Source organism: Bradyrhizobium sp. 45 (assembly GCF_023073155.1).
GTDB classification, from domain to species: domain Bacteria; phylum Pseudomonadota; class Alphaproteobacteria; order Rhizobiales; family Xanthobacteraceae; genus Bradyrhizobium; species Bradyrhizobium canariense_D.
The window spans coordinates 1-55,131 of the sequence record NZ_JADPIX010000064.1 but is presented as its reverse complement, the minus strand read 5'-3'; the positions used below and the strand labels follow the sequence as shown (position 1 = coordinate 55,131).

Sequence of the window (55,131 nt, the reverse complement as noted above, 5' to 3'; positions counted from 1 at the left end):
GGCTCACGATCACGCCGAGCTTGCGCGCCCGCATCAGGATCGATTCGGGATGGGCCTCCGGCTCGAATGCCGTCGGCGTCATCACGACGCGCGCGATCGGCTTGCCGCGCTTGGTGAAGTCGGCGATGACATCCTCGATGTCGTCGACGCCGCCCAGAACCGGGACGTTGCGGATGAACTGGCCGCGATCGGAACTCGACGGCGAGAGCACACCGACCGGCCAGATGCGCTTGATCGCCCCGCTCTCGATTCCGCGCAACAGCACCTCGGCGTCCGCGGCTCGGCCGATCAGCAGCGTCGGCGCGGCATCTCCGGTGCGGGCGTGACGCCGAACCCGCGTATAGCGGAAATAGCGGTAGGCCACGCGCAACGCGCTGAGGAAGGAGATCTCGAGGAACCAGTAGAGGACAATGGTCACCTTGCCGAGGAAGAAGGCGCCGCGGACGTTGGGGGCGACGAAGATGTAGTCGAGCGCCAGGAGCGCAACCGTCAGCACGGTCGCGACGCGGATGATGTTCAGCGCGTCGGGCAGTGAGATGAAGCGCCATTTCGTCGTAGTCAAGTTGAAGACGAAGAACACGACCACGCTGAAGGCGAGAAAATAGGGCAGGATCTGGATCAGCAGCGGCAGGCGGTCGAAGAAGCCGTCGCCGCCCTCGAAGCGCAGATAGAAAGCGGCAAACAGCGCCGCCGTGGTCGCCAGCAGGTCGTGGAGCGCGATCATGAAATTGCGCAAGGTGAGATGCGAAAGACGCGTCATCCGCTGACCGAAAATCCAGTTAGATGCAACCTGATCGCGCTGATAACCCATCTCGGCCGGACATGCCAGTCAAGGCTTGCCAGTCAAGGTTTGCCGGTCAAGGCTTGCCATCCGGCCGGCCATTCAGGAACCGGCTTCCGCCGTCTTCGCCTCGGCCTGCTGGGCTCGGATCACCATGCCGCCGGCAACGCCGACACCGATGACGTACATCCAGCCCTCGTGGAAGTCGAACAGATGGGAGTTGAACAGCGAGGTGAAGACGTTCTGGACCACGACCAGGAGGCCGACCCAGTTTGCGAGCCCGTCGCCGCGAAACAACAGCAGATGCAGCATCCAGATGGCGTAGAGAGCGGCGACCCCGATGATGCCCCATTGCACGGCCACGTTCAGCGTCTGGTTATGCGGGTTGCCGATCACCTCGGCGGACGCCTGATACTGAGCATCGCCCGGCGTCGCGGCACGTTCGAACAATCCGCGCGTCGAGCCCGTGCCGTGCCCCTTGACCGGCGCCTCCGCGAAGAAGCCGAGGGATTTTCGCCAGAATTCGAGCCGCAAGCCGGCCGAGGTCGGCGCGCCTTTTTCGACATAGCGCGTATAGTCGCTGGCGAAAGTGTCGGCGGTCTTGCGCAATTGCGGCGAGGCCTGCCAGGCGAGAACCGCGCCCGCGAGCAGGGCGGCGGAGATGATGGCGATGCTGCGCCATCTCAGATGAAGCAACGCAAACACACCGAACAGGACCGGAATGGTGAGGAGCGCGGTGCGCGATACCACCACGAACACCATGTTGACGAAGAAGGCGAGTGCAAGGGCCGTGAGCGGCCCGGCGATCCAATAGCGCTTCTGGCGCAGCAACTGCACGATCGGATAGGCGAGCGCGACCGCGCAAAGCGTGAACTCCTGGCTCTGGTCGATGTAGTTCTTGACGAAGATGCCGCGCTCGACGCGGTCGGATTTGAGCGCGAGGTCTGGGTAGAAGGCGACGAGCCAGGACATCACCGACAACAGCGCGCAGGACATTAGGAAGGCGACGAACACCCAATGTCCGCGCGGCGAGCGCGCAAAATGATAGAGCAGGACCGGCAGCACCAGCAGCTTGACGGTCGGATTGACCGCGTAGAAGCGCGCCCCCCAGGCCGCGTCCGACCACAGCGTCCCGACCAGCGCGAGCAGGACCAGCGCAATCGGCGCCGCACAGATCGGACGCTTGAGCGATTGCAGGAACTCACGGACGCCGAGGAACGGCACCATGCAGAGCAGCATCAGGACATTGAATATCGCCGCAAGCGACGTCGACCATGGTAGCGAGGCCGCAGTCAGGATCGCAAACAGATCGACCGTCTCGGACCAGGCCGCCGGACTGCGCAGACGCCGCCACAGCATCTGGCCGGTCGTCTCCCCGGCGAGCGTCGTCACGTGCCCTCTCCCCGTGCGCGATGAACCAGCGCCGTCGTGCTGAAGCCCTGGAGAATGTCGACCAGCACCACGGTCCCGCCCGCGGCCTCGACGACCTCATGGCCGACCACCTGCTCGCGGGTGTAATCGCCCCCTTTGATCAGCGCGCTCGGCTTGATGCGGGTGATCAGGTCGATCGGCGTATCCTCATCGAAAATAACGACGAGATCAACGGCTTCGAGCGCCGCCAGCACTTCCGCACGCGCTCGCTCGTCCTGAACGGGGCGGTCGGCGCCCTTCAGCCGCCGTACCGAGGCGTCGCTGTTCAGCCCCACGATCAGGCGGTCGCAGGCGGAGCGCGCCGCTGTCAGGACCTTGACGTGGCCGGGATGCAGGATGTCGAAGCAGCCATTGGTGAAGCCGACGCGCTGGCCTTGCTTCTTCCATTCCGCGAGCTGCGCGTCGAGCGCGCCGGGCTCGAGCACGATCTTCTCCTCGGCCGCGAGATAGGCATGCGGCAATATTTTTCGTTTCAGCTCGGCCGCACTCACGCTCGCGGTGCCCTGCTTGCCGACGGCGACGGCGGCCGCGGCACTGGCCATGCGAAGCGCCGTGTCCCAGTCTGCGCCCGTGGCGAGCGAGACCGCGAGCGCCGCGGCAACGGTGTCGCCGGCGCCGGAAACGTCGCGCACCTTGACCGGAAACGCCGGAACGTGAACGGCCTCGCCGTTGCGCGGCACCAGCGTCATGCCGTGCTCGCCTTGGGTGACCAGGATCGCTTCGCAATCGGCGAGCCGCATCACGTCCTCGCTGGCATCGACAATGCTCTGCGGCGTGTCGGCGCGGCTTCGGGTCGCTTCCGAAAATTCCTTGCGATTGGGCGTGAGCAGCGTCGCGCCGCGATAGATCGCCCAGTTTACGCTTTTGGGATCGACGATCACGGGCTTAGCGAGTTTTCGCGCGGCGTCGATGGTGTGGCGGATGACGCGGGCGGTCAGCACGCCCTTGGCGTAGTCGGACAGCAGCACGATGTCGGCGCGCGCGATCTGCGGCAGGATTGCTTCGATCAGCTTGGTCTCGATCGTATCGGAAGCAGGCTGTGCCTGCTCCCAATCCGCACGCAGCATATGCGTGGAAAAATGCTCGGAGACGAAACGCACTTTTCGCGTGGTCGGACGCGAGGGATCGCACACCAGCACGCTTTCGATTGCGCCCTGCTCCGCAAGCGTCGAGGCGAGCTGCCTGCCCGCCTCGTCCTCGCCGACGAGGCCGACGAAGATGCAGCGCGCGCCGAGCGCGGCGACGTTGCGCGCGACATTGCCGGCGCCGCCGATATGGATCTCGCTGCGCTGGGCCGCGATGACAGGTGCCGGCGCCTCCGGCGATATCCGCGACACCTCGCCATAGACGAACTCGTCCAGCATGATGTCGCCGATGCACAGCACCGTGCAGCCTGAGATGGCTTGCGCGAGGGCATCGAAATCGAGAATGGGCGTCGGCATGGTGATGGACCTCAGCGGAAGCGGTCGGGCCGGTCGAGATAATCCCCGACATAGGCCTTCACCGCGTCCTCGAGCGTCGTGAAACCGCCATTGTAGCCGGCGCGGTAGAGGCGATCGACGTCACTCTGGGTGAAGTACTGGTAGCTGCCGCGGATCTGCTCGGGCATGTCGATGTATTCGATGTTGGGGCTGGCGCCGAGCGCGGCATAAACCGCCAGCATCAGATCCCTGAAGCTACGCGCCTTGCCGGTGCCGACATTGAACAGCCCGGACACCGACGGCGTCGCCAGCAGCCACATGACAACGCTCACGACGTCGTCGACATAGATGAAATCGCGGCGCTGATCGCCGTCGGCGATGCCCTCGCGATGCGACTTGAACAATTGCACGACGCGGCCCGCTTTGACGTCGTCGAAGCGGCGCGCCAGCACGCTCATCATCGAGCCTTTGTGGTATTCGTTGGGGCCGAACACGTTGAAGAATTTCAGCCCGGCCCATTGCGGCGGCAGCTTCTCGCCGTTCGCAGCGCGCTCGGCGACCGCGAGATCGAAAAGGTGCTTGCTCCAGCCGTAGAGGTTCATCGGCCGCAATTTCTTCAGCGCAGCGACCGAGGAATCGTCGTCAAATCCTGCCTCGCCGTCGCCATAGGTCGCCGCCGAGGAGGCGTAGATCAACGGCACCGCATTCGCCGTGCACCAGTCCAGGAGGCGCATCGACAGGCGGAAATTGGTCTCGAACACCAGGTCGCCGTCGGTCGCGGTGGTCGCGGAAATCGCCCCGAGATGGATCACGGCATCGAGCTTGCGGCCCTGCAGCCAGTCCGGCAGCTCAGCTGGCGGCACGATATCCAAAAGCTGCCGCTTGGCGAGGTTGCGCCATTTGCCCTCGTTGCCAAGGAAATCGCAGACGACCACGTCGCTGCGGCCGGCCTCGTTCAGCGCGGCGACGACATTCGATCCGATAAAACCGGCCCCGCCGGTCACCAGCAACATTCCAACTTCCCTGCCAGATTCCGCCTGCCCGAAGTTTTGCGGCCCGGTTCTGCCCTAGCGCATGATCCGCCAAAGTGTAAGCGGTTTTGGGATGGCCGCTGAGCCGGCTTTACCTGCCGGCCCGGAGCGGCTAACCGAACCGCCACATCAGCGCACCGGCCTTATTAACGAATGAACCAAGATTCGCAACTTAGTGGTGAGACAGATCGGGGCGACACGCGCCCGATCCTGATCGTCCCCTACATGTGGATCGGCGATTTCGTCCGGAATCACACCGTGGTGCGGGTCCTCAATGAGCGCTGGCCGAACCGGCCGGTCGATCTGCTCACGACCTCCCTATGTGCGCCCTTGCTCGATTACATGCCCGGCGTGCGCGAAGGGATTGTGTGGGACCTACCGCGCAGCCGGCTCGCCGTGAGCCGCCAGTTCGGCCTGGCGAAGCTCCTGCGCGAGCGAAACTACGGCACCGCCCTGGTGCTGCCCCGGACCTGGAAGGCCGCCATTGCGCCCGCTTTGGCCGGCATTCCGGAAAGGGTCGGCTTCGTCGGCGAGTTCCGATTCGGCCTGCTCAATCGCTGGCGCTGGCGCGAAAACAAGCTGCCCCGCTTCATCGACAAGAACGCCGCCCTCGCCCAGCCCGATGGCGCCCCGCTGCCTCCGGAATGGCCGGTGCCGCAGTTGCGGGTTCAGGCCGAGGACATCGTCCGCTGGCGGCAGGCCAACGGCCTCAGCGCCGGCGCTGCCGTAGCGCTCGCCCCCGGCTCGGTCGGCGTCTCAAAACGCTGGACCTACTATCCCGAGGCCGCCCGCTTGCTCGTCGAGCGCGGCCTTGAGGTCTGGGTTGTCGGCGGCCCCGGGGAAAAGGGCCTGGCCCAGGAGATCGTCGCGGCCGGCGGCCCGGGGGTCCGGGACCTCACCGGCAATGATCTACGCAACGGCGTGCTGGCCATGGCTGCGGCCGGCGTCGCGATCTCCAACGATTCCGGCCTGATGCACATCGCAGCCGCCCTGGGCACGCCGACCATGGGCATCTTCGGCCCGACCAGCCCCTATCTCTGGGCCCCCCTCAACGGCCTCGCCGCGACCGTGGTCCAGGACAAGAGCGTGCTCTCCTGCCAACCCTGCCAGAGCACGATCTGCAAGATGAACGACCACCGCTGCATGCGAGATATCGCGGCGCAGGACGTGGTCGAGATCGCGAGAGACGTGCTGGCGAGGACGCAGGGACTTGGAAATGTCTGACGGCCGCGCGGCGAAGCCCGCCGCATTCCTCGATCGCGACGGCGTCATCAACCGTGACGATGGCTATATCGGCACGCAAGACCGCATCCGCTGGATGCCCAACGTTGCTAGGGCCATTCGCCGCCTCAACGAGGCCGGCTATTGGGTATTCGTCTTCACAAACCAGTCCGGCGTCGCGCGCGGCCTCTTCACCGAAGCTGAAGTGAACCGGCTGCACGGCTGGATGCGCGACGAACTCGCCCGTGACAGCGCGCGGATCGATGACATCCGCTTCTGTCCATACCATCCGCAAGGAACGGTCGCCGGCTACATCGGAGAGCATGATTGGCGCAAGCCCGCACCCGGTATGTTGCGCGATCTCGTCCAGCACTGGCCGGTGCAACTCGACGGCAGCTTCGTAATCGGAGATCAGGCCCGGGACATCGAGGCCGGCAAGGCGCTCGGACTGCCGGGCTTTCTCTTTCCAGGCGGCGACCTCGACGCGTTCGTGACCGAGGTGCTCGCCCGGACCAAACGACCGTAGACCGCGGCGATCCGGCGGGACATCGAGTCGAGAAAGAACGTCAACGGGTGCCGTGCCGGAATGTATCCCCGGGAGCCGCGCACAATCTGCAATGCCGTCTACTTGCAGGGTCTCGTCCGACGGCTCAAAACAAATTCGTAAATCCGCATTTGCATTACGCAGGCCGCCAAGCCATTGATTCCGCTGCCCGGCTAGTGCATGGGGAAATATTTTCTCCGCTCGCTCAGAGCAGTGGCCGATAGACCTCACCGATCCGGGCTGCCTCGGCATCGAGGCTGAATCGTTCGAGCACCCGTGCCCGCCCGCGCTCGCCCATCGCGATCGCGGCGGCCACGTCACGCATCAGCGGTTCGACCGCTGCAGCCAGCGCGTCCGCATCACCGGTCGGGATCAGGACGCCGGTCACGCCATCCTCGACCACGAGTTCGGCCGCGCCGGCGCGCGCGGCGACCAGCGCGCTGCCGGCCGCCATCGCCTCGATCAGCGTCAGGCCAAAACCTTCGTTGCGCGAGGTGAAGGCGTAGATGGTCAGCCGCTGATACCAGCGCTGCACGTCTTCGATCGGCAGCTCGCCGGTGATGACGATGCGCGACTGCAGGCCGGCGGCCTCGATCCGCTTCTTCAGGTCGTTTGCAAAAACAGTTTGCTCCGGTGTGACCTGGCCGACGATGATTGCGGTGAAATCCTGATAGCGCGGCAGCAAGCGGCACATCGCATCGACGAACACATCGGTGCCCTTCTGCGCGCGTACCCGGCCGAAGCAGCCGATCGCATAGCGGCCCGGCAACGCGGTTTCCGCGAAGGCAGCAATGCGGTCGAGCGGCGGCGCATAGATTTCGGTGTCGACGCCATGCGGAATCACCATCGCCTTCACCTTGAGGAACGAGCCCGAAAGATCTGATGTCGCGATGATCGCATCCATACGCCGGATCAGCCAGCGCGTGATCCAGCTATGATGGCGCTGTGCCGCCGAGGTGAAGACGAGCTTGAGCGGCCAGCCGAGCGCGCGCAACAGCACACCCGCGATCATCTCGTTGTTGCGGCGCGCGTGCCAGATCACCGGCGCCTTGCGGCGCCACAATCCCAGGAGATCGGCACCGTTCAGGCGCGCGATCCCCTCCGGCGCGTCGGAGCCGAACCACGCGGCGCGAAACAGCTTTGCCAGCCGCGGCGCCACCATCCGGTTGGTCGCGGTGACCCCGGAATAGCGCCTGTGCAGATTTGGCACGATCACTTCGAGATCGCTTGGGGAATTCGCCACGTCACGCTCCGTTTCGAAAGTTCCTATACGCAACATTAAGCATAGTGACCAGTTCAGCCGCGCCGACACCCACTCTTCACCACGTAAACGTTAGCTTGGAGCGTTGATCGAAGACGGGTGAGATCATGACTGTGCTTGTCACCGGCGGTGCCGGCTATATCGGAAGCCACACGGTTCTGGCGCTGGCGGAAGCCGGCGAGGACGTCGTCGTGATCGACGATCTCTCCACGGGTTTCTCGGCCTATCTGCCCGAAGGCGTGCCGCTGTTCATTGGTGATGCCGGCGACGAGAACCTCCTCGAAGGCGTGATCGCCCAGCACAACATCGAGAGCATCATCCATTTCGCGGGCTCGGTGGTCGTGCCGGATTCGATGCGCGATCCACTCGGCTATTACCGCAACAATTTCACGACCGCGCGCAACCTGCTCAATGTCGCGGTCAAGCGCGGCATCGACCGCTTCATCTTCTCTTCGACCGCGGCGGTCTACGGCGATCCGGACCAGGTGCCGGTACCCGAGCATGCGCCGACACGGCCGCTGTCGCCCTACGGTTCGTCGAAGCTGATGACCGAGATCATGCTGCATGACGTCGCCGCCGCCTACGGCATGCAATACGTGACCCTGCGCTATTTCAACGTTGCGGGTGCCGATCCGCAGGCCCGCATCGGCCTTGCCACCGTCGGCGCCACGCACCTGCTCAAGATCGCGGTGGAAGCCGCCACCGGCCAGCGCGCCAAGATCGACGTGTTCGGCACCGACTATCCCACCCAGGACGGCAGCTGCATCCGCGACTTCATCCATGTCACGGACCTGTCGCAGGCGCATCGCTCGGCGCTCGCTTATTTGCGCAACGGCGGCGCCTCGACGACGCTCAATTGCGGCTATGGCCGCGGCTACTCGGTGCTGGAGACCATCGACGCGGTGCGCCGTGTGTCGGGCCGCAGCTTCGCCGTGCAATACGCCCCGCGCCGGCCCGGCGACATCATGACCATGGTCGCCGACACCAGCCGGATCCGGGGCCTACTCGACTGGAAGCCGCAATACGACGACCTCGAGACCATCGCCGCCCATGCGCTGGCATGGGAGGACAAGCTGTTCCGCGAGCGTCACGGCGAGCTCCGCCACGCCGCCTCGGCCTAGATTCCATCCGGGCGCAAGTCCTTAATTGGGCTTGAAAAGCGCTGGCTTAGCGGGCACAGAGGCCGTTCGATCCCTGACGCGCGGGCAGGCTTTCCTTGCGCCGTCAATGGACTACGGATGGCCCAGTTTCCAAAGAAAATCACCGACGATCCCTATGCGGCAGCGGTCCTGATTCGTCGCCTGGTCACGGAACAGGGCATCATCTACTGGCGGCGCTATCTCGTCGCCTTCGCGCTGATGGCGCTTGCCGCCGGATCGACCGCGGGCGCGACCTACGTGCTCGGCCAGGTCATCAACCAGGCCTATGTCGACAAGAACATCCCGGGCATCGCGATGTTCTCGGGCATCACCGTGATCCTGCTCTTCATCAAGGGCGTGGCGACTTACGGCCACATGGTGATCCTGACCAAGATCTCCAACGCCATCCTCGCCACCAACCAGCGCCAGCTGTTCGCCAAGCTCATGCGCGAGAGTGTCGGATTCTTCTCCGAGCGGCATTCGTCGGAATTCCTGGCGCGGCTGACGGCCGGCGCCAAGTCCATCACCGATGTCCTCAACATGCTGGTCAATGCGGTCGGGCGCGACCTCATGATGTTGCTCGCCATGATCGGCGTGATGGTGTGGCAGGATCCGGTGATGTCGTTCATCGGCCTCGTCGCCGTGCCGCCGGCGATGCTGGTGCTGCGCAAGCTGGTCAAGCGCATCAAGGGGCTCGCCTACAACCAGTTCACCGGCACCGCCGACATCCTCGAGACGATGCAGGAATCTCTGCAGGGCATCCGCACGGTGAAAGCATTCACGCTCGAAGACACCATGCAGACCCGCATCGACGAGAACATCGCGATCGTCGAGCGCAACGCCAACAAGATGGCCCGCGTCGCCAACCGCTCCAATCCGCTGATGGAGATGCTCGGCGGCTTCGCAGTCGCCGGCTGTTTGCTTTACGGCGGCTATAGCGTAGTCGCCCTCAACGCCACGCCCGGCGCGTTCTTTTCCTTCATGACCGCGTTCCTGATGGCGACCGAGCCGGCCAAGCGGCTGGCGCGGCTCAACATCGACCTCAACAGCCAGCTCGTCGGCGCCCGCATGCTGCTGGAAGTCGTCGACAGCCCCGCGAGCGAGCATTCCGACGACGACAAGCCGGCGCTGAAACTGTCGACTGCGCGCATCGAGCTGCGCGACGTCAGCTTTTCCTATCGCAACGGTGAGACCGTCCTCAACCGCATGAGCTTTGTTGCCGAGCCCGGCAAGGTCACAGCGCTGGTCGGCCCCTCCGGCGGCGGCAAATCGACCGTGCTGGGGTTGCTGCTGCGCTTCTACGAGGTGACGCAAGGCGACATCGTGATCGACGGCCAGTCGATCGGCGCGGTCTCGCGAAAATCGCTGCGGGCCCAGACCGCCTATGTCGGTCAGGACGTCTATCTGTTCCGCGACACCATCCGCAGCAACATCGCGTTCGGCCGCGCGGGCGCCACCGAAGACCAGATCATCGATGCCGCCAAGGCGGCCTGCGCGCATGATTTCATCATGGGCTTCCCGCTCGGCTACGACACGCCCGTCGGCGAGCACGGGACGCAGCTGTCCGGCGGCCAGCGCCAGCGGATCGCGGTTGCGCGCGCGCTGATCAAGAACGCGCCGATCATCCTGCTTGACGAAGCCACCGCCGCGCTCGATTCCGAGTCCGAGCGGCAGGTGCAGGAGGCGATCGAGCATCTCTGCCAGAACCGCACCACCATCGTGATCGCGCACCGCCTGCACACCATCATGCACGCCGATGCGATCCTGGTGGTCGAGGGCGGCGAGATCGTCGAGCAGGGCCGGCATGACGAGCTGCTCCGCCGCGGCGGCCGCTACGCCTCGTTCTTCCGCCTGCAACATCACGACGCCGGTGCTCTGGCGCCGATCAGCGCAACCGCATAGAGTTCCCTTCACCTCAAGAGCAGCGAGATCGCACCATGAACGCCGCCTCCTACGTCATCCCGCTTCCGACCCAGGCTTCGCTTCCCGTCGTCGGGGAAAGCGGCCGTTATCCCGTGCGCCGCATCTGGTGCGTCGGCCGCAACTATCTCGAGCACATCCGCGAGATGGGCAATGACGAGCGCGCCCCGCCGTTCTTCTTCGCCAAGCACGCCGACATGCTGGTGCCCGACGGCGCCACCATTCCCTATCCGCCGCTGACCAAGGATCTCCATCACGAGGTCGAGCTGATCGTCGCGATGAAGAGCGGCGGCCTCAACATTCCTGCCGACAAGGCGCTCGACCATGTCTACGGCTATGCCGTCGGCATCGACCTGACCCGCCGCGACCTCCAGATCGCCTCGCGCAAGAAGGAGCGTCCGTGGGAGGTCGGCAAGTCGTTCGACTATTCGGCGCCTTGCTCCGCGGTGCAGCCGGCATCGAAGATCGGCCACCCCGCCAAGGGTAAGATCTGGCTCACGGTCAACGGCAAGGAAGCGCAGAAGGGCGACCTCACCGAGCTGATCTGGAACGTGCCTGAGATCATCTGGCAGCTCTCGCAGCAGGTGAAGCTCGCCGCCGGCGACATCATCATGACGGGTACGCCGGCCGGCGTGTCGCAGCTCCAGCCCGGCGACAAGCTCGAATGTGGCGTCGACGGCGTCGGCACGCTGAAGGTGAGCATCGGTCAGCCGGAATAAGGCTGAGCTCGAGATCACGGGACAGCAAAGCCCCGGGCATCGCGTCCGGGGCTTTTTTGCGGATTCAAGTTCGTCGCTCGTACGCCCCCGCGGCGTTGATGTCCTTTCCCGTGTAATCGGTCATCATCGCGGTCGCCACCAGCGTCACGACCGCGCAAATCGCGATGTAGATCGCGATCGCGGTCGCCGAGTGGAACGTGCCGTACAGCCAGGTAGCGATCAGCGGTGCGGGGCCGCCGGCGATCACGGATGCGAGCTGATAGCCTAGCGAGGAGCCGCTGTAGCGCAGGCGTCCGGTGAAGCTCTCGGCGATCAAGGCGGCTTGCGGTCCATACTGCATGTCGTGCGGAATCAGCGACAGGATGATCGCGAGGAAGATGATGGTCAGCGACCCCGTATTGAGCATGGCGAAATAGACGAAGCCGAAGATGCCCGTCACGGCAGCGCCGAGCATGTACATGTTCTTGCGGCCGATCTGATCGGAGATATGTCCGCACAGCGGAATCGACACGAACGACAGCACCGAGGCCGAGAGCACCGCGGTCAGCAGGAAGTCGCGTGATACGTGCAGGGTGCCGATGCCATAGGAGAACACGAAGGCCGTGAAGATGTAGAACGGCGCCTGCTCCGACATGCGCGCAAACGCAGACAGTAGAATCTCCTTCGGGTATTCCCGGATCACCGTGAGCATCGGCGTGCGATCGACCTGGCGTTCGGCCACGAGCTTGGCGAACACCGGGGTTTCGAGAATGCCGAGCCTGATATAGAGGCCCACGCCGACCAGGATGATGCTGAGCGCGAAGGGAATACGCCAGCCCCATGCCAGGAACTGATCACCCGCCATCTGGCTGAACACCAGCACGGCAAGATTGGCCAGGAAAAGCCCGCAGGGCACACCGAACTGCGGCCATGATGCGATCAATCCACGGGATCGGTCGTCGCGCGCCCATTCCATCGACATCAGTACCGAGCCGCCCCACTCACCGCCGACGCCGACGCCCTGAATGAACCGCAGCACGGTCAGGATCACGGCGCCCCAGATACCGATGCTCGCATAGGTTGGCACCACGGCCACCGCAGCGGTCGCCAGTCCCATCAAGAGCAAGGTCGCGATCAGCGTGGATTTACGTCCGATGCGGTCGCCATAATGGCCAAAGATTGCCGCGCCCACCGGGCGCGCGGCGAATCCGACCGCGTAGATCGCAAACGCCTCCAGCGTGCCGACCCAGGGATCGGAGTGAGGAAAGAAGAGCTTTGCGAAAACTAGCCCCGTGACGGTGCTGTAAAGAAAGAAGTCATACCACTCGATCGCGGTCCCGATTGTGGAGGCGATCACGGCGCGGCGAAGCTGGCGCTGATGCTCGGGGGCGGTAAGTCGCGTGGCGTCGAGATGAAGGGTTGCCATGGGAGCGCATCCTCAGATAGGCCCCGCTTGCGTGTTTTCACCTGTTCTTGTTGCCGAAAAAACGACGGTGGGTTCCAAAGGTTCCAACCGACCTGGAATGAGAGGGTAAAACTTTAGTCGACCGATAAGCCCGGCGGCACTACCAAGCCTTCACCGGCCGATCGGCGTGGCTTGCCTGTGGCACACCGCGATTGTGCGACATGTGGGAATGCACGCACAGCAAGCCATCGCCATGTCTTGAAAACACCATCGTGGCCCGGCCGGGGCGCGGAAACGCGCTGCCGTCGGGATGATAGCCCGTGCTCGTCCACGGCACGACCACGGTCGCTATCGTGCCATCGGACGATGCCAGGACCGAGGCCTGGTCGATGATGAAACGGAAGTCGGACGTCTTCGGCCACACGTTGTCCCATTGCGTGGTGATCCATTGGTCGAGGCCGGGAATGACGTCATTGTGCGTGCCGAAGGCCAGCACTTCCGGATGGAAAAGCGGCCGCGCCGAAGCATAGTCGACCTCGCGGACATAGCCTGCGAAGGTTTCCAGCCACGCGCGGAAGAACTGCGTGATCTCGGTATTCGCGGTCGGCAAGGAGACCATCGTCTGCTCCATGTTCGGCAACTCAATCGCGGCAATCTTTGTTGCCATGAGGCGAACCGTCCAGCAAGATATGTGGAGAGCACCGGTGGAGATCGATCGACCAGCCGGGCTGATTTCATGGAGCCAGACTCATGAGACGCCTTCTCCTGCTTGCGGCCACGCTTATCGTCTCGTGCAACGTTGCCAGCGCGCAGTCCGTTCAGCCCTATGCCGGTCTTGAGCATCGCCCCGTCAAGGCGCTGTCGCAGCAGCAGATCGACGAGCCATGAAGCAAGAGGCGGTTCCGCTGGGTAACACGCTGGTCGAGCAGGAAACGGAGTTGGACCGCCTCTTCTCCGCCCGCGTCGTGACATCGGAGTCACTCAAGACAGCCCTCGTTGCCATTTCGGAAACCCAGGCACTGCTCCGCGAAAGCCACCTCAAATATCATCTGTCGACAACCGCCCTGCTCGATCAGAGCCAAATGCAGCGATACGCGGAGCTGCGCGGTTACCAACGCCCTGATGGCTCCGAAGAACACAAGCACCGTCACTAAACGCGATCACCGCATGCCGACAGCACGATGAGACCGAGGATCACCGCCGTCAGCGAATATTTGAGCGTGTAGTAGACGTTGCGATTCCATTCCTTGACCTTGCGGCTCGCAAGATGGATCTCGTAGAGCTTGCCGAACACCTTGTTGAGCAGGCCGACGCTCTCGCTGTCGACGTTCTGGGTTGCAGAGGCCTTGACGATGTGGTGGCTGACCCAACGGTTGATCGCGGTCATGAAGCCGTATTTCATCGGACGCTCGACGTCGCAGAACAGGATGATGGGGTTGACGTCGGTGGCATTCTCGGCGCTGTGGATGAAGGTCTCGCCGAACATAAAGGCCTCACCGTCGCGCCAGACGCATTCGACGCCGTCGACCAGGATGCGGCACTTGTTCGAGTTCGGCGTGACAAGACCGAGGTGGTAGCGCAGCGAACCGGCGAAGGGATCGCGGTGGGCGCCGAGCTTGCCGCCCGTCGGCAGCATCGCAAAACATCGCACCATGCACGCTCGGAATGGAGTTGAGCAGCTCCACCGTCTTCGGGCACAGCGTGCGCGCCGAAGGCAGGAAGTCATCGTACCATTTCAGGTAAAAGCGTTTCCAGCCGCTCTTGAAGAACGAATAGAAGCCCCACCGTTGTTGTCGCCGCCGCGCGAATGAAGCCTACGTCGAACAGGCGAACGGCCTCGTCGCGAATGGTCTCCCAATTTTCGCTGAGGGCTTTCAGCTCCGGAAACTGCTCCACCGGGATCACCGGCTTGTTCGGCACCGCCGAGGCCGCGTACATCAACACATTGTAAGGCGCGAGATAGGTGGAGTGGTCCCCGAGCTGGCGCACTAAGCGCAGCCGCTGCTTGCCGCGGAAATGAACGTAGATCGTCGATGCCGCCAGCACATAGAGAATGACGAGTTGCGGCGCAAAAAACTGTTTTAACATCTCCCCCGTTCCCCGGTGATTCAACCGGGGACGTGATCTATCCCGACGCGGCCCGAGCGGCAAGATATTCGCCGGTGGGTTGCAATTACGCTCCGGAGATCAGGGCTGGGAACTTGAGGTCGAAACGAGCCGAATCAGGCCCGTGACAGCGCTTGGAGGCCCTTGAAGGTCAGGCGCTTGGGGTCGGTGACGCCGGCGAGATACAGGCGGCGGATGAACGCGATGACGGCGTCGCGGTCGCAATCGGTCAACGCGACGACGGCGTCGACCGCGATTCTCTGGGCTTCCATTGGGCTCACCTCGGCCTTGCAAGTAACCCCGGCCGAGACAGGCTAGGACTCCGCGGTTAATCCGACGTTAACCGTTCGGGCAGCATGGCCGATTCAGCCGAGCGGCCGTATACGCAAAACAACGCATTGCCCGTGCGTGCAGCGGCTCACCGTGCAGTGATGCCGTTCTTGAGCTGAGCAAACTGCTTCTTCAGCCGCGGCACGGCAAAATCCGTGAAGGTCCGCACCTTCGGGACCGAGAGCCGGCCCTGCGGACAGATCAAATGCGCGGGCATCTCGGGATCCTCGTCGCCGGCCAGGACGATCTCGAGTTCGCCGCGCGCGACCTGCTCACCTACCTGGTACGAATACATTCGCGCCACACCGCGGCCGGCGACGGCCGAGGCCACCGCCGCATAGGTGCTGTTGACGACGAGCCGCGGCGTGAACTGCACCGTGCGGGCGGCCGACGAGCCGGCCTGCGGTGCAAAGGTCCAGGAATTGGGAAGGTGCGCCATCGCGACGATCTGGTGCTTGGCGAGGTCGCCGGGCTCGGTAATGCGCGGATGCTGCTTCAGATAGCGCGGTGATGCTACCACGACGCGGCTGATCTCACCGACCCGCATCGCGACCATTGCCGAATCCGCGAGATGACCGATGCGAAGCGCGACGTCGACCCCCTCCTCGATCAGATTGACGGCGCGATCGAACAGCAGGAGTTTTGCCGAGACGGTCGGATAGGCATCGAGAAACGCATCGAGGATCGGCCGCAGCACCATCTCACCCGACACCACGGGCGCAGTGATCGTGAGCAAGCCGCGAGGGGCCGTGCGCGGCCCGGCCGCGATGTCGTCGGCCTCCTCCAACTCGGTGAGCACGCGGCGACAGACCGCGACATAGCGCTCGCCCTCCTCGCTCAGCTTGATGGAGCGTGTGGTCCTGTGCAGCAGCTCGGCACCAACCCGCTGCTCCAGGAAAGCAATAGCGCGGCTCACCGCCGCTGGCGAACGGCCGAGCTTGCGGCCGGCGGCGGCGAGGCTGCCCTCGTCCACCGCAAGGACAAACACCTTCATCGCATCCAGACGATCCATAGGTTTCCCGCCAGCCCATCGAGCTCCGACTGCAAGCTAGGCGTTCGCTCCCGCTGCGACAACCACCGCCGGGAGCCGGTCCGGCATTCGTTCGCGCCGCGAAAGAGTGTCTGCCGGACAGCGCGTATTCGCAGCCGGCCCGCTGCGGCGTACCTCGTCGACCAAGCCAGCCGCTGCTGGCGCAGGTTCTGAAAGCCAACAACAGGAGCCCGTCATGGGTATCGAACAGAAGGTTGCCATCATCACCGGTGCTTCGCAGGGTATTGGCGCCGCCCTGGTCCGGGGTTTTCGCGATCGCAACTATCGCGTCGTCGCGACGGCGCGCTCCATCAAGCCGGCGGGCGACGAAGACGTCCTCGCCATTGCCGGCGACATCGCCGACCGGAGCACCGCCGAACGCGTGGTCTCGGAAGCCGTCGCCCGCTTCGGTCGCGTCGACACGCTGGTCAACAACGCCGGCATTTTCGTCGCAAAGCCGTTCACGCAGTACACGGCGGAGGACTATGTGGGGGTGATGGGCACCAACGTCGCAGGCTTCTTTCACGTCACGCAGCTTGCCATCGCCGAGATGGAGAAGCAGGGGTCGGGCCATGTCGTCCAGATCACGACGACGCTGGTCGACCAGGCCAATTCGAACGTGCCCTCGGTGCTGGCCTCGCTGAGCAAGGGCGGGTTGAACGCCGCGACCAAGTCGCTCGCGATCGAGTATGCCAAGCGCGGTATCCGCGTGAACGCGGTCTCGGCCGGCATCATCAAGTCGTCGATGCACCCAGTCGCGACGCACGCCCAACTCGATGCGCTGCATCCTGTCGGCCATATGGGCGAGATGTCCGACATCGTCGATGCCGTGCTCTATCTCGAGGGCGCCTCCTTCGTCACCGGCGAAATCCTGCATGTCGACGGCGGCCAGAGCGCCGGCCACTGAACGCTAGCGCCTTCGCGCGCACGAGGACGACATGACAGACGCAGATGCCAAGCAGCAAGTTTATCCCCGACCACATCAGCGGTCGGGTTCGACATCACATATTTCTTCACAGCAAACCCGGCCATATGCGTCGCGATCAGGAATATTGCATCACGCCGTCATCGATCCGGCCGAACCGCAAGGAGACGATGTCGAGCGCGTAGTTCTGGTAGAGCCGCCACGGCTGCTTCGAACCTTGCTTCGGCATCTTTGCGACCGAGCGCTGCACATAACCCGAGGTGAAATCGAGCGACGGCTGCGCCGTGATCGTGGGATCGTCATTATGTGGCATGTACTGCCGGAAATTGTGCCGGTCCATGTAGTTGATGAGCCGACAGACATATTCGCAGGTGAGGTCGCATTTCAGCGTCCATGATGCGTTGGTGTAGCCGAACGCAGAAGCCATGTTGGGCACGTCGGCATACATCATGCCCTTGTAGGTCAGCGTGTTGGCGAAATCGACGGCGCGGCCGTCGACACTGATGTCAAGACCGCCGCCATCCGGCACGAGGCAGAGCCGCTGGTCCCACGGATTGTAGCGCGGCGTGAAATGGGTCGCGACGTCGTAGTCGGGGCCGAGCGCCATCTGCACGCCCTTGAGAACCAGCTCCTTCACCTTCGCAGGGCGGCGCCGACTGAGCTGGAAGAAGAACATCCCCCACATCACGTTGCGCCAGCGGATCAGGTGATAGGCAAGCCGCGTCGGCAGATTGCGCCGCAATTTGTTGGCGACGGGATCCTGCGCCGGGCGCGACACCACATAGGTCGGCGAGCGCTGCAGCATGGTGACCTGCACGGCCGTCTTGGCGAGCTCCGGCACCAGCGTCACCGCGGTCGCGCCCGAGCCGATCACGACGACGCGCTTGCCGGCACAGTCGATGTCGTCAGTCCATTTCTGCGGATGCACGATGCGGCCGGCGAAATCCGCGACGCCCGGAAACTCCGGCATATATCCGGCCTCGTATTTGTAATAGCCCGAGCACATGAACAGGAAATTGCAGGTGAGGCGCACGGTTTCTGCCCCGCCCTCGCCGGTGATGCGCTCGGCCTCGACGGTCCAGCGCGCCTCACTCGTCGACCACGCGGCACGCTTGACGTGATGGCGGAAGCGGATGTGCTTCTCGATGCCGTTCTCGGCCGCGGTTTCGCGAACGTAGTTGAGGATTTGCGCGCCGTCGGCGATCGCCTTCGGATCGGTCCAGGGCTTGAAGGAATAGCCGAGCGTGAACATGTCGCTGTCGGAGCGGACGCCGGGATAGCGAAATAGGTCCCAGGTCCCGCCGATGCAGTCGCGGCCCTCGAGGATGACGTAGCTCTTGCCCGGGCATTTGGTCTGCAAGTGGAAGCCCGCGCCGATACCGGACAGGCCGGCGCCGACGATCAGCACGTCGAAATGGTCTTGAGCCATTGTTTCCTCCGCCGCCAGGATTGTCAGACCGGGATCATCGCTCGTCAACTGGCAATCGGCCCTGATACAACCGCGAAGAGACGCGTGCGTCACGCTCAAGACAACAAAGCCCCGGATCGCTCCGGGGCTTTGCGTCGAAAATAGATACGATCAGCGGATCAGTAGCGATAATGGTCCGACTTGTACGGACCTTCCTGCTTGACGCCGATGTAGTCGGCCTGGTCCTTGCGCAGCTCGGTGAGCTTGACGCCGATCTTGGCGAGGTGCAGGCGCGCGACCTTTTCGTCGAGTGATTTCGGCAGCACGTAGACTTCCTTCTTGTACTTGCCGTCCTTGTTGTTGGCGAAAAGCTCGATCTGCGCCAGCGTTTGGTTGGTGAAGGAAGCCGACATCACGAAGGACGGATGGCCCATCGCATTGCCGAGGTTCACGAGGCGGCCTTCCGACAGCATGATGATACGGTGCTTGTCGGGGAATTCGATCTCGTCGACCTGCGGCTTGATGTTGGTCCATTTCAGGTTACGCAGACCCGCGATCTGGATCTCGTTGTCGAAGTGACCGATGTTGCAGACGATGGCGCGATCCTTCATCGCGCGCATGTGCTCGATCGTGATGATGTCCTTGTTGCCGGTCGCGGTGACGAAGATGTCGGCGCGGGGCGCGGCGTCTTCCATGGTCACGACTTCATAGCCTTCCATCGCCGCCTGCAGCGCGCAGATCGGATCGACTTCGGAGACCATGACGCGACAGCCGGCCTGGCGCAGCGAGGCGGCCGAACCCTTGCCGACGTCGCCGAAGCCCGCGACCATCGCGACCTTGCCGGACATCATCACGTCGGTGCCGCGACGGATGCCGTCGACCAGCGATTCACGGCAGCCATAGAGGTTGTCGAACTTCGACTTGGTGACGCTGTCGTTGACGTTGATGGCCGGCCATAGCAGCGTGCCGGCCTTCTGCATGTCATAGAGACGATGCACGCCCGTGGTGGTCTCTTCGGAAACGCCCTTGATGCTCTTGGCGATCTCGGCGAAGTAGCCCTTCGGCTTCTCCTTGAGCTGCTTCTTCAGAAGCGCGAAGAAGACTTCCTCTTCTTCCGAACCCGGCTTGTCCAGGAACTTGGTGTCGCCGTTCTCGGCGCGCAGGCCGAGATGGACGTACATGGTGGCGTCGCCGCCGTCGTCGAGGATCATGTTCGGGTGACCGCCGCCGTGCCAGTCGAACAGCTTGGCGGTGTAGTCCCAGTACTCGGTAAGGCTCTCACCCTTGACGGCGAATACCGGAATGCCGGCGGCTGCGATCGCCGCCGCGGCGTGGTCCTGCGTCGAATAGATGTTGCAGGAGACCCAGCGGATGTCGGCGCCGAGCGCGGCCAGCGTCTCGATCAGCACGCCCGTCTGGATCGTCATGTGCAGCGAGCCGGCGATGCGCGCGCCCTTCAGCGGCTGCTTCGGGCCGTACTCCTCGCGGGTGGCCATCAGGCCGGGCATCTCGGTCTCGGCGAGCGAGAGCTCCTTGCGGCCGAAATCGGCGAGCGAAATGTCCTTGACGATGTAATCGGTGAAGCCGGGCTTCGCGTTCATTGCGGGCGTCCTGTTGTTGAATTGGTCATTCCGGGTCGCCCTGGAGGGGCGAGCCCGGAATCTCGATACGATGGAAGAACCGGGTTCGCCGCCGTGGCGGCGTCCCGGGAATCAGACCGCGCGCTTGAGCGCTTCGACAAGATCGGTCTTCTCCCAGGAGAAGCCGCCCTCGTTGTCGGGAGTACGGCCGAAATGGCCATAGGCGGAGGTGCGCGCGTAGATCGGGCGGTTGAGATCGAGATGGTTGCGGATGCCACGCGGCGTGAGATCCATCGCCTTGGCCGCGGCCTTCTCGAGCTGATCCTCCGACACCTTACCGGTGCCGTGGGTGTCGATGTAGATCGACAGCGGACGCGCCACGCCGATGGCGTAGGCGAGCTGCAGCGTGCAGCGGTCGGCAAGACCGGCCGCGACGATGTTCTTGGCGACATAGCGGGCAGCGTAAGCCGCGGAGCGGTCGACCTTGGTCGGATCCTTGCCGGAGAACGCGCCGCCACCGTGCGGAGCCGCGCCACCATAGGTGTCGACGATGATCTTGCGGCCGGTCAGGCCGGAATCGCCGTCGGGACCGCCGATGTAGAACTTGCCGGTCGGGTTGATGTGCCAGATGGTCTTCGCCGTGATCCAGTCCTTCGGCAGCGCCTCGCGCACATAGGGCTCGACGATGTCGCGAATTTGCTTGGACGAGATGTCCTCGATCAGATGCTGGTGCGACACCACGATCTCGCGCACGCCGACCGGCTTGCCGTTCTCGTACTGCACGGTGACCTGGCTCTTGGAGTCCGGGCCCAGCACCTTCTCGCGGCCGGAGTGGCGCGCTTCCGAGATGAGGCGCAGGATCTTGTGGGCGTAAAAGATCGGCGCCGGCATCAGATCCGGCGTCTCGTTAGTGGCGTAGCCGAACATAATGCCCTGGTCGCCCGCGCCCTCTTCCTTGACTTCGCCCGGCTGCAGCGCATCGACGCCCTGCGCGATGTCGGCCGACTGCGGATGCAGCAGGATCTCGATGTCCGCCTTCTCCCAGTGGAAACCTTCCTGCTCGTAGCCGATGTCCTTGATCGCGGCGCGCACGACGCCTTCGATCTGCTCATTGGTGACGGAGGCAGGACCGCGGGTCTCACCGGCGATCACGACCTTGTTGGTGGTCGCGAGCGTTTCGCAGGCGGCACGGATTTGCCACGGATCGATGCCTGCTTTCGGTCCTTCGCGGTAGAACAGATCGACGATCTCGTCGGAGATCCGGTCGCACACCTTGTCCGGATGGCCTTCGGACACGGACTCGCTGGTGAAGAGATAGGACGCGCGCATCAGTAACCCCTTGTTCCGCCGCTAGCTGGCGGGCGTTGCGATATTTAGCTTTGAATGATGTCAATCACGCCGGCGCGAGATGACGTAGGATTCGTCGAGAAACCAGAGCCCATTGTACTTTCGCAGCACGTCCCTGGCGGCGTCCAGAGTGCGGCCGTTTTGAGTCATTTCCGTCAACCGGTCGTCCTCAATCTGAGCGACATACACCGCCGCATTCCAGGCTGCAAAGGCTGTCGAGGTTCCGATAGTGCCTGTCACCTCGTTGGGCAGCGCTTCCATATCATACCTGAAGATCGAGCGGTTATCAGCGTAAGCATTAAAATTTAAGTCGCGGCCCACCGAGCCGAGCTCGTACTTCACCGCGCGCAATAGCTCATGACGGCTCACCGAGAAAGGATTTTCTCCGGGCCAGATCGCCTGGATCATCTCCATGCCTGGATCCTGGCCATGGGAGTGAATACCGATCAAGCGGCCGCCCGCCCGCAAGGCCCGGGCCAGGGGCGCAATGATCCGTTTTGCCCGAAAATTGACCGAGGAAAGCGCGCGGTATGGCTGGGATGCAATAACGAGGTCGAAATTGGCCTCGGCCTGGCCCGGCCGGGGAATGGTCGAATCGAGCAGAAAACGCTGATCTTCACGGTAGAGCACCAGCACGACAGGCCGCTCATAGAGCGGCATCCCCGTGCGCGGGCTGACCGCCGCCCGCCAGTTCTGCTCCAAAAACGGCTTCAACTCCGCGATTTGCATCTCGAACTCACCGGAGGAAGCCCCCCGCAGGGGAACCTCGTGCCAAACGGTCGCGGCGGCGGCCGCGGGCGATGCCGGCGTGAGCCAGGGCGCCTCCGCGTAGAGCATGTTGGTAAAAACGAACACCGAGGCCGGGTGCTCGAAAATGCGATCCGGCACCTTGTCCAGCGTCAGGCGGAGGTCCTCGAGACTGAGCTCCTTGCCGGCAACATAGAACGGCATGTGCGGAAAGCGCTGGTGCATCGAGCGCAGCACGCGCGCCAGTACCGTGCCGTCGCCAACGCCGGCATCGAACACGCGCAGCGCCGGGGGCCGGGGATGGATGCTGGCAAGCTCTAGCGCCACACGCTCGGCGACCACCCGCTTCTCACTGCAAGTGTGGACGAACAGCAGGTATTTCTGCCGGTTCTCGAAAAAGCGGAAATTGCCGCGCGGATCGCGCTTTTCCGGGGGCACCTGAAGCCCCCGCGGCGGCGGCACGCCGCCGGCCATCGATGCGGCCATGTAGGCCTGGATCCGGTCCAGGGTATCGATCGTGATGCGCTTGCCCTCTCGCAAGCGGTGCACGAGCTTCCCATCGTTCACCGCGCGCCGGCCGAACGTCGACTCCGCCATGTCCGCCTTACGGCAGAACTCGGTGATTTGGCTCAGGATCTCGTCATTCTTCATAGAGTGGGACGCGGTGGGCAGAAGGATTGGGTAGTGCCTCCTAGCAAAATCTGCCCACTGAGGGAATAGGGATAGATCCCCCTTGTTTGCCGTGTGCACAACTGGGAGGCCGTGAACCACCTTCCCTGCCGGGCAACAAACAGACGCCTCTCCTCTACGGGACCACCGCCAATGCGTCGCCTGCTCGTCGCGCTCTGCCTGCTTGCCGCAACCCTGTGGTCGGCGCCAGCTTTTGCGCAGGCGCGCAACCAGCTTGGGCCGCTCTGCACCACCGACACCACGCCGGCGGAACAAATGATCGACGCCTGCAGCAAGATCATCGCGCTGAAGGTGTTCAAAGGCGAGCAGCTCGCGACGGTCTACTTCTGGCGCGCGGTGGGCTGGAACAAGAAGGGCGAATACCCAAAGGTCGTCACCGACGCCACGGAAGCGATCCGGCTCCAGCCGAGCCAAGCGGCCTACAACCTGCGCGGCTCAGCGTATTACGACAAAGGCGACTACGAGATCGCGGTCGCTGATTTCGACGATGCGCTGAAGCTCGGCCCGCGTGATGGCACCATCCTCCGCGGCAATGCCTGGCGCGGCAAAGGCGATTACGCCAAGGCGATCGCCGACTACGACATGTCGATCAAGGCCAATCCAAAATCGGCGTTCTCGTTCCAGAACCGCGGTATCGCGAAGGAGGCACTTGGCGATCTCAACGGCGCGCTGGCCGACATCAACCAGGCGATACGGCTCGACCCGACGCTGCCGCAGCCGCTGATCAACCGGATCGCGATCTGGCGTGTCAGAGGCGATTACGATCGCGCGATTGCCGACGGGAGCGAAGCGATTCGGCTCGCGAAAGAGAAGCCGCCCGTCAACATCATGACGCCGCCGAACAGCGTGCTGATCTCGGGCTGCACCCATCGCGCGCTGACCTATGAGGCGAAAGCCGATTACGCGCACGCGAGCGACGACTACAAGACGACGCTGGCGATCGCGGCGTCCGATGCCGGCAGCAAGGCCAATCAAGCCACCGCAAAGGTGCGGTTGTCGCTGATCACGGACCCAAGCGCACCGATCCCGCGCGATGCGCCGTCATCGACGACCGAGCCGGCAAAGGGACCGGCTCCCCAGCAGACCGGTGCCGCGCCGCCCCCCTCGCCTGCTCCGGCCGCGCGCGGCACGCGCATGGCGCTGATCATCGGCAACGGCGCCTATGCGCATGTCAAGGCGCTGCCCAATCCGCCCAATGACACGCGCGCCGTTGCCAGGGCCTTGCGTGATATCGGCTTCACGGTATCAGAAGGCGTCGATCTCGACCGCGGGGCGTGCAGACGATGACGCGTGACTTCTTGCGGGAGGCGGCGCGGGCGCAGGTCGTATTAGTCTACTATGCGGGCCACGGCGTGCAGGTCGACGGTCGCAACTATCTCATTCCCGTCGACGTCGAACTCAAGCCGGGCGCGAGGATGACGGACGCGATGATCGACATGGACACGATCATGGCCGGCCTCGACGACCAGGTCCGCACCAACATTTTGATCTTCGATGCCTGCCGCAATAATCCGATGGCACAGCAGGTCGCATCAGCCGGCACCAACCGCGCCATCGAAGCTGCCTAGGGCCTCGCAGCGCCAACGAGCAGGGGCGCCGGCGCGACGCTTGGCGCCGGCACGCTGATCGCTTTCGCCACTGCACCGGGCCAGGTCGCGCTCGACGGCGAAGGCGCCAACTCGCCGTTCTCCGCCGCGCTCTCCCGCCACATCGGCACGCCCGGTCTCGAGGTGCAGCAGATGCTGACACGTGTGCGGGCGGAGGTGGTTTCGACCACGAAGAGCAAGCAGGTGCCGTGGTCGAACTCGTCGCTGCTGGGAGAGGTCTATCTGGCGGAGAAATGAGGGGCGTGTTTGCTACGGGTGCGAAGCGTCGTGCCTCATACTCCGTATCGTCCCGGCCTAGTGCGCAATTGCGCACTAGGCCGGGACGACATCGGGGGTGTTGCGCCAGTTAACCCTCACTCACGCGACAGGCTGCGTAGAGCTCAATTGCCCCACACTTCCTTTGCGATGTCCACGGCGAGGCTGAGCTTGGCCCACTGCTCCTCCTCCGAGAGGATGTTGCCTTCCTCGGTCGAGGCAAAGCCGCATTGCGGGGAGAGCGCGAGCTGCTCCAGCGGGGCGAACTTGGCGGCTTCCTCGAGACGGCGCTTGATCGCGTCCTTGTTCTCGAGCTCACCGAATTTCGAGGTGATGACGCCGACCACGACGACCTTGTTGCCCTTGGGCAGGAAGCGCAGCGGCTCGAAGCCACCGGCACGATCGCTGTCGTATTCGAGGAAATAGCCGTCGTAATTGGTGCCGGCGAGCATGGTCTCGGCAACCGGCTCGTAGCCGCCTGACGAAATCCAGGTCGAGCGGAAATTGCCGCGGCAGACATGCGTCGTCACCACCATGTCGGCAGGCTTCTCGGCCAGCGCGTAGTTGATGACGCGCGCATAGATCTGCTGGAGACCCTCGGGATTGTCGCCCCGCTCGCGCGCCTTCTGCAATTCGTCCGGCGAGCAGAGATAGGCCCACACGGTGTCGTCGAACTGAAGATAGCGGCAGCCGGCGTCATAGAACGCCTTCACGGCCTTGCGGTAGGTCTTGCCCAGGTCTTCGTAGAAGGTGTCGAGATCGGGATAGACGTCCTTGGATATCGCCTTGCGGCCGCCGCGGAAATGCAGCACCGCTGGCGACGGGATCGTCATCTTGGCGGTGACGTGGGCCTGGTCGGCGACCTTCTTCAGGAAGCGGAAGTGATCCAGCATAGGATGGTCGTCGGGAAAATCGAGCTTGCCAATCACGCGCACCGCGTCGTGCCGGGTCTCGACGCCCGCAAACTGGATGCCTGTGTCGGGGTGAAACATTTCGCAGCCGGTGAGCTTGGCCAGGAAGTCGAAATGCCACCAGGAGCGGCGGAATTCGCCGTCGGTTGCGAGCTTCAGGCCGAGCGAAGCCTGCTTATGCACGACCTTCTCGATCTCCAAGTCCTCAATCTTGCGCAGATCGTCAGCCGAGATCTCGCCCTTCTCCAGCCTGGCGCGGGCTTCCTTGATCTTGGCGGGACGCAGGAGGCTGCCGACCTCGTCGGCGCGGAAGGGGGCTTTGGTTCGCTGCATTCTTAAACTCCCGTGAATTTTTTAGTGGGCCGCCGCCCCTGCAACGCCGAGGTGGCGCTCGAGGACCGACGGGTCGGCCTTCAGCGCGGCGCTCGGGGCGTCGTGGACGATCGTTCCGCGCTCCAATATCACAACACGGTCGGCCAGCCCCAAAATCTTTTGGGCATTCTGCTCGACGATGATCGAGCAGATGCCGCCCGCCCGCGTGATGGTCCCGATCGCCTTCAAGAGCTCCTCGACGATGATGGGGGCAAGGCCCTCGGTCGGCTCGTCCAGGAGAAGCACTTTGGGATTGAGGGTCAGCGCGCGGCCGATTGCCAGCATCTGCTGCTCACCGCCGGAGAGCTGGTTGCCAAAATTGCTCCGCCGCTCCTTCAGCCGCGGGAACATCTCGTAGACCCTTTCGACGGTCCAGGGACCGGGCTGGGCCACTGCGGACATGTTCTCCTCCACCGTGAGCGAGCGGAAGATGTTGCGCTCCTGCGGCACCCAGCCGATCCCGGAGCGCGCCCGTTGGTCGGGCCGCAAGGTCGCGACGTCGGTACCGGCGAGCCTGACAGTTCCGGAGAAGCGACGGGTGACGCCGACGATCGAGTTGATCAGCGTGGTCTTGCCGGTACCGTTGCGCCCCAACAGCGCCAGCACCTGGCCTTCGGCGAGACGCAGCGACATGTTCGGCAGCACCACGGCCTCGCCGTAGCCGGCGCGAAGCGAGTCGATCGCGAGCAGGTCAGACATTGACCGCCTCCTCGCCGAGATAGACCGCCTTGACCTGCGGGTCGCGCGCGACCTGCTCGGGCGGGCCTTCGGTGAGCAGCGCGCCGGAGACCAGGACAGAGATGCGGTCGGCGAAGGAGAACACGAGGTCCATGTCGTGCTCGATCAGTAGCACGGTAACGTCGCGCGGCAGGCTGCCGACGACGGCGAGAATGTCGTGGCGCTCGCTCTCGGGCACGCCGGCGGCGGGCTCGTCCAGCAGCAGCACGCGCGGCTTGGCGGCGATCGCGACCGCGATCTCGAGCAGGCGCTGCTTGCCGTAAGGCAGCGTCACCGTCTGTTCGTTCATGACGTCGAGCAGGTGGAAGCGCGTCAGGAGGTCGGCGATCTCGCTGTTGACGTCGCTGCGCGTGCCCATCCGCCGCCACCAGTCGCCGCCATGGCCGAGGCGCTCAGAGACAGCGAGACCGATGGTCTCGAGCGGCGTCAGGTCGGGATAGAGTTGGTTGATCTGGAAGGTGCGCGAGAGGCCGCGCAACACGCGCTTGTGCACGGGCAGATCCGTGACGTCCTGGCCTTCGAGCAGGATGCGGCCCGAGTTCGGCTTGAGCACGCCGGTGAGCTGGTTGATCACCGTGGTCTTGCCGGCGCCGTTGGGGCCGATCAGCGCGTGGCGGGCGCCTTGTTCGATTTTTAGTGACAAGTCGCGGGTGACGCGCAGACCGCCGAACTGCTTTTCGAGATTCTGGGTTTCGAGCACGATGGTCATGCGTCGCTCTCCGGCACGGCGACGACGGCCTTGCGCCCCGCTATCTGCCTGATGACCAGATTGGGCACATACAGCATCCAGCGATGCAGGCGCTGGCGGCCGACCAGGACGATCACGACCAGCACGAGGCCGATCCAGAACTGCCAGTATTGCGGAGTGATGGTCGAGAACAATTCCTGCAGCATGCGGAACAGCACCGCGCCAATCAGCCCGCCGTAGAGATAGCCGGTGCCGCCGATCACGAGCACAAGCATCAAGTCCGCCGAGCGCTCGAAGGCGAACACATCGAGCGAGGCGATCGCGGTAGTCTGGGTGAACAGCGCGCCTGCGATGCCGGCATAGAACGCCGCGAGCGTGTAGATCGCAATCAGCCGACGGTTGACGGGGATGCCGATCGCGGCCGCGCGCAGCGGATTGTTCTTGATCGCGCGCAATGACAGCCCGAACGGGGAATGCACGACCCGGCGGGCGAACAGGAACAACAGGAACAGAACGGCGAGCGAATAGAAGAAGCCGGTCTTGCCGAACATGTCGAACGGAATCTCACCGAAGATCGGCTGCATCTCGATACCCTGCAGGCCGTCGGTGCCGCCGGTGATGCTGGAGAAGCGTTCGGCCAGCGCCTCAAGCAACAACGCGATGCCGAGCGTCACCATCAGCCGCGTCAGGTCGACGCCGCGGATCACCAGGAAACTGGTGGCGAAGCCGAGCACCATCGCGACAATGCCAGCGACGACAAGCGCAAGCACGGGCTCGTTGATGATCCCGTGCAGCGCAAGAAGCCCCGCAGCGTAAGCACCGACGCCGAAGAAGGCGGCATGGCCGAGCGAGACGATGCCGGCGTAGCCGAGGATCAGATCGAGCGACATCGCAAACAGCGCGAGCCGCAGGATATCCGTCATGATCAAGTAGCGCGAGGGAAATACGAAGCCGCAGGCCAGCACGATCAGCCAGAAAGCGGCCTCGCCATAGTGCCAGCGTGCCTGGCGCTGGGCGTGATAGCCGACGTCGGAGGAGGCGCTCATCGGCGAACTCAACGCGCGGCCGTGCGGCCGAACAGACCGTTCGGGCGCCAGATCAGGATCACGATCATCATGGTGTAGATCACGAAAGGTCCCATCTTCGGCACGTAATATTTGCCGGCAACGTCGCCGATGCCGAGCAGCAGCGAGGCCAGAAACGGGCCGGTGATGGAGGACGAGCCGCCGACGGTGACCACGATCAGGAAGTAGATCATGAACTTCAGCGGAAAGTACGGGTCGAGGCCGAGGATCTCGGCGCTCAGCGCGCCGCCGAGACCGGCCAGGCCGCAGCCAAAAGCAAATGTGAAGGCGAACACCTGCGGCACGTTGATGCCGAGGCCGCTCGCGGCGCGGGGATCGTCGACCGCGGCGCGCAGGCGGCTGCCGAACCGCGTCTTGGCCAGCACCATTTGGAGACCGATGGTGAGCAACCCGCAGATCACGATGATCATCAGCCGGTAGCGGCCGATGCCAACGCCGAACAGGTCGAACTGACCCTGGAGCGCCGCCGGCAGGTTGATGAAGACCCGAGACGAGCCCTGGATGTAGTCGACGGCCGCGACCGACATGAACGTGAGGCCGATCGTGAACAGCACCTGGTCGAGATGGCTGCGCGCATAGAGGTGTCGGTACAACGTGCGCTCGAGCACGATGCCGATCGCAGCGGAGGAGACGAATGCAAGCGGCAATGCCGCGAAGAATGGCCAGCCCATCCGGTTGACCAGCACCATGCAGACATAGCCACCGGCCATGGCGAAGGCGCCATGGGCGAGGTTGACGAAGTTCATCAAGCCGAGCGTAACCGCGAGCCCGCAAGCCAGCACGAACAGCAGCATGCCGTAGGCGACGCCATCGAACAGGTTGGTGAGGATTGAGGTCATCGTCTCAGCTTGGTGTTATCGTCATGGCCGGGCTTGTCCCGGTCATCCCCGTTCTTGGTTCGGTTCTCGCGTGGATGCCGGGGTCAAGCTCGGGCATGACGAGAGTGGAGGGCGAGATCCCCGATGTGCGCTAATGCGCGCGCCGGGATGGCGCACTTTCGTGCGTCACTTCTTGGTCTTGCCGAGATCCTTGACGGCTTCGAAGGTCGCGAACTCGACGTTGTAGAGCTCGCCGTCGACCTTCTCGACCTTCCGGATGTAGATGTTCTGCACGATGTCGCGGGTCTCGGGGTCGATCGAGATCGGGCCGCGCGGGCTCTCCCACTTCTGGCCCTTCATCGCTTCAACCAGCTTGGTGCCGTCGGTGTCGCCATTGGTCTTCTTCAGCGCTTCGTAGATCAGGTGAATGCCGTCATAGCCACTCACCGCCATGAAGCCCGGCCGGTTTCCGTAGGCCTTCTTGTAGGCCGCGACGAAATCCCTGTTCATCTGCGAGGGATGCGCCGCGGAATAGAGGTGAGCGGTGACCGTGCCCAGCACGGCGTCGCCCATGTTGTTGAGGAGATCGTCGTCGGTCACGTCGCCCGGTCCGATCACCTTGATGCCGGCCTTGTCGAGCCCGCGTTCAGCATACTGCTTCATGAAGTTACCGCCCTGGCCGGCCGGCACGAACACGAAGATCGCGTCAGGCTTGGCATCCTTCATACGCTGGAGGAACGGTGCGAAATCAGGATTTGCAAGCGGCGTTTTGACCTCTTCGACCACCTCGCCGCCACCGGCGGTGAAGTTCTGCTTGAAGAAGTTGAGCGCGTCATTACCCGGCGCGTAGTCCGAGGTCAGCGTCGCCACCTTCTTGATGCCGTTTTTCACCGCCCAGTCGGCGATGATGGTGGAGGACTGCGCCAGCGTGAAGCTGGTGCGCACGATATAGGGCGAGCGCTCGGTGATGATGGAGGTGCCGGCTGCCATCACGACTTCCGGAATCTTGGCTTGCGTAGCCAGCGGCGCCGCCGCGAGCGCGGCCGGCGTCACGCCGAAGCCGGCGATGAAATGGACCTTGTCGTTGACAATCAGCTCTTGCGCGGCCGTCTTGGTCTTGTCGGGTATCGCAGCATCGTCCTTGAGGATGATCTCGATTTTCTTGCCGGCGACGGTGTCGCCCTTCTGCTGCATGTAGAGCTTGATCGCGTTCTCGATCTGCTTGCCGGTCGAGGCCTGACCGCCGGTCATCGGCAGGATCAGGCCGACCTTGACGCTGTCCTCGGCCTTGGCCGGGGCGACGGCCACAAGGCCTGCGATGGCGGCAGCTGCTGCGGCCCAAGCAGCCTTTTGAGACAGTTTTTTGCGTTCGAACATCAGATGTCCCTCCCCTTCATTCCTGATCTCTTGTGCGCCGGACCGAGTGCCCGATCCTTGCCTTAAGTCTAGCTCACGCACGCGTGATGCCGCGCGCAACATGGCGTCTTTCGCGCCCTTATTGTCAATCGGACGTTTGGCGACCATTCGGCGCAAGCCGAGCGTTTCGATTGCGGACGGCAGAAGCGATATCGGGTCACGTCCGGGTACTGCCGCATCAGGATTGCGCTCGCTTTCATTTGTACGATTGTACAAATGAAATGGACCTGTCAACGAAAAAGCCTCTTTGCTGATCAAGCCACTTTGTCGCGAACCCTTGCCGCAGTCTAGAAACGGTCCCAGCCGGGTGGATGGAGGATTTCGTCTTTTGTTTGCAGAATTTGAACATCGGCAAGGCTTGGGTCGGTATACTCCGGTATCGAATTACCTACCTCGAATAAGCCTATTTTACCTTGTTGAAGGCTACTCTCCCGGCGACAGCCTGACCTGGCGTCCAACACGACTGACCTCGCCTCCGTACAATGGTACAATGCCCAGATCCTTCGGTTCCCTCCTGATCCTCCTCGCGCTCTCCGCGGGCCTGTCCGGCTGCGGCACCGTCAACGAAAAGCTCTCCTCCGGCATGGGCGACTACGTCCCGCAATGGGCCGGCGGCTTGCCGGCGGACGCCCCGCCGCGGGCGGGCACGCCGCAATACGATGCCTACATGAAGGAGCGCGAGCGCAGGCGACTGATGCCGGCAGCGGATCGCGAAAAGGAAGAGCAGGCGCAGAAGGGCGCAACGGGCTCGGCGTCCGGCACCGCGGTGCGCTAGTCGCGCCCCTCGCCGCTTGCGGCGAGAGCGTAGCAAATCAATCCACGAACACCACGGTCTTGCGTCCATTGAGGATGACGCGGTCGTTGAGATGGTAGCGGATCGCGCGCGCCAGCACGCGGCGCTCGATGTCGCGGCCCTTTCGGACGAGATCCTCAGGCGTGTCGCGATGGCTGATGCGCTCGACGTCCTGGTCGATGATCGGGCCCTCGTCGAGGTCGCGCGTGACGTAATGCGCGGTGGCGCCGATCAGCTTGACGCCACGCTCATGGGCCTGGTGATAGGGTTTTGCGCCCTTGAAACCCGGCAGGAACGAGTGGTGGATGTTGATGCAGCGTCCCGACAGATTTGCCGAGAGATCGTCGGACAATATCTGCATATAGCGGGCGAGCACGACGAGATCCGTCCCGGTCCTGGCGACGAGATCGAGGATCTGCGCTTCCTGCTCGCGCTTGGTCTCTTTCGTAACAGGCAGATAGTGGAACGGAACCCCGCCGAAATCGAGCCCGTCATAGACCTCGCGCGGATGATTGGAGACGATTGCGGCCAAAGTCATCGGCAGCTCGCCCGTGCGCCAGCGATAGAGGATGTCGACCAGGCAGTGATCGGACTTCGACACCAGCAGCATCACTTTGCGATGCGCAGCGCGATCGCGCATCTGCCATTCCATTCCGAAGCGCTCGGCGATCGCGGCAAAGCCGGTCTGGAGTGCCGACAGCTCCACGGCGAGATCGGCAGCGGTGAACACCACCCGCATGAAGAACTTGTTGGTCTCGGTGTCGTCGAATTGTTGGGCGTCGAGGATGTTCTGTCCGGAATTCGCCAGGAAGGTCGACACCGCCGAGACGATGCCGGGACGATCCGGACAGGACAGGGTCAGGACATATTGATGATCTGGCATGGGCCTTGATGAAGGTTTGGGCAGCGGCTGCGGAACGACCCGCGATTTGCGCCCTGCTCTATCACCGCCCCTACCTTGCGCCAATCCCGACCGTGGAGTCAGGATGAACGCACGATTGCTTTGACTGACCGGAGTAGGCTCATGGCCCACCGCTTGAACGGCACCCGCATCCTGATCCTGGAAACGCGCGAGGAGGCGCAGTTTTCGAAGCTGCTGGCCGAGCAAGGCGCCGAGGTCGTGCAATGCCCCATGTTCACCATCCAGGATGCACCGGACCCCACGCCGATCGAGGCCTGGATCCGGCGCGCCATCGACAGACCCTTCGACGATCTCGTGCTGATGACCGGCGAAGGGCTGCGGCGGATCATGAAGCTCGCCGTCGCACGAGGGCTCGATCAGGCCCTCGTGGCGGCGCTTGCCAGATCGCGAAAATTCACCCGCGGCCCGAAGCCCGGCAAGGCACTGCGCGAAGTCGGGCTCGAGGCGCAGCAGACCACGGAAAAGCCGACCACCGAGGGCGTGATCGAGATGCTCGGCAAGCTCGATTTGAAGGGGCACCGCCTCGGCCTCCAGCTCTATCCCGACAAGGATCACAGCGCGCTGACCGGTGCGCTGTCGGCGCAAGGTGCCGAAGTCGATACCGTGCTGCCTTATGCCTATGACACCAAGGCGGCGGACGCCAACATCGTCGCCGCCATTGATGACATGGCCCAAGGGCGGATCGATTCGATCGCGCTGACCAATCTCGGCCAGGTCCGACGGCTGATCGAAGCTGCGAGAGCCCACGGCAGCGAGGCGAAGCTGCGCGCGGGCCTCGAGCGGACGCTGATCGCGTCGGTCGGACCGGCGGTCTCGGGCGAGCTCACCGCGCATGGTTTGCGCACGGACGTCTCGCCGGTGGAAGACCACTATTTCATGCGCCCGCTGATCTCGGCGATGGCGGCAGCATTGGTGGACAAGCGGCCGAAGGTGGCGGAATGATCGCCTGACGCGGTGCCTAGCTTGCCATCTGCGAGGCGGCCGACATCAGCTCCTGCGGGCTCGGCGCGGCAAACATGCGATGGCCGCCTTCGGGCACCTCGGTAAAGCTCCAGCGCACAACCCCCTCGCGGTCGAGCAGAAACTGCCCGAAGAGCTGGCCCTGGCCGGTTGCCGCCATGCGCTGATCGGCTTCCGTTATCTCATAGCCGTCCTTGTTATTGAGGTACTCCGCGGCCGCGGGCCGGTTCATCGGGCCGGGCAATTCGCCGGGCATGTCGACTTGCATGCTCATGACCACGTTCATGCCGACCTTGTGCGGCCACTCGGTCTCGTTCTCCGTGAACTCGAGATTGGGCAGGCCGAACGCGCGGTGCGAGAGCCGCTCGGGATCGGACGCAGCGAGCAGGTTGGGCAACGGATGGTAACGGAAATAGAGTCGCGCGCGCTCGATCGGCGTGTTGACCACCGTGAGACTTTCGACGCCTTTCTCGTGCAAGGCGGCATCAAGTTGCGCCTGTGCCGCGATATGGCGGCGGCAGAACGGGCAATGCAGCCCCCGATACAGGCCCACCAATATCGGGCTTTGTCCGCGAAAGTCTTCGAGCGCGATCTTTCCGTCGCGTGTGATCGCGTCCAGCACGACGTTCGGTGCACGATCGCCCGGTTGAAGTGGTCCCTCGACGTGACGTTCAGACATGATGGCACTCCTTCACATGATCTAGTCAAGAAACGGCAGTACGATCAGCCCTGCGGGATCAAGCCCGTGCCGCGTGCAGACGTCCTGTGCCAGCGCGAAATATCGCTCGGCCTCGGGCATGTCGCCTCGATCAAGGTTCAGCGTCGCAAGACCATCATAGCATGGAAACAGCTGCTGCGGCTCGCCGGTTTCGCTCGCCACCTCGATTGCCTCATTGTAGCAACGAGCAGCCAGATCGGGCCGGAAATGGCATTGATGGATTTGCCCGAGCACGATCAACGGCACGGAGAGATGCTCGCGCTGATCAAGCGCGCGGTCGATTTCGATCGCCTTTTCGGCGGCCGGCACCCCCTCCTCAGTACATTTGTCCGTGAAGGTGCAACAGGCAACGGCAAAATTGGCGAGAAGGCGCGCCTGGAACCCGAGATCGCCGATCCGACGCGCGACATCGAGTCCGCGCCGGCAAACCTCCACGGCTTTCGCAGGGTCGACAATCGTGTAGAGCACACCGAGATTGGTGTAACCGCGGCAGGCCACGTTGAGGAGACCGGCGGCCTCGGCTGCTGCGACACTTTGCTCCACCTCGCGCACCGCCTCCTGGTGTCGGCCAAGCCGCGCCAGTGCCACCCCCTTGGTGTTGAGCGCCTCTGCAATGGCGCGCGCCGCCTCGAATCCGACTTGCCTGTCGGCGTCCGCCGGTACGCTTCGGGCGTAGCCAAGCGCCTCGTCCACCCATCTCGCGGCGGCCACGTGGTCGCCCGTGCGAAACGAAAGACGGCCACGCTCTTGCAGGAGATGCGCCCACTCGATGGGCGCGTCGGTCCCTCCCAGCCGTTCGGCCGCCTCGGCATAATGCGCCTCTGCCTTGATCCGCTTGCCGGCGTCCCACAACAATCGGCCAAGCTTGCGGAGAATTCGCGCTTCGCCGATGCGGTCCTCCCCATTGCGATGACCTTCCAGCGCACTCTGGTAGTGCTCCTCAGCCGTGATCCTCCGGCCGGCCGCGGCACACAGCTCCGCGATCCGCTCGCAGAGGATCAGGCGTTCGGGCTCCCGTTCCCCGCCGGCCAGCAACACGGCGAGGGCCTGTTGGTAGAAGCGGACGGCATCGTCATTGGCGTAGGTCGCGCGGGCGCGATCGCCGGCCGCGCGCAGATAGCGCGCACCTTTCGGCTTGCTCGCGCTCAGGCTGAAATGATGTCCGAGCAGTATGAGGTCCTCGAGGCGCTCGGGCTCATTGCCATAGAGCCGCTCCAGCGCGGCACCAATCCGTCCATGGAGCTCGATCCGACGCTGCAAGAGCAGGTTTTGATAGATCACGTCCTGAAGCATGGTTTGCGTAAAGCGATAAGATCGCAGCGAGATCGAGTTCGCGCCCGCGACCTCCTCGACAATCTCGGCATCGCACAGAAGCTCGAGTCCCGCTTCCACCTTCGTCCGCTGCGATGCCATCGCACCGAGAAGAGCCGCATCAAAACGTGGGCCGATCACCGCGGCCTCCTGGGCCAAGCGGCGCACCTCATGCGGCAGCCGGTCCAGGCGCGCCAGTAACAGGGCCTGAATGCTTGCCGGTATACCGGCGGCGGCTTCATCTGACTTGATCCGCCACCGTGAGCCGTCACGCTCCAAGGCGCCAGCTTCGATGAGACCGCGGATGATTTCCTCAAAGAAGAGTGGATTGCCGCCCGCGCGCTCCAGGATTCGACTGAACAGATTTCCCGGCGGTTCACTCCAACCGTGGCTGAAGTAGGCCGCGAGCAGCTTTTGTCCGTCTGCATCACCAAGCGGAAGCAATCGAAGGGTTGTATGGCTGATCCGCCCCGAGCCGAACTGATCCAGTTCCAGCATAGGCCGATGCGTAAACAACAGCATCAGCCGCGTACGCTCCAGCCGGTCCATCAGGAACCGCAGCGCTTCAAGCGATACGGCATCGGCCCAGTGCAGATCCTCGACAATGATCAGGAGCGGCGACAGGACCAGGCGCCGTTCGAACACGGTACGAATCGCAAAGAATATCTGCCGCCGAAGCTGCTCGGGCTCGACGTGCTGCAGCGCGGCGTCCGGATCGCCGAGGCCGAGAACGTGGAAATAAAGGGGCATCAGGCGATCGGCCTCTTCGACCGCAAGGCCGAGCTCCGACAGTGCCGTCGCCAGCTTGGCCTGGGCCTCCGCCACGGTCGTCTTCTGCGCGATGCCGTAGGCGCTGCGCAGCACAGCGGCAAGGGTGCCATAGGACTGTTCGCCCAGCGGCGAGCAGACAGCGCGCCGGATCGCCACGCCGGCGAAACGGTCCTCATCGCGGGCGTGGGCAACGAATTCGTCCACCAGACGCGTTTTGCCGATGCCGGCTTCACCGACCAGCCGCACCAGCTGCGCCGCGCCGCCACACGCGAGATCAAGATTGTCGACTAGACGGCCGAGCTCGGCGTCGCGCCCAATCACCGGCGCACTCAGGCCCAGCGTATCGAGGCCGCGTGCCGCACGGGGCGTGTCGAGCGGTCCGTTCAAGCGATGGACCAGGACGCTGCCCATCTTGCCCTTCAGCGACACCTCGCCAAGCGATTCATATGAGAATGCATGCCGCGTAAGACGGTAGGTCAGCGGCCCGACCAGCACCTCGCCCGTGGAAGCCATCGACTGCAATCGTTGAGCCGTATTCACCGTATCGCCCGTGACCGAGTAGGATTTGGCAACTCCAACACCCAGTCCGCCAGCAACCACGTGCCCGGTGTTGATGCCGACATGAAGCAGGAGCGGTGACCCAGCATACGCCTTTGCACGTTCGCTGAGTTGCGCCGTTCGGCCGATCATGTCGAGCGCGGCGCGGACGGCCCGCTCGGGGTCGTCTTCGTGCGCGGCCGGCGCTCCGAATAGCGCAAGCAGCGCGTCGCCGATGAATTTGTCCACGAAGCCGCCAAAGCTTTGCACGGCCGCCGTTAGCTCCTCGAACAATTCGTTCTGAAGCGCCTGCATGACTTCAGGATCGAGTCGCTCGCTCATCGTGGTGAAGCCGCTAAGGTCGGCAAACAGCACGGTAATGGTGCGGCGGTTGGCTTCGCTGTCGATCTTGTCCGGCTGCGATCGAAACCCGTATTGAGCTTCGGCCGTCGGCGCCAGCGGTGGCGAGGACGCCCTGGACGGGACTGTCACGCGGCTGGCCCGCATTGATGCCTGCCCGCCTGACTTGGAGGCTTCACTGACGAGGGCGCCGCATTTCGGGCAGTACGCGAAATCCGGTGCGCACGCATAGCCGCAGCCGGGGCAGGCGTTCGGCTGCTTCGTGCCGCATTTCGGGCAGAAGACAAAGCCGCTCTGAACCTCGGAACCGCAACAGGAGCAGTTCATGGGTCGAGACCCCGCGGGCGCCGCGATGGCGCAGCCTGCTGGACCCGGTCAGATGGCCCAGGATCTCGGCAAGGATGGGCTCGTCGTGCCGGAAGAGCAAGCGGTGGGTTGCGGCGCTCGCAGTTGCGGCCGCGAACGCGGCTTCACTCCTCCCCGTACCCCCTTAGCCGTTCGATATCCAGAATAGTCACGCCACCATACTCCAACCGGAGCAAGCCCTCTTTCTCCAGCCGGTTCAGCGCGCGGTTGGCATTCTGGCGGGACATGCCGGAAAGCGCGCCGATCTCTTCCTGGGTGATCTCCAGATGCGCGGTGGATTCCGGATAGAGGATCGGATTGAACAGCGAAGCAATGCTGCGGGCAAGCCGCGCAGTGGCATCCAACGTGCGGTTGACCTCGAGCATGCCGATGAACTGGCCGAGCCGCTCGTTGAGCTGGCGTACCAGGAAGCGGTTGAAGCCGACGCTGTTCTCGAACAGCCACATGAAGGCGCTGCGTTCCATCAGCGCGACGCGGCTGTTGCGCAGCGCGACCACGTCATAGCGGCGCGGCTCGTTCTTGAGCACGCTGCCCTCGCCGAACCAGGCCCCTGCCGTCAGCCCGGCAAGACTCGTCTCCTTGCCGTCGCGCGAGACCCCTCCCATCCGGGCAAGGCCGAAGACCATGCCGGCCCAATAGTCGAACGTATCGCCGCGCATGAAGACGGTCTCGCCAGTGCCGTAGGACCGCTCCGTGATCCCCGTACGAGCGACCTCGATCTCCGCTTGCGTGAGCTCGCGCGACCAGGCAGCGACGCGCTTCAGCTGATCCTCTGAAATCATGATCCCGAAGCCAGCCGCACCGTTCGTCACTCCTGTTCTGCTGCAATGCAGCATGACCCTTTCGACCACCATCCGACGAATGATGGATGATCCCCATCCAAAAAACTTTGTCGCAGAATTGTCAGGCGGGAGACATTTCAAAATAGCGCTTTCCCCTATTGAGGACCACCTCGGGCGATGCGGCTTTTGTCCCAAACGGGAACGAGAGCGGCGCGGCTGCGGTCGAGACCATCTGCTGCATGGCCTCACCGGCACGGTCGTACTAGGATCGCACGACAGGAACGGACGAAGAGCGCCACTGAAAGCGCCATCACCGGGAGGGATCTGTTTGGTGGCTACCAGTCTTGAAGTGCGCGGCGTGTCCTTGCGATTCGGCGGCGTTCGTGCGCTGACCGATGTCGGCTTCGCCATCAGGGAAGGCGAGCTGTTCTCGATCATCGGCCCCAACGGCGCCGGCAAGACCTCGATCGTGAACTGTATTTCCGGCCGCTACAAGCCGACCGAAGGCCAGTTGTTCTACCAGGGCCGCGACATCACCGGCCTGACGCCCAACGCGCGCGCGTCGCTCGGCATCGGCCGCACCTTCCAGAACCTGGCGCTGTTCCACCACATGAGCGTGCTCGACAACATCATGGTCGGACGCCATCACCTCCTGAAGAACAATTTCCTCACGGGCTCGCTGTACTGGCTCACCGGCGCGCGCAAGGAAGAGCTCGAGCACCGCCGCAAGGTGGAAGAAATCATCGATTTCCTCGATCTCCAGTCGATGCGAAAGGCGCCGGCCGGCACTCTCTCCTACGGCTTGCGCAAGCGCGTCGAGCTCGCCCGCGCCATGGCGCTGGAGCCGCGCCTCATTCTCCTCGACGAGCCGATGGCCGGCATGAACTTCGAGGAGAAGGAGGATATGGCCCGCTATATCGTCGATCTCAACGAAGAGTTCGGCATGACCGTGGTGATGATCGAGCACGACATGGGCGTGGTGATGGACATCTCCCACCGCGTCATGGTGCTGGATTTCGGCCGCAAGATCGCCGAGGGCGATCCGGCCGCCGTGCTCGCTGATCCGCACGTCAGGCGCGCCTATCTCGGCGAAGAGGACGAGGTGCTGGTCGACCCTGACGATGCTCCGCCGGCGCAGGAGAGCGCGGCATGATGGATTACGCAGGCCGCGTCGCGCAGGCCAACACCTATCCCAAAATGCTTCGGCTGAATGCGACGGAGTACGGCAACGAAATCGCGCTCCGAGAAAAAGATCTCGGGCTATGGCGCCCGTTCACCTGGAACGACTACCAGACGCGGGTGCGCGATTTCGCGCTCGGCCTCGTCGAACTGGGCCTTGGGCGCCAAGACGTCATCGGCATCATCGGCGACAACCGGCCGGACTGGGTCGCGGCGGAAATCGCCACTCATGCGGTTGGAGGCTTGAGCCTCGGGCTCTACCGCGACGTGCTCGACGAAGAAGCTTCGTATCTCCTCAATTATGGCGAGGCGCAGCTCGTTTTCGCCGAGGACGAGGAGCAGGTCGACAAGCTGCTTACCCTGGCAGACCGCGTCCCAAAGCTGAAGCACATCATCTATTCCGATCCGCGCGGCATGCGGAAATACGACGATCCGCGTTTGATGTCGGCGGAGACGTTTGCCGAACTCGGCCGGGCGCGGGCTACGCGCGAACCGGAACTTTACGACCGGCTGGTGGACGCCACCAAGGGCGAGGACGTCGCGATCCTCTGCACGACATCAGGCACCACCTCTCATCCAAAGCTTGCGATGCTCGCCGCCGGCCGCGTCCTCGGCCACTGCGCGACCTATCTCGCTTTCGACCCGAAAGGGCCGGACGACGAATACGTGTCGGTGCTGCCGCTGCCTTGGATCATGGAGCAGGTCTATGTACTCGGCAAAGGCCTCTTGTGCCGGATGAAGATCAACTTCGTCGAAGAGCCCGAGACCATGATGAACGATCTGCGCGAGATCGCGCCGACGTTTATCCTGTTTGCACCGCGCGTTTGGGAATCGATCGCCGCCGACGTCCGCGCCAAGGTGATGGACGCAACGCCGTTCAAGCAGCGCCTGTTCGACATCGGCATGAAGAGCGGGCTTGCCGCGCTCGAACAGGGCGAGCGTTCCGGCTTTGCCGACGCCATCCTGTTCCGCGCTTTGCGCGACCGCCTCGGCTTCACCCGCCTGCGTTCAGCCGCAACCGGCGGCGCGGCACTCGGGCCCGAGACCTTCAAGTTCTTCCAGGCCATGGGCGTGCCGCTGCGCACGCTCTACGGCCAGACCGAGCTGCTGGGGGCCTACACGCTGCATCCTGCGGGCAAGGTCGACCCCGACACCACCGGCGTGCCGATGGCCGACAGCGTCGAGATCCGCATCGACAATGCCGACGTCCACGGCGTCGGCGAGATCGTGGTGCGGCATCCCAACATGTTCCTCGGCTACTACAAAAACCCGGAGGCGAGCGTCGCCGACGTCAAGGACGGCTGGATGCTGTCGGGCGACGCCGGCTATTTCAACGCGAATCGCCAGCTCGTGGTGATCGACCGCATCAAGGATCTCGCCGAGACCTCGCGCGGCGAGCGCTTCTCACCGCAATTCATCGAGAACAAGTTGAAGTTCTCGCCCTATATCGCGGAAGCCGTGGTGCTGGGCTCGGGGCGCGACGCGCTCGCCGCAATGATCTGCATCCGCTACTCCATTATCTCCAAATGGGCGGAGAAGAACCGGCTCTCGTTTACGACCTACAGCGACCTGGCCTCGCGGCCCGAGGTTTATGCGCTGCTCAAGAAGGAAGTCGAGACCGTCAACGCGACTCTGCCGCCGGCACAGCGCATCTCCCGTTTCCTGCTGCTCTACAAGGAGCTCGACGCCGACGACGGCGAGCTCACCCGCACGCGGAAAGTGCGCCGCAGCGTCATCAATGAAAAATACGAAGGCATCATCGACGCGATCTACCGCGGCCAGGCCGACATCCCCGTGGACACCGTGATCCGCTTCCAGGACGGCAGCACGCAAAGGGTACGTACAACGCTGAGGGTCGTGGACCTGGGCGGACCCGGGCATATGGCGGAGGCCGCGGAGTGAGCCTACTTCGAACCGAGAGCGCGATGCGGGTCGATGCGCCCTCTCCCCTTGCGGGAGAGGGCATCTCCGCTATTAGCCAAGACCCCACTCGGGTGAGGGGTCCTCTCTCCGCGCCCTTACTGCTGAGACAACCCCTCACCCGTCTTCGCTTCGCGAAGCCACCCTCTCCCACAAGGGGAGAGCGGAAGAGCGCGCCGGATTTGTCAGCGAGCACCACTTCATGAATACCGCCTTCCTCATCCAGCTCCTGGTCAACGGCCTCGTGGTCGGCACGCTCTATGGCGTGGTCGCGATGTCCTTTGTGCTGATTTATAAGGCTAGCCAAGTCGTCAATTTCGCGCAGGGCGAGCTCTTGCTTGTCGGCGCCTGGGTGTGCTGGACCTTGCTCGCGAAATACCAGGTGCCGTTCTGGATCGGCATGCCGATGACGCTGGTGTTCATGTTCGTGTTCGGCATCGCGGTGCAGGTCCTGATCCTGCGACCGATGATCGGCGAACCCATCATCTCGGTCATCATGGTGACGATCGGCCTCTCCACCGTGCTGCAGGCGACGCTGAAATGGATGTTCGGCGTCAATCCGCAGCCGTTCCCGCGCGTGTTCGAGAGCCAGTCCGTCAGCCTGCTCGGGCTCCAGATCCAAACCGTCTATGTCATGAGCCTCGTCGTCTCGATCGCGATGATGATCGGCATGGCCTGGTTCTTCCGCGCCTCAAAGTACGGCCTTGCGATGCGCGCCACCGCGTTCAATCAGCAGGTCGCGCAATCGCTCGGCATTTCCGTCAAAAGCGTGTTCGCGATGGCCTGGGCGATCTCGGCGACCGTGTCGGCCGTTGCGGGCGTCGTCGTCGCGGTCGTGAACGGCGTATCGTCGGGCCTTGCCGCCTACGGCATAAAAGTGTTTCCGGCGGCGATCCTCGGCGGGCTCGATTCCGTCGGCGGCGCCGTGCTCGGCGGCATCATCATCGGGCTCCTCGAGAACATCGCGCAATATGTCGACAGCGAATACCTGCACTGGGGCAATCTCTACGAGATCGCGCCGTTCTACGTCCTCATCATCGTGCTGATGATCAAGCCGTACGGCCTGTTCGGCACCCACGACATCGAACGGATCTGATCCATGGCCGGCCCCGCCCTCATCCCTGCTGGTGATTTCCGCACCTCTTACGCGGCCGACACCACGATCTTCCCGACTACGACCAGCCGCAACTTTGCGATCATCGGCGTGGTGCTGCTCTGTCTCGTGCCGCAATTCCTCGGTGGGTACTGGCTCAGCATCCTGATCCAGATCGGCATCTTCTCGATCGCCGCGCTTGGTCTTAACATCCTGGTCGGCTTCACCGGCCAAATTTCGATCGGTCACGCCGCCTTCTTCCTGCTCGGCGCCTTCACCTCGGCCTACATCTCCAACAGCGCATCGATCCCGGTGTTCTTCGCGATTCCCCTCGCGGGCGTCGTCACTGCGCTGGTCGGGCTGATCTTCGGCATCCCGGCGGCGCGGCTGAAGGGGCTTTACCTTGTGATCGCGACACTCGCGGCACAATACATCCTGCTCGACTTCTTCTCGCGCGCCGAGTGGTTCACCGGCGGCTCGGTGCCGGCCAGCGCCAATCCGTTCTCGATCTTCGGCTACACGCTGCGCGGCGACAGGCAATATTTCTATGTCGTGCTCGCCTACGTGGTTGCAAGCTACGTCCTCGTCACCAATTTGATGCGCACGCGCGACGGCCGCGCGCTGGTGGCGATCCGCGACCATTATCTCTCCGCGGAGATCATGGGCATCAACCTCACCAAGTACCGCACGCTGTCATTTGGCCTCGCCGCGTTCTTCGCCGGCATCGCCGGCGCTCTCTATGCGCACTACCAGCTCGTGGTGTCGCAAGAGGGTTTCGGCATCGAACGCTCGATCCTGTTCCTCGCCATGATCATCATCGGCGGCACCGGTTCGATCATGGGCACGCTGATGGGCACCGCGTTCGTTGTGCTGCTGCCCGAGACGATGGAGTTCCTCAGCGTGACGCTGAAGGGCGGCGCGATCGACAAGGCGCTGTCGCTCAACAACAACATCACCTTCCTGCGCGAGATCGCGATCGGAGTGATCATCATCGCGTTCCTGATGTTCGAGCCCGACGGGCTCGCCCACCGCTGGCGGCAGATCAAGGCGTACTGGAAACTCTACCCGTTCTCACATTGAGTGCGGGCAACTCTCTAACCAACAAATAAACAGGAGGAGGCAACCAATGAAGACAAAATCCCTTTTGAGCACCGCGTCACTTGCGCTGGCGATCGCCGCATTCTCGGCAGGCGCGCAGGCCCAGATCGCGATCGGGCATCTCGCAGACTATTCCGGCGGCACGTCCGACGTCGGCACGCCCTACGGGCAGGCCGTCGCCGACACCTTCGCCTGGGTCAACAAGAACGGCGGCGTCGGCGGCAAGCAGCTCAACGTCGATACCAACGATTATGGCTACCAGGTGCCGCGCGCGATCGCGCTCTACAAGAAGTGGTCGGCGCCGGACTCCAAAGTCGCGGCGATCATGGGCTGGGGCACGGCAGACACCGAGGCGCTGACCGGCTTCCTCGCACAGGACAAGATCCCCGATCTCTCCGGCTCCTACGCCGCCGCCCTCACTGATCCCGAAGGCATCAGCGGCAAGGCCAAGCCCGCGCCCTATAATTTCTTCTATGGTCCGAGCTATTCGGACTCGCTGCGCGCGATGCTGATGTGGGCAGCCGAAGACTGGAAGGCCAAGGGCAAGTCCGGCAAGCCGAAATTCGTCCACATGGGCGCCAACCACCCCTATCCGAACGCGCCGAAGGCCGCCGGCGAAGCCATGGCGCAGGAGCTCGGCTTCGAGGTGCTGCCGCCGCTGGTGTTCGCGCTCGCGCCGGGTGACTACAGCGCGCAGTGCCTGAGCCTGAAATCCTCGGGCGCCAACTACGCCTATCTCGGCAACACCGCCGCCTCCAACATCTCGGTGATGAAGGCCTGCAAGACCGCCGGCGTCGACATCCAGTTCATGGGCAATGTCTGGGGCATGGACGAGAACGCCGCCAAGACCGCCGGCGATGCCGCCGACGGCGTGATCTTCCCGCTGCGCACCGCTGTGAGCTGGGGCGGCGATGCGCCCGGCATGAAGACCGTGATGGAGATCTCGAAGATGTCCGACCCGACCGGCAAGGTCTATCGGCCCGTGCACTACATCGCGGCGGTGTGCTCGGCGCTCTACATGAAGGAGGCGATCGATTGGGCCGCCAAGAACGGCGGCGCCACCGGCGAGAACGTCGCCAAGGGCTTCTACCAGAAGAAGGACTGGGTGCCGGCAGGTATGGAAGGCGTCTGCAATGCCTCGACCTGGACCGACAAGGACCACCGCGGCACGCTGAAGGTCGATCTCTACCGCACCAAGATTGCGGGCGCGACCGACGGCGACCTCAACGACCTCATGGCCAAGGGTGCGATCAAACTCGAGAAGGTCAAGACCGTCGAGCTTCCGCGCAAGCCGGAATTGCTGGGCTGGTGAGCCTCGCTTTCGCCCGACGCACAACTGTCACCCCCGCCTTGTGCGCAGCGCGCACTGGAGCGGGGGATCCAGTACGCCGCGGCTTCCCGGTGAATCTCCGGCGTCTCTGGAATACTGGGTCACCCCGCCCCAGTGCGCAATTGCGCACAAGGCGGGTGACGACATCGAGAGAGTAACTGACCATGAGTGAATCGGCTCACATCGAGCGCCCCTCCCCCGGCATCGTACCCGCACCGCCTCTCCTCGGCGTGCGCAACATCGAGGTCGTCTATGACGACGTCATCCTGGTGCTGCGCGGCCTCAGCCTCGACGTGCCCAAGGGCGCGATCGTGGCGCTGCTCGGCGCCAACGGCGCCGGCAAGTCGACGACGCTGAAGGCGATCTCCGGGCTGCTCAAGACCGAAGACGGCGAAGTCACGCGCGGCGAGATCCTGTTCGAGGGCGAGCGCATCAACGGCATCGATCCCGACAAGATTGTCCGCCGCGGCATCTTCCAGGTGATGGAGGGCCGGCGCATCGTCGCCGACATGACCTCACTGGAAAACCTCAAGCTCGGCGCATTCACTCGCAGGGACCGCGAGGTCGGCGCCGATCTCGACATGGTCTTCAGCTATTTCCCGCGCCTGAAGGAGCGCACCGGACTGGCTGGTTATCTTTCCGGCGGCGAGCAGCAGATGCTCGCGATCGGCCGCGCGCTGATGGCACGCCCGAAGATGATCCTGATGGACGAACCCTCGATGGGTCTGTCGCCGCTGCTGGTGAAAGAGGTGTTCTCGATCATCCACAAGATCAATCGTGACCTCGGCGTCACCATTCTCCTGGTCGAGCAGAACGCCCGCGCTGCGCTGTCGGTGGCAAGCCACGGCTACATCATGGAGCAGGGCAAGGTCGTGCTCGACGGCACCGCGGACGAATTGCGCGACAACGAGGACGTCAAGGAATTCTATCTCGGCGGCGCCGGCGACCAGCGCAAGAGCTTCAAGAACCTCAAGAGCTTCAAGCGGCGCAAGCGCTGGCTCTAACCTTCCAATACCTGTTCCGCTTCCGTGACTGCGCAGAGAACATGATAGAAGGACGACGCAGGAATGGTGTCGATCAGCGATTTGCCGTCGCGCTCGAACTGGTCATACCAGCCGCCCCGCACGGGATGGCTGAGATAATGGCGTTCGAGCCGCGCCAGCGCCATGCGCGCCTCCTCCGCCGCGCCCGCCTCTCCGGATTCAGCCTGCGCGATCCACGCCTTCGCAATCTCGGTCTGTGGCCACAGCCGGCGCGTAGTGCGGCGAATGTTGCCAGCGTCGTCACCCTCGTCGATCAGGCAGCCGGTGGCCTCGTCGCGATAGCGCAGCGCGGTTTCCAGCAGCTCGGCGCGCCGCTGTCCGGTCGGGCAGCCCGTGATGCGTTCGAACCCCTTCAGCAACCAGACCCATTCCGCCTGGTGGCCGGGCTCGACGCTGACTGGCGCGATCTTCGACCAGTCCTCTTCGAAATATTCGCCGAGCGCGCGTGTCCGCTTGTCGTAGAGATTGGCGAGGAACAGCGCGAAGAACTCGCCGGCACGGTTCTGGAACGACAAATCGTGGGTCGCGTCGAAGCACGCGATCATCGCCTCGAACAGATGCATGTGCGGGTTCTGCCGGCGCGGCAGCGAGACCGGAAGGCCTTCGTGGAGGCCGCCATGCGGCGAGCGCAGATGGCCATCGAGGAAGGCGAGCAGCGCGTCGATCTCGGCGCGAATTTGCGCGTCCTGGTCGAGCGCATAGACGGCCGCGAGCGCAAACAGGATGAAGGCGTGGTCGTAGGCGTCGCGCCGGCCGTCCAGCACCGCGCCCTCCGGCGTCAGCCGGTGCACGTAGCCGGGCCGGCCGTCGGGCGTCTTTGCTTTGGCGAGCAGATGCTCGAGCCCCTTCAGTGCGATGGCGCGCCCCTCAGGGTACCAGCCCATCTGCGCCGCCTTGGCGTAGCACCAGATCTGGCGGGCCTGCACGAACACCCGGCGCGGCGCGGCGCCGTCCGCCGTGCCGTCGCGGTGCAGCCGATCGATGAAACCACCCGCGCCATGGTCCCAGCCGACCGTCGACCACAGCGGCAGCGCCTCGTCGATCATGCGGCGCTTCAGGCGCGCGACGACGTCCGCCGCCTCCTCCGCCACACTGATTCCCTCGTCCGCCATCGCGTCCTCTTCAAACCTCGCCAATGGCCGTCTGATACCCATGCCGGCGGCGGCGCGCAACGGATGCCAACCCGGAAAGATGAGCCATGACCGCCCATTACGACGCCCTCGAGACGCGCGAACAAGCCGCGCGCGAGGCCGATCTGTTCTGCCGCCTGCCAGGCGTGCTGCGCTGCGCGATGGCCGCGCCCGCCTATGCCGACCGGCTGAAAGGCGTCGATCCGGCCGCCGTGACCTCCAGGGCGGCCCTGGCGCGCCTGCCGGTGCTGCGCAAGTCGGAACTGCCGGCCCTGCACAAGGCCTCCACGCCTTTCGGGGGGTTCGTCGCGGCGGCGCCCGGTTCGTTCGCCCGCCTCTTCACCTCCCCGGGACCGATTTTCGAGCCGGAGGGGCGACAGGCCGATCCGTGGCGCGGCGCACGGGCGCTGTTCGCGGCCGGGTTCCGGCCCGATGATATCGTGCTCAACACCTTCAGCTACCATCTCACCCCCGGCGGCTTCATCTTCGATGCGTCGGCGCGCGCGCTCGGTTGCGCCGTGATCCCCGCAGGTCCCGGGAATGCCGAGCAGCAATTCGAGCTGATCGAGGCCTACCGCCCCCTCGGCTACAGCGGCACGCCGGACTTCCTAAAGATCTTGCTCGATGCTGCCGCAAGCTCGGGTCGCGACGTCTCCTCGATCAAGCGCGCGCTGGTCTCGGGCGCGGCCTTCCCACCCTCGCTCCAGGCCGAGATCAAGGCGCGCGGCATCGACGCCTACCAGGCCTTCGGCACGGCCGATCTCGGCCTCATTGCCTTCGAGACCGTGGCGCGCGAGGGCATGGTCGTGAACGAGGATCTGATCATGGAGATCGTCAAGCCCGGTACCGGCGATCCCGTGGCACCCGGCGACGTCGGCGAGATCGTCGTGACCTCGCTCGACCCGCACCATCCCTGGATCCGGCTCGCTCTCGGCGACCTCACCCAGGCACTGCCGGGGACCAGCCCCTGCGGGCGCACCAACATGCGCATCAAGGGCTGGATGGGCCGCGCCGACCAGACCACCAAGGTTAAGGGCATGTTCGTCCGCCCCGAGCAGGTCGCCGAGATCGGCAAGCGCCATTCCGCGCTCGGAAGATTACGCCTCGTCGTCACGCGCCAGGGCGAGGCCGATGCAATGACGCTGAAAGCAGAGACGGCGACCGCGAATGATGCCTTGCGCGAGGAGATTGCAGGCACCTTGCGGGCAGTGACGAAACTCGGAGGTGAGGTTGAACTGGTGAGGCCCGGCGCGCTGCCGAACGACGGCAAAGTGATCGCGGACGAGCGGTAGAGCTGATCGTCTCTTCATAAGTGCAGCAAACATCTGGATCTTCGCCGCAGGCATACCGTAGGGTCGTTAGTTAATCAGCTGACGTCCGATTGGGCCCCAAGAGCTGACGGCAAGCTTCCAATCGCTCAACTCATGTCAACTAGTCGCCTCACTGCGGGACCTGCGGTTGTCATCAATGACAGCGGTCACGCCATCGATGAAAGCTTGACACTCAGCGTGGGTCTTGAACGTGCCCTTGTATTTCCCGAATAGGAAGACGGTCCGGCCCTGACCCTTTCCGAAAAAGTATTGACCGACGTGTCCGCCGCTTTCGTCTTTGAGTTCAGTACTGCCAAGGCGTTGCACTGACTTGAGGTCTGTTTCGGGTAGCTTGATCTCCACATCTGTCTCCGCGATTCAGGCGGCTCCGAAATCCTGTCATGAACTGCGCGCACTCCACACTTAGCGCCAGGATGGCTGGTCCTCTCTTAGGAGGCTCGCGGTCTAAGGACCTGGTAAGGCCACAGCGTCAACTCGCGGGTCTACCAGATCAGCGCTTCATCGCGTTGCCGGCCAATTCCATCGCTAGATCCAGAGCTGCGACTCCAATTTGATCTGAAGAATTAGATTTGCAGCGCCGGTCCATCCAAGCAACAATCGCGGAGAAATCGCCGCCGCCGACAATGTCCCTTTCGGCACTCACGTTTAGCCCGCTGACGAAGCCCACGACCCAGGATTCAAAAGCTGCCTTTACGACCAAGTTCTTCTTTCTATTCAGCCAGGCGGTACAAGATTGCGAGCCAGCGCCCACGATCGTTGATCCGGCGTTCAGCGACGTCGGCAAGAGTAGCATCATCACGATGGCAAGCGCTCGTTTCATCTCTTCCTCGACCGAAAACGGCTACTTCCAAGGAGGCTTTATCTGTCAGTTGCTTATGCCAGCTTATCCGTCCCGTCGAGAGCTTACGTCTCCGCACTTTGCAGGCCGAGAACTGACCGCAAGGTCTGGAGAACATCGATCGAGTGGTCGTCAGTTGCACGACCTTTAGCTTTCCGGGCGGCTCGTGCGAGGCACCAGTCATGCGTCTCAACCGGCCAATTGCTCTCCGGCTGGTCACCTGCAGCTCATAGCGACACCCCGCTTCCCCAGCCACGCCAGCGCCGCGGAGCAAACGGCTGAAAGCAACGCGGTCCAAACCAAGGACCGTCCACGGGCGGCGCTGATCGAACGGAGATACAAGAAAGCTCCGAGAAGCTTCCCGTAGTTCCTTCGGAATTCTCCGTTAAGCTTGGGTATTTGCGGCAGATCGGACAAAGCCTTGCATTCTTGGGCCATTTGGCTGGACTCCATTTGCGATTGGACCAGCACCCCATAAACCACTGTTTTGCCCGACGGCGCAAGCTCAGATTCGGTTTTTTCGATGCGCCTGCGTATGGCGAGGGACGCTTCTACGGCCAATCGTCTATTCAGGCTCGAATCCGGCCAGTGAGGAACGTCATCGGCGCGGCGGGATCGACGCAAGTTCTGCCGCACCACAAACAGCCGATGGTGATCGCGACAGCCAGCAATGGGAAAATGTTGTTCATGCAGCCTCCAAGACTTTGAAATACTAGCAGCCCGTCCAATCGGCGCGACGCTCCCCGGCCTGAGACCCTACACTGCCAGTGGTCCTACCCAGCTTGTGGTTCTGATGCGGGACGCTTCAAATCTGACAGGCCCAAGTTGGAGAGGGTGCCCCGTCGATCTTCCGACAATCAGGGCTTCATTTCAACATGTCATGCCACCGGACGACATCGTTCGCTGGGAGCGCGCCTTTTGCATCCAGGTCTTTGCTGTTCATGCGTGAATTGGCTTCATTTCGTCGTTTTAGGGTCAGCCTCGTCCCGTCCTTGCCCTAAGCGCGTGAAAACAAGAGCCATTCCTGCCGCTAAAACGAGCAAGATCGTTAAAGGACTGGCCTTCATCCGCGATTGGAGCGTTACTGATTCGACCGGGTGCCACCTTCGATCGTAGCGCCGGTATCTCGCCTCGCGGACGCGGGGCCTCAGGCAGTGCGGCAAGTGAAGCCGCCTGTTTTTGCGTAGGAGATACCGGTGACAACAGTTCAAACAAACGGCGCCGATGCGCCCAATCACATCATCAGGTTCAACCTCAATGACCGCCGCCTTAACGGAGGGCCTCAATCGCAACTGGTACCAGGGCGCAACAGGATAAACCATCTCGGACATCCAGAACCGCGCTCGGCATCCCGTGCACAATTGGATGGCGGCAACACTCGATGGCATGCTCGAGCAGACCAGAGCGGTCTTCGAGGCCAATTTCATGCTGCCATTGGCATCCAGCGAAGAAGCCGCCGCCGAAAGGCATATGGCACAGCTGCAGCATAACATGTGGGTGACCGCGTCCCGCAACTCGGTACTCTCGATCATCACCGGCGGTGGCAAATGGGTTGAGATCAAAATCCACGGCGATCCGCTCTATCAGCATCTGCTCCTCACCGCCGAGAAGAAGTTCTGGCGCGGCGTCCAGAGCGGCGAGCTGCCTCTACTCTTCAACATCGGAACGCCAAGTGAGCTGCTGCCGGTTCAGTGGACGGCTGGTTAAGCTAATCCCACCTTCCGCTCGAACTCAACGGGGCTGAGATACCCGATCGTCGAATGACGTCTGATGGCGTTATAGTAGCGCTCGATGTAGTCGAACACATCTGCCTCGGCCTCGTTCCTGGTGCGATAGGTTTTGCGCGCTGTGGGCTCGGTCTTCAGTGACGAGAAGAAGCTCTCCATGGCAGCATTGTCCCACACATTGCCCGATCGGCTCATGCTGCAGACAATGCCACTGTCGGCCATCAATCGCTGGAACTGCTCGCTGCTGTATTGGGCGGATTCAAACGGTCGTCGCAACACTCGGAGGTAGGAGGTTGCGATGAACGTTGTAAGGCGCCGATCGGCGCGGTCAGGACGAGCCCCATTGCCGTCGCCAGGACGGCCGTCTGTTGCAGGGCGCAATGAGCAGAACAAATTTTGGCGGGCTATTGCCGGTGGGTTAAGCAGCGAAGCTGCTGCACTCGAAGCCGGATTGTCACAACCTGTCGGAGGCAGATTATTCCGAAAGGCGGGCGGCATGCCACCAGCGATGTTCAGAACTTCGGCAAAGGCGCTCTCCGGGCGGTACCTCTCGTTGATTGAGCGCGAGGAGATCGCACTTCTCAAGGTGCAGGGCCATTCCATACAGGAGATCGGACGTCGCCTCGGGCGGGCTGCTTCGACAATCTCCCGTGAACTGCGGCACAATGCGGCCACCCGCGGCGGCGGGTTGGAGTATCGGGCAACAACTGCCCAATGGCATGCGGATCGATCTGCTCGCCGGCCCAAGCCGACCAAGCTTGCGCTCAATGCGACCTTGCGCACTTATGTGGAGGAGAAACTTGCTGGCGGCGTCGTAGCCCCGACCGGCGCTCCCGTTCCTGGTCCCTCCGTTCCGTGGAAGGGCCGCCGGCATGGCCCGCGCAAGGATCGGCGATGGGCCAAAGCCTGGAGCCCTGAGCAGATTGCCCGACGCTTGCCGATCGACTTCCCGGACGACAAGACGATGCGCATCAGCCACGAAGCTATCTATCAAGCTCTCTTCGTTCAGGGCCGCGGGGTGCTGCGCCGCGAGCTGACGGCCTGCTTGCGAACAGGGCGTGTATTACGGATGCCCAGAGCGCGCGTACGCAGGCGAGGCAAGGGCTTTGTCTCCCCGGAGATCATGATCAGTGAGCGTCCTGCTGAAGCTGCCGATCGAGCAGTGCCGGGGCATTGGGAGGGAGACCTCATCCTCGGTCTTGGCAGCTCGGCAATCGGCACGCTGGTCGAGCGCACGACGCGCTTCACGATGCTATTGCACCTTCCCCGGTTGGCGTGGCATGGCGAAGCTCCGCGCGTGAAGAACGGACCTGCGCTCGCGGGACACGGGGCTGAAGCCGTGCGCGACGCGATCACGCGCACCGTCATCACCTTACCTGAAGAGCTCCGTCGCTCGCTAACCTGGGATCAGGGGGCCGAAATGGCTCAGCACGATCGTCTCAAGATCGATGCGGGTATCCAGGTCTACTTCTGCGACCCGCAAAGCCCTTGGCAGCGTGGCACCAACGAGAACACCAACGGTTTGTTGCGGCAGTACTTCCCGAAAGGCACAGACCTGAGCATCCACAGCGCCGAGGAGATATCCGCCGTGGCAGCGGCTCTCAATGCCCGACCGAGAAAGACACTAGGCTGGAAAACGCCGGCGGAGGCGCTTGACGAATTGCTGTTATGAGTGAAAAAACTGGTGTTGCGACGACCGTTTGAATCCGCCTTGGCTACCCCGATCGGAGTGATGCAACAGCTCCCTCGGGTTGCCGCGTCTCCAGACGGCCATCAGCAGGGCATCCGCGACCAGTTGCGCCGTCATCGTGGCGCTCATCGACCAGCCGACCACGCGGCGTGAGAACAGGTCGATCACGGCCGACACGTACAGCCAGCCCTCGGCGGTCCAGATGTAGGTGAAGTCGGCGATCCACTTCTGGTTCGGCCGCTCGGCCTCGAACTCCGATCCAGGATGTTTGACGGCACGCTCGGCATCTGCCGATCGCCTTCGTCCTTCGGTAGACGCCGCCGGCGCGGTCGTGCCCGCAAAGCCTGCATGCGGCGCGGCAATCAGGATGGAAGTGCAGCGTCAATCAGGATGAGAGAGCTTCGCCGGGCTCGTGACGCAGGGAGGGCGTAGCCCGACCGGAGTTACGAGCCCGGCGACGGCGCGATCCGAGCGGACCGCGCCGTCTGGTGATCGCGGCTGGCCGGTGATGGATGGTTCTTCTCGCCAAAGAGGAATCACCCGTTGCCAGGCTGCCATGCCACCGGCCAGATGCTCCGGTGCTTCGCGATGAAGACGAACTTCATGTCGCTTCCCTCGCGAAGTAGGCTGCGGCCTAGGATGTCTCGCTCGGCCTTGAGTTTGTTGACCTCGCGGCGGAGCCGCTCGATCTCCTGCTGTTCGGGCTTCATTTGCCCATGGCCGGAAAGGCCTGCACCGGATCGGAGCCGAACTCCTTCACCCATTTGCGAAGCACGTTCTCGTGCACGTCCAGGTCACGGGCAGCCTGTGCGACCGATACCCCGCGCTCCCTGATCAGCTTGACCGCCTCAAGCTTGAACTCCCGACTGAACCTTCGTCTCTGCATGGCACCCTCCGGCTTCATGAAACACCCAATCTCGGTGTCCATCAAACCGGCAGCAGCTCATACATTAATGTCCGCTCTTGCGATCGCAAAGGACTTTGGCAGCCCCCCACCCGCGGGCGAGTCGGGCACGGTCGATCATGACAAAACGCGGCCCTGAGTCCATAAACCGGCAATTAGGATGAGAGATACAGCGCGATAGCGATGAAGAACACGAGGCCGATCACGATAGTAGGTAGGCAGCGAAGGCCGTCAAAGGGTACCCGTTGACCGAGGCCTCTCTCCGCTTCCGAGGCGAAACTTGTGAGCATGTGCAAGCTGCTGCGCCTCCTCTGCGGCCGCCCGTCGACAATCTTCGGCGACCTTGAGTAGCCCACGAGTGCATATTCTTCAAGGCGACGGAACTCTCGAAGATCCTTGTTCATGCCACGCCGCCGCAAAGCCAGACTGGGCATCTCTAGTAATATTATACCATACCGGCCGGGCGAGGTGAGAAACTGCAACTGGCCGAATGATAGTTCCTGTCTCGGCGACGCTGCAATTCCGTCAGGCCTGAAGCACCCCTCTGTTCGCCATGGGACACGCAGATCGGCGGCATCGTCTCCGCCCTTGCTGGCAAGTTCTATCGACATGGGCTATCAGCGCGGTCAGGTTGCACCTCAACGGATTTTCATCGGCCAGCGGATGACGCGTCTTTCGCATCTCACCTTGCGCAATCTCATGATCGCGCTCCACGATCTGCTGGCGACCACGGCGGCGCTGTTTGCCGCTTTCTATCTGCGCTTCGAGGGCGGCAACGGTTTCTTCGACCGCCTGCCGCTGCTGATCGAGATCCTGCCCTATTTCCTCGCCTTCAGCGTGGTCGTGTTCTTCGTCTTCAACCTGACCACGACGAAATGGCGCTTCATCTCGCTGCCCGACGCGCTGAACATCATCCGCGTCGCGACCGTGCTGACGGTTGCGCTCCTGGTGCTCGACTACATCTTCGTCGCCCCCAACGTCCGCGGCGCCTTCTTCCTCGGCAAGGTGACCATTGTCCTCTACTGGTTCCTCGAGATCTCCTTTCTCAGCGCGTTGCGCATGACCTACCGCTATTTCCGCTATACCCGGGTGCGGCGTCGCGCCCGCATCGGGGATGCCGCGCCGACGCTGCTGATCGGCCGCGCCGCGGATGCCGAGGTGCTGTTGCGCGGAATCGAGAGCGGGGCGATCAAGCACATCTGGCCGGTCGGGGTGCTCTCACCGTCGAGTGCCGATCGCGGCCAGTCCATCCGCAACGTCCCGGTTCTGGGCGGCGTCGAGGACATTGAGGATGTCATCGCCGACTTCACCAAGCGCGGCAAGGCGATCGCGCGCGTCGTGATGACGCCGACGGCATTCGAGCCGGAGGCCCATCCCGAATCGATCCTGATGCGGGCGCGCAAGCTCGGCGTGATCGTGAGCC

The 55,131-nt window shown here is 63.4% G+C and carries 43 protein-coding genes and 7 pseudogenes; 21 read left to right on the top strand and 29 right to left on the bottom strand.

All coding sequences use genetic code 11. The annotated features are described in order from the left end of the window. The 4 genes and pseudogenes from IVB42_RS12335 to rfaD form a co-directional block, all read right to left on the bottom strand. Window positions 1-760: pseudogene (locus IVB42_RS12335) on the bottom strand (capsular biosynthesis protein); the annotation flags it as partial. A 123-nt stretch (window positions 761-883) separates the two neighbouring features. Then, window positions 884-2,173, bottom strand: a complete 1,290-nt coding sequence (locus tag IVB42_RS12330; protein ID WP_247470278.1) for an O-antigen ligase family protein — start codon at window positions 2,171-2,173, stop codon at window positions 884-886. Next, the gene (gene rfaE1, locus IVB42_RS12325) at window positions 2,170-3,654 is read right to left on the bottom strand and encodes a D-glycero-beta-D-manno-heptose-7-phosphate kinase (RefSeq protein WP_247470276.1); all 1,485 of its coding nucleotides are present in this window, start codon (window positions 3,652-3,654) and stop codon (window positions 2,170-2,172) included. The genes IVB42_RS12330 and rfaE1 overlap by 4 nt, the downstream gene beginning before the upstream one ends. Before the next feature lie 11 nt (window positions 3,655-3,665). Further along, window positions 3,666-4,646, bottom strand: coding sequence for an ADP-glyceromanno-heptose 6-epimerase (gene rfaD, locus IVB42_RS12320; protein WP_247470274.1), 981 nt, complete (start codon window positions 4,644-4,646; stop codon window positions 3,666-3,668). A 171-nt stretch (window positions 4,647-4,817) separates the two neighbouring features. Between rfaD and waaF the strand changes: the two genes are divergently transcribed. Both waaF and IVB42_RS12310 read left to right on the top strand, forming a co-directional pair. Beyond that, entirely contained in the window at window positions 4,818-5,888 is a 1,071-nt protein-coding gene (gene waaF, locus IVB42_RS12315; protein ID WP_247470272.1) for a lipopolysaccharide heptosyltransferase II, read from the top strand. Further along, window positions 5,881-6,411, top strand: a complete 531-nt coding sequence (locus IVB42_RS12310) for an HAD family hydrolase (protein ID WP_247470270.1) — start codon at window positions 5,881-5,883, stop codon at window positions 6,409-6,411. Before waaF ends, IVB42_RS12310 begins: the two co-directional genes overlap by 8 nt. 223 nt (window positions 6,412-6,634) lie before the next feature. On the opposite strand, the gene IVB42_RS12305 is transcribed toward IVB42_RS12310, so the two are convergent. After that, window positions 6,635-7,672 carry a glycosyltransferase family 4 protein gene (locus tag IVB42_RS12305; protein ID WP_247470268.1) on the bottom strand — a complete coding sequence of 346 codons (1,038 nt, stop codon included), beginning with the start codon at window positions 7,670-7,672 and terminating at the stop codon, window positions 6,635-6,637. Between the two features lie 125 nt (window positions 7,673-7,797). Here IVB42_RS12305 and galE point away from each other — a divergent pair, with 125 nt between their 5' ends. The 3 genes from galE (at window position 7,798) to IVB42_RS12290 (ending at window position 11,468) form a co-directional block, all read left to right on the top strand. Next, window positions 7,798-8,811: a UDP-glucose 4-epimerase GalE gene (galE, locus tag IVB42_RS12300; protein ID WP_007612473.1), complete on the top strand. Its 1,014-nt coding sequence runs from the start codon at window positions 7,798-7,800 to the stop codon at window positions 8,809-8,811. 117 nt (window positions 8,812-8,928) lie between these two features. Then, window positions 8,929-10,731, top strand: coding sequence for an ABC transporter ATP-binding protein (locus IVB42_RS12295; RefSeq protein ID WP_085348708.1), 1,803 nt, complete (start codon window positions 8,929-8,931; stop codon window positions 10,729-10,731). 35 nt (window positions 10,732-10,766) lie between these two features. Then, on the top strand, window positions 10,767-11,468 hold the full coding sequence (locus IVB42_RS12290; protein ID WP_085383345.1) for a fumarylacetoacetate hydrolase family protein: 702 nt from the start codon (window positions 10,767-10,769) through the stop codon (window positions 11,466-11,468). Between the two features lie 64 nt (window positions 11,469-11,532). Here the strand turns inward: IVB42_RS12290 and IVB42_RS12285 are convergent, their stop codons facing one another. Continuing rightward, window positions 11,533-12,873, bottom strand: coding sequence for an MFS transporter (locus tag IVB42_RS12285; RefSeq protein ID WP_247470266.1), 1,341 nt, complete (start codon window positions 12,871-12,873; stop codon window positions 11,533-11,535). A gap of 139 nt (window positions 12,874-13,012) precedes the next feature. Further along, window positions 13,013-13,471 (bottom strand): nuclear transport factor 2 family protein, encoded by a 459-nt coding sequence (locus IVB42_RS12280; protein WP_247470280.1) that lies wholly within the window; start codon window positions 13,469-13,471, stop codon window positions 13,013-13,015. A 131-nt stretch (window positions 13,472-13,602) separates the two neighbouring features. On the opposite strand from IVB42_RS12280, the gene IVB42_RS12275 reads away from it, so the two are divergent. Together IVB42_RS12275 and IVB42_RS12270 are read left to right on the top strand one after the other, a co-directional pair. Beyond that, on the top strand, window positions 13,603-13,740 hold the full coding sequence (locus IVB42_RS12275; RefSeq protein ID WP_247470264.1) for a hypothetical protein: 138 nt from the start codon (window positions 13,603-13,605) through the stop codon (window positions 13,738-13,740). After that, window positions 13,737-14,006: a hypothetical protein gene (locus IVB42_RS12270; protein ID WP_247470262.1), complete on the top strand. Its 270-nt coding sequence runs from the start codon at window positions 13,737-13,739 to the stop codon at window positions 14,004-14,006. Before IVB42_RS12275 ends, IVB42_RS12270 begins: the two co-directional genes overlap by 4 nt. Here the strand turns inward: IVB42_RS12270 and IVB42_RS12265 are convergent. From IVB42_RS12265 to IVB42_RS12255, 3 genes and pseudogenes are all read right to left on the bottom strand, one after another. Continuing rightward, window positions 14,003-14,940 (bottom strand): annotated as a pseudogene (locus IVB42_RS12265) (aspartyl/asparaginyl beta-hydroxylase domain-containing protein). The gene IVB42_RS12270 and the pseudogene IVB42_RS12265 sit on opposite strands and share 4 nt — an antisense overlap. A gap of 134 nt (window positions 14,941-15,074) precedes the next feature. Continuing rightward, on the bottom strand, window positions 15,075-15,230 hold the full coding sequence (locus IVB42_RS12260) for a hypothetical protein (RefSeq protein WP_007612486.1): 156 nt from the start codon (window positions 15,228-15,230) through the stop codon (window positions 15,075-15,077). 146 nt (window positions 15,231-15,376) lie between these two features. Next, entirely contained in the window at window positions 15,377-16,300 is a 924-nt protein-coding gene (locus tag IVB42_RS12255) for a LysR family transcriptional regulator (RefSeq protein WP_247470260.1), read from the bottom strand. 214 nt (window positions 16,301-16,514) lie between these two features. On the opposite strand from IVB42_RS12255, the gene IVB42_RS12250 reads away from it, so the two are divergent. Next, window positions 16,515-17,225: an SDR family NAD(P)-dependent oxidoreductase gene (locus IVB42_RS12250; protein WP_247470258.1), complete on the top strand. Its 711-nt coding sequence runs from the start codon at window positions 16,515-16,517 to the stop codon at window positions 17,223-17,225. Between the two features lie 136 nt (window positions 17,226-17,361). On the opposite strand, the gene IVB42_RS12245 is transcribed toward IVB42_RS12250, so the two are convergent. From IVB42_RS12245 to IVB42_RS12230, 4 genes are all read right to left on the bottom strand, one after another. After that, a complete protein-coding gene (locus IVB42_RS12245; protein WP_247470257.1) occupies window positions 17,362-18,672 on the bottom strand; it encodes an NAD(P)/FAD-dependent oxidoreductase in 1,311 nt (436 codons plus the stop codon). Window positions 18,673-18,830: 158 nt separating this feature from the next. Beyond that, complete coding sequence (gene ahcY, locus IVB42_RS12240) at window positions 18,831-20,252, bottom strand: adenosylhomocysteinase (protein WP_007601979.1); 1,422 nt, start codon at window positions 20,250-20,252, stop codon at window positions 18,831-18,833. 111 nt (window positions 20,253-20,363) lie between these two features. Continuing rightward, window positions 20,364-21,560, bottom strand: a complete 1,197-nt coding sequence (metK, locus tag IVB42_RS12235) for a methionine adenosyltransferase (RefSeq protein ID WP_247470254.1) — start codon at window positions 21,558-21,560, stop codon at window positions 20,364-20,366. Window positions 21,561-21,620: 60 nt separating this feature from the next. Continuing rightward, window positions 21,621-22,976 (bottom strand): hypothetical protein, encoded by a 1,356-nt coding sequence (locus IVB42_RS12230; RefSeq protein ID WP_247470252.1) that lies wholly within the window; start codon window positions 22,974-22,976, stop codon window positions 21,621-21,623. A gap of 171 nt (window positions 22,977-23,147) precedes the next feature. Here IVB42_RS12230 and IVB42_RS12225 point away from each other — a divergent pair. Further along, window positions 23,148-24,859, top strand: a pseudogene (locus IVB42_RS12225) (caspase family protein). A gap of 143 nt (window positions 24,860-25,002) precedes the next feature. Here the strand turns inward: IVB42_RS12225 and IVB42_RS12220 are convergent. From IVB42_RS12220 to IVB42_RS12195, 6 genes are all read right to left on the bottom strand, one after another. After that, complete coding sequence (locus IVB42_RS12220; RefSeq protein WP_085384717.1) at window positions 25,003-26,121, bottom strand: cobalamin-independent methionine synthase II family protein; 1,119 nt, start codon at window positions 26,119-26,121, stop codon at window positions 25,003-25,005. Between the two features lie 21 nt (window positions 26,122-26,142). Further along, a complete protein-coding gene (locus tag IVB42_RS12215) occupies window positions 26,143-26,859 on the bottom strand; it encodes an ABC transporter ATP-binding protein (protein WP_247470250.1) in 717 nt (238 codons plus the stop codon). Further along, complete coding sequence (locus tag IVB42_RS12210; protein WP_247470249.1) at window positions 26,852-27,607, bottom strand: ABC transporter ATP-binding protein; 756 nt, start codon at window positions 27,605-27,607, stop codon at window positions 26,852-26,854. Before IVB42_RS12210 ends, IVB42_RS12215 begins: the two co-directional genes overlap by 8 nt. Beyond that, window positions 27,604-28,632 (bottom strand): branched-chain amino acid ABC transporter permease, encoded by a 1,029-nt coding sequence (locus IVB42_RS12205; protein ID WP_247338239.1) that lies wholly within the window; start codon window positions 28,630-28,632, stop codon window positions 27,604-27,606. Before IVB42_RS12205 ends, IVB42_RS12210 begins: the two co-directional genes overlap by 4 nt. 8 nt (window positions 28,633-28,640) lie before the next feature. Continuing rightward, window positions 28,641-29,510 (bottom strand): branched-chain amino acid ABC transporter permease, encoded by an 870-nt coding sequence (locus IVB42_RS12200; RefSeq protein ID WP_007601971.1) that lies wholly within the window; start codon window positions 29,508-29,510, stop codon window positions 28,641-28,643. 165 nt (window positions 29,511-29,675) lie between these two features. Beyond that, on the bottom strand, window positions 29,676-30,866 hold the full coding sequence (locus tag IVB42_RS12195; RefSeq protein WP_247470247.1) for an ABC transporter substrate-binding protein: 1,191 nt from the start codon (window positions 30,864-30,866) through the stop codon (window positions 29,676-29,678). A gap of 529 nt (window positions 30,867-31,395) precedes the next feature. On the opposite strand from IVB42_RS12195, the gene IVB42_RS12190 reads away from it, so the two are divergent. Continuing rightward, window positions 31,396-31,680, top strand: a complete 285-nt coding sequence (locus IVB42_RS12190) for a hypothetical protein (RefSeq protein WP_018457287.1) — start codon at window positions 31,396-31,398, stop codon at window positions 31,678-31,680. Window positions 31,681-31,717: 37 nt separating this feature from the next. On the opposite strand, the gene purU is transcribed toward IVB42_RS12190, so the two are convergent. After that, complete coding sequence (gene purU / locus IVB42_RS12185; protein ID WP_247453182.1) at window positions 31,718-32,581, bottom strand: formyltetrahydrofolate deformylase; 864 nt, start codon at window positions 32,579-32,581, stop codon at window positions 31,718-31,720. A gap of 141 nt (window positions 32,582-32,722) precedes the next feature. Between purU and IVB42_RS12180 the strand changes: the two genes are divergently transcribed. Continuing rightward, window positions 32,723-33,562 (top strand): uroporphyrinogen-III synthase, encoded by an 840-nt coding sequence (locus tag IVB42_RS12180; RefSeq protein ID WP_247453184.1) that lies wholly within the window; start codon window positions 32,723-32,725, stop codon window positions 33,560-33,562. A 16-nt stretch (window positions 33,563-33,578) separates the two neighbouring features. On the opposite strand, the gene IVB42_RS12175 is transcribed toward IVB42_RS12180, so the two are convergent. From IVB42_RS12175 to IVB42_RS12165, 3 genes are all read right to left on the bottom strand, one after another. Next, entirely contained in the window at window positions 33,579-34,259 is a 681-nt protein-coding gene (locus IVB42_RS12175) for a redoxin domain-containing protein (RefSeq protein ID WP_085359998.1), read from the bottom strand. A gap of 21 nt (window positions 34,260-34,280) precedes the next feature. Continuing rightward, window positions 34,281-37,604, bottom strand: coding sequence for an adenylate/guanylate cyclase domain-containing protein (locus IVB42_RS12170; RefSeq protein WP_247470244.1), 3,324 nt, complete (start codon window positions 37,602-37,604; stop codon window positions 34,281-34,283). 143 nt (window positions 37,605-37,747) lie between these two features. Next, window positions 37,748-38,425 (bottom strand): Crp/Fnr family transcriptional regulator, encoded by a 678-nt coding sequence (locus IVB42_RS12165; RefSeq protein ID WP_026233339.1) that lies wholly within the window; start codon window positions 38,423-38,425, stop codon window positions 37,748-37,750. A gap of 331 nt (window positions 38,426-38,756) precedes the next feature. Here IVB42_RS12165 and IVB42_RS12160 point away from each other — a divergent pair, with 331 nt between their 5' ends. The 6 genes from IVB42_RS12160 (at window position 38,757) to IVB42_RS12135 (ending at window position 46,049) form a co-directional block, all read left to right on the top strand. Further along, the gene (locus tag IVB42_RS12160) at window positions 38,757-39,578 is read left to right on the top strand and encodes an ABC transporter ATP-binding protein (RefSeq protein ID WP_247470243.1); all 822 of its coding nucleotides are present in this window, start codon (window positions 38,757-38,759) and stop codon (window positions 39,576-39,578) included. Then, window positions 39,575-41,506 (top strand): long-chain fatty acid--CoA ligase, encoded by a 1,932-nt coding sequence (locus tag IVB42_RS12155; protein WP_247470241.1) that lies wholly within the window; start codon window positions 39,575-39,577, stop codon window positions 41,504-41,506. The genes IVB42_RS12160 and IVB42_RS12155 overlap by 4 nt, the downstream gene beginning before the upstream one ends. Before the next feature lie 220 nt (window positions 41,507-41,726). Then, window positions 41,727-42,620 (top strand): branched-chain amino acid ABC transporter permease, encoded by an 894-nt coding sequence (locus IVB42_RS12150; RefSeq protein ID WP_027519025.1) that lies wholly within the window; start codon window positions 41,727-41,729, stop codon window positions 42,618-42,620. Window positions 42,621-42,623: 3 nt separating this feature from the next. Beyond that, window positions 42,624-43,697 carry a branched-chain amino acid ABC transporter permease gene (locus IVB42_RS12145; RefSeq protein ID WP_247455164.1) on the top strand — a complete coding sequence of 358 codons (1,074 nt, stop codon included), beginning with the start codon at window positions 42,624-42,626 and terminating at the stop codon, window positions 43,695-43,697. 46 nt (window positions 43,698-43,743) lie between these two features. Further along, complete coding sequence (locus IVB42_RS12140) at window positions 43,744-45,027, top strand: ABC transporter substrate-binding protein (protein ID WP_247470238.1); 1,284 nt, start codon at window positions 43,744-43,746, stop codon at window positions 45,025-45,027. Between the two features lie 182 nt (window positions 45,028-45,209). Further along, complete coding sequence (locus IVB42_RS12135) at window positions 45,210-46,049, top strand: ABC transporter ATP-binding protein (RefSeq protein WP_247470237.1); 840 nt, start codon at window positions 45,210-45,212, stop codon at window positions 46,047-46,049. On the opposite strand, the gene IVB42_RS12130 is transcribed toward IVB42_RS12135, so the two are convergent. Continuing rightward, window positions 46,046-47,200, bottom strand: coding sequence for an AGE family epimerase/isomerase (locus tag IVB42_RS12130; protein WP_247470236.1), 1,155 nt, complete (start codon window positions 47,198-47,200; stop codon window positions 46,046-46,048). The two genes, IVB42_RS12135 and IVB42_RS12130, sit on opposite strands and share 4 nt — an antisense overlap. An 86-nt stretch (window positions 47,201-47,286) precedes the next feature. Between IVB42_RS12130 and IVB42_RS12125 the strand changes: the two genes are divergently transcribed. Beyond that, the gene (locus IVB42_RS12125; protein ID WP_247470235.1) at window positions 47,287-48,510 is read left to right on the top strand and encodes an AMP-binding protein; all 1,224 of its coding nucleotides are present in this window, start codon (window positions 47,287-47,289) and stop codon (window positions 48,508-48,510) included. A gap of 135 nt (window positions 48,511-48,645) precedes the next feature. On the opposite strand, the gene IVB42_RS12120 is transcribed toward IVB42_RS12125, so the two are convergent. Next, a complete protein-coding gene (locus IVB42_RS12120) occupies window positions 48,646-48,891 on the bottom strand; it encodes a hypothetical protein (protein WP_247470234.1) in 246 nt (81 codons plus the stop codon). A gap of 148 nt (window positions 48,892-49,039) precedes the next feature. Beyond that, window positions 49,040-49,369, bottom strand: a complete 330-nt coding sequence (locus IVB42_RS12115) for a hypothetical protein (protein ID WP_247470233.1) — start codon at window positions 49,367-49,369, stop codon at window positions 49,040-49,042. A gap of 1,256 nt (window positions 49,370-50,625) precedes the next feature. On the opposite strand from IVB42_RS12115, the pseudogene IVB42_RS12110 reads away from it, so the two are divergent. Continuing rightward, window positions 50,626-51,043, top strand: a pseudogene (locus IVB42_RS12110) (YqaJ viral recombinase family protein); the annotation flags it as partial. Window positions 51,044-51,090: 47 nt separating this feature from the next. Here IVB42_RS12110 and IVB42_RS12105 read toward each other — a convergent pair. Further along, a pseudogene (locus IVB42_RS12105) lies at window positions 51,091-51,375 on the bottom strand (IS3 family transposase); the annotation flags it as partial. Between the two features lie 37 nt (window positions 51,376-51,412). Here IVB42_RS12105 and IVB42_RS12100 point away from each other — a divergent pair. Further along, on the top strand, window positions 51,413-52,786 hold the full coding sequence (locus tag IVB42_RS12100; protein ID WP_247470232.1) for an IS30 family transposase: 1,374 nt from the start codon (window positions 51,413-51,415) through the stop codon (window positions 52,784-52,786). A gap of 39 nt (window positions 52,787-52,825) precedes the next feature. On the opposite strand, the pseudogene IVB42_RS12095 reads toward IVB42_RS12100, so the two are convergent. Next, window positions 52,826-53,690: pseudogene (locus tag IVB42_RS12095) on the bottom strand (DDE-type integrase/transposase/recombinase); the annotation flags it as partial. A 681-nt stretch (window positions 53,691-54,371) separates the two neighbouring features. Between IVB42_RS12095 and IVB42_RS12090 the strand changes: the two are divergent. Then, window positions 54,372-55,131: pseudogene (locus IVB42_RS12090) on the top strand (capsular biosynthesis protein); the annotation flags it as partial.

Coding starts and splice junctions, on each gene's coding strand:
- rfaD (WP_247470274.1), bottom strand. CDS start 4,646: ATGTTGCTGGTGACCGGCGGGGCCGGTTTTATCGGATCGAATGTCGTC.
- IVB42_RS12180 (WP_247453184.1), top strand. CDS start 32,723: ATGGCCCACCGCTTGAACGGCACCCGCATCCTGATCCTGGAAACGCGC.
- IVB42_RS12145 (WP_247455164.1), top strand. CDS start 42,624: ATGGCCGGCCCCGCCCTCATCCCTGCTGGTGATTTCCGCACCTCTTAC.
- IVB42_RS12255 (WP_247470260.1), bottom strand. CDS start 16,300: ATGGATCGTCTGGATGCGATGAAGGTGTTTGTCCTTGCGGTGGACGAG.
- IVB42_RS12210 (WP_247470249.1), bottom strand. CDS start 27,607: ATGACCATCGTGCTCGAAACCCAGAATCTCGAAAAGCAGTTCGGCGGT.
- IVB42_RS12245 (WP_247470257.1), bottom strand. CDS start 18,672: ATGGCTCAAGACCATTTCGACGTGCTGATCGTCGGCGCCGGCCTGTCC.
- IVB42_RS12175 (WP_085359998.1), bottom strand. CDS start 34,259: ATGTCTGAACGTCACGTCGAGGGACCACTTCAACCGGGCGATCGTGCA.
- IVB42_RS12170 (WP_247470244.1), bottom strand. CDS start 37,604: ATGAACTGCTCCTGTTGCGGTTCCGAGGTTCAGAGCGGCTTTGTCTTC.
- IVB42_RS12250 (WP_247470258.1), top strand. CDS start 16,515: ATGGGTATCGAACAGAAGGTTGCCATCATCACCGGTGCTTCGCAGGGT.
- galE (WP_007612473.1), top strand. CDS start 7,798: ATGACTGTGCTTGTCACCGGCGGTGCCGGCTATATCGGAAGCCACACG.
- IVB42_RS12205 (WP_247338239.1), bottom strand. CDS start 28,632: ATGAGCGCCTCCTCCGACGTCGGCTATCACGCCCAGCGCCAGGCACGC.
- IVB42_RS12270 (WP_247470262.1), top strand. CDS start 13,737: ATGAAGCAAGAGGCGGTTCCGCTGGGTAACACGCTGGTCGAGCAGGAA.
- purU (WP_247453182.1), bottom strand. CDS start 32,581: ATGCCAGATCATCAATATGTCCTGACCCTGTCCTGTCCGGATCGTCCC.
- IVB42_RS12280 (WP_247470280.1), bottom strand. CDS start 13,471: ATGGTCTCCTTGCCGACCGCGAATACCGAGATCACGCAGTTCTTCCGC.
- IVB42_RS12140 (WP_247470238.1), top strand. CDS start 43,744: ATGAAGACAAAATCCCTTTTGAGCACCGCGTCACTTGCGCTGGCGATC.
- IVB42_RS12290 (WP_085383345.1), top strand. CDS start 10,767: ATGAACGCCGCCTCCTACGTCATCCCGCTTCCGACCCAGGCTTCGCTT.
- IVB42_RS12220 (WP_085384717.1), bottom strand. CDS start 26,121: ATGCAGCGAACCAAAGCCCCCTTCCGCGCCGACGAGGTCGGCAGCCTC.
- IVB42_RS12135 (WP_247470237.1), top strand. CDS start 45,210: ATGAGTGAATCGGCTCACATCGAGCGCCCCTCCCCCGGCATCGTACCC.
- IVB42_RS12195 (WP_247470247.1), bottom strand. CDS start 30,866: ATGTTCGAACGCAAAAAACTGTCTCAAAAGGCTGCTTGGGCCGCAGCA.
- IVB42_RS12190 (WP_018457287.1), top strand. CDS start 31,396: ATGCCCAGATCCTTCGGTTCCCTCCTGATCCTCCTCGCGCTCTCCGCG.
- IVB42_RS12230 (WP_247470252.1), bottom strand. CDS start 22,976: ATGAAGAATGACGAGATCCTGAGCCAAATCACCGAGTTCTGCCGTAAG.
- IVB42_RS12295 (WP_085348708.1), top strand. CDS start 8,929: ATGGCCCAGTTTCCAAAGAAAATCACCGACGATCCCTATGCGGCAGCG.
- IVB42_RS12285 (WP_247470266.1), bottom strand. CDS start 12,873: ATGGCAACCCTTCATCTCGACGCCACGCGACTTACCGCCCCCGAGCAT.
- IVB42_RS12150 (WP_027519025.1), top strand. CDS start 41,727: ATGAATACCGCCTTCCTCATCCAGCTCCTGGTCAACGGCCTCGTGGTC.
- IVB42_RS12275 (WP_247470264.1), top strand. CDS start 13,603: ATGAGACGCCTTCTCCTGCTTGCGGCCACGCTTATCGTCTCGTGCAAC.
- IVB42_RS12115 (WP_247470233.1), bottom strand. CDS start 49,369: ATGAAACGAGCGCTTGCCATCGTGATGATGCTACTCTTGCCGACGTCG.
- IVB42_RS12310 (WP_247470270.1), top strand. CDS start 5,881: ATGTCTGACGGCCGCGCGGCGAAGCCCGCCGCATTCCTCGATCGCGAC.
- IVB42_RS12125 (WP_247470235.1), top strand. CDS start 47,287: ATGACCGCCCATTACGACGCCCTCGAGACGCGCGAACAAGCCGCGCGC.
- IVB42_RS12260 (WP_007612486.1), bottom strand. CDS start 15,230: ATGGAAGCCCAGAGAATCGCGGTCGACGCCGTCGTCGCGTTGACCGAT.
- rfaE1 (WP_247470276.1), bottom strand. CDS start 3,654: ATGCCGACGCCCATTCTCGATTTCGATGCCCTCGCGCAAGCCATCTCA.
- IVB42_RS12215 (WP_247470250.1), bottom strand. CDS start 26,859: ATGTCTGACCTGCTCGCGATCGACTCGCTTCGCGCCGGCTACGGCGAG.
- metK (WP_247470254.1), bottom strand. CDS start 21,560: ATGCGCGCGTCCTATCTCTTCACCAGCGAGTCCGTGTCCGAAGGCCAT.
- IVB42_RS12200 (WP_007601971.1), bottom strand. CDS start 29,510: ATGACCTCAATCCTCACCAACCTGTTCGATGGCGTCGCCTACGGCATG.
- ahcY (WP_007601979.1), bottom strand. CDS start 20,252: ATGAACGCGAAGCCCGGCTTCACCGATTACATCGTCAAGGACATTTCG.
- waaF (WP_247470272.1), top strand. CDS start 4,818: ATGAACCAAGATTCGCAACTTAGTGGTGAGACAGATCGGGGCGACACG.
- IVB42_RS12165 (WP_026233339.1), bottom strand. CDS start 38,425: ATGATTTCAGAGGATCAGCTGAAGCGCGTCGCTGCCTGGTCGCGCGAG.
- IVB42_RS12130 (WP_247470236.1), bottom strand. CDS start 47,200: ATGGCGGACGAGGGAATCAGTGTGGCGGAGGAGGCGGCGGACGTCGTC.
- IVB42_RS12100 (WP_247470232.1), top strand. CDS start 51,413: ATGAACGTTGTAAGGCGCCGATCGGCGCGGTCAGGACGAGCCCCATTG.
- IVB42_RS12155 (WP_247470241.1), top strand. CDS start 39,575: ATGATGGATTACGCAGGCCGCGTCGCGCAGGCCAACACCTATCCCAAA.